General features: G+C 46.7%; 45 protein-coding genes, 10 tRNA genes, 3 rRNA genes and 1 other RNA gene (1 of these 59 cut by a window edge). 55 read left to right on the forward strand and 4 right to left on the reverse strand.

What is annotated here, in order from left to right; genetic code table 11:
• On the forward strand, positions 1 to 356 hold the 3' portion of the coding sequence (locus NSS82_RS00830; protein WP_036679953.1) for a YwhD family protein. The gene continues 151 nt to the left of window position 1, outside the view; 356 of the gene's 507 nt are visible here — the last part of the coding sequence; its start codon lies off the left edge, out of view; the stop codon is at positions 354 to 356.
• 79 nt (positions 357 to 435) lie between these two features.
• Here the strand turns inward: NSS82_RS00830 and NSS82_RS00835 are convergent, their stop codons facing one another.
• Complete coding sequence (locus tag NSS82_RS00835) at positions 436 to 909, reverse strand: AbrB/MazE/SpoVT family DNA-binding domain-containing protein (RefSeq protein WP_076100082.1); 474 nt, start codon at positions 907 to 909, stop codon at positions 436 to 438.
• 205 nt (positions 910 to 1,114) lie between these two features.
• Positions 1,115 to 3,181, reverse strand: a complete 2,067-nt coding sequence (locus tag NSS82_RS00840; protein WP_076273392.1) for a transglycosylase domain-containing protein — start codon at positions 3,179 to 3,181, stop codon at positions 1,115 to 1,117.
• Between the two features lie 181 nt (positions 3,182 to 3,362).
• On the opposite strand from NSS82_RS00840, the gene NSS82_RS00845 reads away from it, so the two are divergent.
• The 3 genes from NSS82_RS00845 (at position 3,363) to argS (ending at position 7,302) form a co-directional block, all read left to right on the forward strand.
• A complete protein-coding gene (locus tag NSS82_RS00845; protein WP_076273393.1) occupies positions 3,363 to 4,547 on the forward strand; it encodes a hypothetical protein in 1,185 nt (394 codons plus the stop codon).
• 629 nt (positions 4,548 to 5,176) lie between these two features.
• Complete coding sequence (locus NSS82_RS00850) at positions 5,177 to 5,620, forward strand: DUF1934 domain-containing protein (RefSeq protein ID WP_036679946.1); 444 nt, start codon at positions 5,177 to 5,179, stop codon at positions 5,618 to 5,620.
• Positions 5,617 to 7,302 (forward strand): arginine--tRNA ligase, encoded by a 1,686-nt coding sequence (gene argS / locus NSS82_RS00855; protein WP_076106030.1) that lies wholly within the window; start codon positions 5,617 to 5,619, stop codon positions 7,300 to 7,302. Before NSS82_RS00850 ends, argS begins: the two co-directional genes overlap by 4 nt.
• 127 nt (positions 7,303 to 7,429) lie before the next feature.
• Here the strand turns inward: argS and NSS82_RS00860 are convergent, their stop codons facing one another.
• Positions 7,430 to 8,596 (reverse strand): S8 family peptidase, encoded by a 1,167-nt coding sequence (locus NSS82_RS00860; protein WP_038568071.1) that lies wholly within the window; start codon positions 8,594 to 8,596, stop codon positions 7,430 to 7,432.
• A gap of 460 nt (positions 8,597 to 9,056) precedes the next feature.
• Between NSS82_RS00860 and rpoE the strand changes: the two genes are divergently transcribed.
• The 35 genes from rpoE (at position 9,057) to NSS82_RS01035 (ending at position 36,715) form a co-directional block, all read left to right on the forward strand.
• Positions 9,057 to 9,605: a DNA-directed RNA polymerase subunit delta gene (rpoE, locus tag NSS82_RS00865; RefSeq protein WP_038568074.1), complete on the forward strand. Its 549-nt coding sequence runs from the start codon at positions 9,057 to 9,059 to the stop codon at positions 9,603 to 9,605.
• 325 nt (positions 9,606 to 9,930) lie between these two features.
• Positions 9,931 to 11,538 carry a CTP synthase gene (locus NSS82_RS00870; RefSeq protein ID WP_076273394.1) on the forward strand — a complete coding sequence of 536 codons (1,608 nt, stop codon included), beginning with the start codon at positions 9,931 to 9,933 and terminating at the stop codon, positions 11,536 to 11,538.
• Between the two features lie 271 nt (positions 11,539 to 11,809).
• Entirely contained in the window at positions 11,810 to 12,196 is a 387-nt protein-coding gene (locus NSS82_RS00875; protein ID WP_036679935.1) for a response regulator, read from the forward strand.
• 207 nt (positions 12,197 to 12,403) lie between these two features.
• Positions 12,404 to 13,258 (forward strand): class II fructose-1,6-bisphosphate aldolase, encoded by an 855-nt coding sequence (gene fba, locus NSS82_RS00880; protein ID WP_036679934.1) that lies wholly within the window; start codon positions 12,404 to 12,406, stop codon positions 13,256 to 13,258.
• 188 nt (positions 13,259 to 13,446) lie between these two features.
• Positions 13,447 to 14,700, forward strand: a complete 1,254-nt coding sequence (locus NSS82_RS00885; RefSeq protein ID WP_036679932.1) for a UDP-N-acetylglucosamine 1-carboxyvinyltransferase — start codon at positions 13,447 to 13,449, stop codon at positions 14,698 to 14,700.
• Between the two features lie 164 nt (positions 14,701 to 14,864).
• The gene (rho, locus tag NSS82_RS00890) at positions 14,865 to 16,217 is read left to right on the forward strand and encodes a transcription termination factor Rho (protein ID WP_036679930.1); all 1,353 of its coding nucleotides are present in this window, start codon (positions 14,865 to 14,867) and stop codon (positions 16,215 to 16,217) included.
• A 25-nt stretch (positions 16,218 to 16,242) separates the two neighbouring features.
• Positions 16,243 to 17,520, forward strand: coding sequence for a radical SAM protein (locus tag NSS82_RS00895; protein WP_076273395.1), 1,278 nt, complete (start codon positions 16,243 to 16,245; stop codon positions 17,518 to 17,520).
• Between the two features lie 121 nt (positions 17,521 to 17,641).
• Positions 17,642 to 17,839, forward strand: a complete 198-nt coding sequence (gene rpmE / locus NSS82_RS00900; RefSeq protein WP_036679927.1) for a 50S ribosomal protein L31 — start codon at positions 17,642 to 17,644, stop codon at positions 17,837 to 17,839.
• 117 nt (positions 17,840 to 17,956) lie between these two features.
• An RNA gene (gene ffs / locus NSS82_RS00905) (signal recognition particle sRNA large type) lies at positions 17,957 to 18,225 on the forward strand.
• 137 nt (positions 18,226 to 18,362) lie between these two features.
• Positions 18,363 to 20,132 (forward strand): DNA polymerase III subunit gamma/tau, encoded by a 1,770-nt coding sequence (dnaX, locus tag NSS82_RS00910; protein WP_076148013.1) that lies wholly within the window; start codon positions 18,363 to 18,365, stop codon positions 20,130 to 20,132.
• A 47-nt stretch (positions 20,133 to 20,179) separates the two neighbouring features.
• Positions 20,180 to 20,491 (forward strand): YbaB/EbfC family nucleoid-associated protein, encoded by a 312-nt coding sequence (locus tag NSS82_RS00915; protein WP_036679924.1) that lies wholly within the window; start codon positions 20,180 to 20,182, stop codon positions 20,489 to 20,491.
• Between the two features lie 38 nt (positions 20,492 to 20,529).
• Positions 20,530 to 21,129, forward strand: coding sequence for a recombination mediator RecR (recR, locus tag NSS82_RS00920; protein WP_036679922.1), 600 nt, complete (start codon positions 20,530 to 20,532; stop codon positions 21,127 to 21,129).
• Positions 21,130 to 21,266: 137 nt separating this feature from the next.
• The gene (locus NSS82_RS00925; RefSeq protein WP_036679920.1) at positions 21,267 to 21,518 is read left to right on the forward strand and encodes a DUF2508 family protein; all 252 of its coding nucleotides are present in this window, start codon (positions 21,267 to 21,269) and stop codon (positions 21,516 to 21,518) included.
• 42 nt (positions 21,519 to 21,560) lie between these two features.
• Entirely contained in the window at positions 21,561 to 21,818 is a 258-nt protein-coding gene (locus NSS82_RS00930) for a pro-sigmaK processing inhibitor BofA family protein (RefSeq protein ID WP_370510561.1), read from the forward strand.
• A gap of 302 nt (positions 21,819 to 22,120) precedes the next feature.
• Positions 22,121 to 23,678: ribosomal RNA gene (locus NSS82_RS00935) — 16S ribosomal RNA — on the forward strand.
• Between the two features lie 124 nt (positions 23,679 to 23,802).
• Positions 23,803 to 23,919, forward strand: a 5S ribosomal RNA gene (rrf, locus tag NSS82_RS00940).
• A 46-nt stretch (positions 23,920 to 23,965) separates the two neighbouring features.
• Positions 23,966 to 24,042: transfer RNA gene (locus tag NSS82_RS00945), tRNA-Ile, on the forward strand.
• A gap of 24 nt (positions 24,043 to 24,066) precedes the next feature.
• Positions 24,067 to 24,142, forward strand: a tRNA-Ala gene (locus NSS82_RS00950).
• Positions 24,143 to 24,307: 165 nt separating this feature from the next.
• Positions 24,308 to 27,234: ribosomal RNA gene (locus tag NSS82_RS00955) — 23S ribosomal RNA — on the forward strand.
• The 16S, 23S and 5S rRNA genes sit together here with 10 tRNA genes alongside, the layout of an rRNA operon.
• 82 nt (positions 27,235 to 27,316) lie before the next feature.
• Positions 27,317 to 27,408, forward strand: a tRNA-Ser gene (locus NSS82_RS00960).
• Positions 27,409 to 27,438: 30 nt separating this feature from the next.
• A tRNA-Met gene (locus NSS82_RS00965) sits at positions 27,439 to 27,515 on the forward strand.
• Between the two features lie 8 nt (positions 27,516 to 27,523).
• Positions 27,524 to 27,599: transfer RNA gene (locus NSS82_RS00970), tRNA-Val, on the forward strand.
• Between the two features lie 32 nt (positions 27,600 to 27,631).
• Positions 27,632 to 27,707, forward strand: a tRNA-Thr gene (locus NSS82_RS00975).
• A gap of 14 nt (positions 27,708 to 27,721) precedes the next feature.
• Positions 27,722 to 27,799: transfer RNA gene (locus NSS82_RS00980), tRNA-Asp, on the forward strand.
• 62 nt (positions 27,800 to 27,861) lie between these two features.
• Positions 27,862 to 27,934 (forward strand) — tRNA-Phe (locus tag NSS82_RS00985).
• An 8-nt stretch (positions 27,935 to 27,942) separates the two neighbouring features.
• Positions 27,943 to 28,028: transfer RNA gene (locus tag NSS82_RS00990), tRNA-Tyr, on the forward strand.
• Positions 28,029 to 28,033: 5 nt separating this feature from the next.
• Positions 28,034 to 28,106 (forward strand) — tRNA-Lys (locus NSS82_RS00995).
• Between the two features lie 149 nt (positions 28,107 to 28,255).
• Positions 28,256 to 29,350 (forward strand): PucR family transcriptional regulator, encoded by a 1,095-nt coding sequence (locus tag NSS82_RS01000; RefSeq protein ID WP_038568087.1) that lies wholly within the window; start codon positions 28,256 to 28,258, stop codon positions 29,348 to 29,350.
• A 111-nt stretch (positions 29,351 to 29,461) separates the two neighbouring features.
• On the forward strand, positions 29,462 to 30,583 hold the full coding sequence (locus tag NSS82_RS01005) for an ABC transporter ATP-binding protein (protein ID WP_036687044.1): 1,122 nt from the start codon (positions 29,462 to 29,464) through the stop codon (positions 30,581 to 30,583).
• Positions 30,584 to 30,793: 210 nt separating this feature from the next.
• A complete protein-coding gene (gene hprK / locus NSS82_RS01010) occupies positions 30,794 to 31,732 on the forward strand; it encodes an HPr(Ser) kinase/phosphatase (protein ID WP_036687047.1) in 939 nt (312 codons plus the stop codon).
• A 12-nt stretch (positions 31,733 to 31,744) separates the two neighbouring features.
• The gene (gene lgt, locus NSS82_RS01015) at positions 31,745 to 32,776 is read left to right on the forward strand and encodes a prolipoprotein diacylglyceryl transferase (protein ID WP_076126827.1); all 1,032 of its coding nucleotides are present in this window, start codon (positions 31,745 to 31,747) and stop codon (positions 32,774 to 32,776) included.
• Between the two features lie 5 nt (positions 32,777 to 32,781).
• Positions 32,782 to 33,438, forward strand: a complete 657-nt coding sequence (gene ppaX / locus NSS82_RS01020; RefSeq protein WP_036687051.1) for a pyrophosphatase PpaX — start codon at positions 32,782 to 32,784, stop codon at positions 33,436 to 33,438.
• Complete coding sequence (locus NSS82_RS01025; RefSeq protein ID WP_170914218.1) at positions 33,435 to 33,944, forward strand: acyltransferase; 510 nt, start codon at positions 33,435 to 33,437, stop codon at positions 33,942 to 33,944. The genes ppaX and NSS82_RS01025 overlap by 4 nt, the downstream gene beginning before the upstream one ends.
• Before the next feature lie 293 nt (positions 33,945 to 34,237).
• On the forward strand, positions 34,238 to 35,446 hold the full coding sequence (locus tag NSS82_RS01030) for an acyltransferase (RefSeq protein ID WP_340962099.1): 1,209 nt from the start codon (positions 34,238 to 34,240) through the stop codon (positions 35,444 to 35,446).
• 111 nt (positions 35,447 to 35,557) lie between these two features.
• A complete protein-coding gene (locus NSS82_RS01035; protein WP_076272828.1) occupies positions 35,558 to 36,715 on the forward strand; it encodes an acyltransferase in 1,158 nt (385 codons plus the stop codon).
• Between the two features lie 71 nt (positions 36,716 to 36,786).
• Here the strand turns inward: NSS82_RS01035 and gntK are convergent, their stop codons facing one another.
• A complete protein-coding gene (gene gntK / locus NSS82_RS01040) occupies positions 36,787 to 38,316 on the reverse strand; it encodes a gluconokinase (RefSeq protein ID WP_076272832.1) in 1,530 nt (509 codons plus the stop codon).
• Positions 38,317 to 38,596: 280 nt separating this feature from the next.
• Here gntK and NSS82_RS01045 point away from each other — a divergent pair, with 280 nt between their 5' ends.
• The 16 genes from NSS82_RS01045 to NSS82_RS01120 all read left to right on the forward strand — a co-directional run bounded on the left by NSS82_RS01045 (position 38,597) and on the right by NSS82_RS01120 (position 57,500).
• Positions 38,597 to 39,814 carry an ATP phosphoribosyltransferase regulatory subunit gene (locus NSS82_RS01045; RefSeq protein ID WP_076272827.1) on the forward strand — a complete coding sequence of 406 codons (1,218 nt, stop codon included), beginning with the start codon at positions 38,597 to 38,599 and terminating at the stop codon, positions 39,812 to 39,814.
• A gap of 69 nt (positions 39,815 to 39,883) precedes the next feature.
• Positions 39,884 to 40,522: an ATP phosphoribosyltransferase gene (gene hisG, locus NSS82_RS01050; protein WP_076272826.1), complete on the forward strand. Its 639-nt coding sequence runs from the start codon at positions 39,884 to 39,886 to the stop codon at positions 40,520 to 40,522.
• Between the two features lie 38 nt (positions 40,523 to 40,560).
• Positions 40,561 to 41,871 (forward strand): histidinol dehydrogenase, encoded by a 1,311-nt coding sequence (gene hisD, locus NSS82_RS01055; protein ID WP_076272825.1) that lies wholly within the window; start codon positions 40,561 to 40,563, stop codon positions 41,869 to 41,871.
• Positions 41,858 to 42,466, forward strand: coding sequence for an imidazoleglycerol-phosphate dehydratase HisB (hisB, locus tag NSS82_RS01060; protein WP_036687073.1), 609 nt, complete (start codon positions 41,858 to 41,860; stop codon positions 42,464 to 42,466). Before hisD ends, hisB begins: the two co-directional genes overlap by 14 nt.
• Before the next feature lies 1 nt (position 42,467).
• Positions 42,468 to 43,085 (forward strand): imidazole glycerol phosphate synthase subunit HisH, encoded by a 618-nt coding sequence (gene hisH / locus NSS82_RS01065; protein WP_038568103.1) that lies wholly within the window; start codon positions 42,468 to 42,470, stop codon positions 43,083 to 43,085.
• A gap of 147 nt (positions 43,086 to 43,232) precedes the next feature.
• Entirely contained in the window at positions 43,233 to 43,970 is a 738-nt protein-coding gene (gene hisA, locus NSS82_RS01070) for a 1-(5-phosphoribosyl)-5-[(5-phosphoribosylamino)methylideneamino]imidazole-4-carboxamide isomerase (RefSeq protein ID WP_076126839.1), read from the forward strand.
• A gap of 1,182 nt (positions 43,971 to 45,152) precedes the next feature.
• Positions 45,153 to 45,911, forward strand: a complete 759-nt coding sequence (gene hisF, locus NSS82_RS01075) for an imidazole glycerol phosphate synthase subunit HisF (RefSeq protein ID WP_076272824.1) — start codon at positions 45,153 to 45,155, stop codon at positions 45,909 to 45,911.
• Positions 45,908 to 46,621, forward strand: coding sequence for a bifunctional phosphoribosyl-AMP cyclohydrolase/phosphoribosyl-ATP diphosphatase HisIE (hisIE, locus tag NSS82_RS01080; protein WP_036687080.1), 714 nt, complete (start codon positions 45,908 to 45,910; stop codon positions 46,619 to 46,621). The genes hisF and hisIE overlap by 4 nt, the downstream gene beginning before the upstream one ends.
• 13 nt (positions 46,622 to 46,634) lie before the next feature.
• Positions 46,635 to 47,462: a histidinol-phosphatase HisJ gene (gene hisJ / locus NSS82_RS01085; protein ID WP_076272823.1), complete on the forward strand. Its 828-nt coding sequence runs from the start codon at positions 46,635 to 46,637 to the stop codon at positions 47,460 to 47,462.
• Between the two features lie 26 nt (positions 47,463 to 47,488).
• A complete protein-coding gene (locus NSS82_RS01090; RefSeq protein WP_036687083.1) occupies positions 47,489 to 48,439 on the forward strand; it encodes a ribose-phosphate diphosphokinase in 951 nt (316 codons plus the stop codon).
• A 232-nt stretch (positions 48,440 to 48,671) separates the two neighbouring features.
• On the forward strand, positions 48,672 to 50,411 hold the full coding sequence (locus NSS82_RS01095; protein ID WP_076105199.1) for a tetratricopeptide repeat protein: 1,740 nt from the start codon (positions 48,672 to 48,674) through the stop codon (positions 50,409 to 50,411).
• 151 nt (positions 50,412 to 50,562) lie between these two features.
• Positions 50,563 to 51,516, forward strand: a complete 954-nt coding sequence (gene trxB / locus NSS82_RS01100) for a thioredoxin-disulfide reductase (protein ID WP_036687084.1) — start codon at positions 50,563 to 50,565, stop codon at positions 51,514 to 51,516.
• A gap of 351 nt (positions 51,517 to 51,867) precedes the next feature.
• Positions 51,868 to 53,295, forward strand: coding sequence for a glucuronate isomerase (uxaC, locus tag NSS82_RS01105; RefSeq protein ID WP_076105200.1), 1,428 nt, complete (start codon positions 51,868 to 51,870; stop codon positions 53,293 to 53,295).
• A 57-nt stretch (positions 53,296 to 53,352) separates the two neighbouring features.
• On the forward strand, positions 53,353 to 54,357 hold the full coding sequence (locus NSS82_RS01110) for a LacI family DNA-binding transcriptional regulator (protein WP_076105201.1): 1,005 nt from the start codon (positions 53,353 to 53,355) through the stop codon (positions 54,355 to 54,357).
• Positions 54,358 to 54,506: 149 nt separating this feature from the next.
• Entirely contained in the window at positions 54,507 to 55,976 is a 1,470-nt protein-coding gene (locus NSS82_RS01115; protein WP_076272822.1) for a tagaturonate reductase, read from the forward strand.
• A 33-nt stretch (positions 55,977 to 56,009) separates the two neighbouring features.
• A complete protein-coding gene (locus tag NSS82_RS01120) occupies positions 56,010 to 57,500 on the forward strand; it encodes a UxaA family hydrolase (protein ID WP_076272831.1) in 1,491 nt (496 codons plus the stop codon).
• Positions 57,501 to 57,671 lie beyond the last annotated feature (171 nt).

Below are 57,671 nucleotides of genomic sequence, written 5' to 3' on the forward strand. Positions count from 1 at the left end.
GTGCCATGCATGCCAAGAGCAAAGTGGAAAAAGGAATTAAATTTTCCATGAATCGTGAAGATGTACCGAATGGAAGACAGGTTTGGGTGGTATGGGTAGCGGTAGACCGTACATTGGAAGCTCAATTTTATGGTGGAATCACAGCCTGTGAAATGTGGATTGATACAGAAGCGCGCCGCGGATGGAAAATTCTTGCCGAGCATGTCAATAAGCTGGATGCAGCTCTTAAACGCAAGATCGATGTGGCAGGGCTTGGAGCCATTGAGAAGTCGGCGCTCAAATCCCTTCTGATCTCTCATAATGAAGCATGGTGGAATGCATCCTCAGATGAGCTTAAAGCTGCACTGACTGAATAGTATAGGAGCCTCCAGAAGGGTTATCCGATATAGAAAAAGCTTCGACCTCCGGAAATAGGAGCGTCGAAGCTTTTTTAATTTATGATTTGCTTGTGCTGCTAAGCTTGCGTTTGAGCTGACTCACTCTCGCTTGGCTAATACCGAGGATTTCTGCAAGCTCTTTTTGGTTGGCATAGGGATGATCTTCAATAGCTTGTTCCAGGCGTTGGCACATTTCCTCTGTCTTTGACTTTCGGATACTGGTGTTTTGCTCCGATGCCTCAACAACAAAATCTTCACGTGACTCTGGCAATTGAGACATGCGTTCAGGATCGACAATTTCTTTTAGACAGTTGCTACAAATAAACTGCTCTTTATAGTAGGTGACATGGTCGTGGCTTCTGCAAAATGTACACTCTGTCGAGGTGTACTTCCTAAGGACGATGATTTTTTCGTCTAAAACAAAAAATTCGATAGGATCACCAATGTCGATATTACGCGTCATACGGATTTCTGCGGGAACCACAATTCTCCCAAGACTGTCTAAACTCCGGATCATGCCTGTATCCTTCATCCCATGTCCCTCATTTACATCATTATATTTTGGTTTCTAATAACTATTATAGCAGTAATTGAGAGTTAAGAGAATGGGGTAAACATAATAAATAAAACGGTTACATCCCTTGTGCGATAAGTGATATTTGAGTTTGGCAATCCTGTTGTTACTACAATATATAACTTATAAAAAAAGAAAAACCCCTTCAATATAAATGAAGAGGCTAATTCAACCACCAGCGTTTAATGTTCTTCCACAGGGAACGGTTTTCTTCAGCAGAATCTACCTTACTTTGTGTGTCATCCACAGCAGGAGCGGAGCCTGTGCCATGCAGTTCGCAGTATTCGGTGGGCTCAGTTCCACTAATAAAAGTTTCCAGTTCTTTGTCGGGACATGCTGCTGTAGCAAGTTTGCCGGATTGCGGATTGACGTATACGCTGACTACTCCATCTGGAATAGGGAAAATTTTTGGAGGGACATTTTCCAGCGCTTTTTCAGTAAATTGGGCGAAAATGGGGGCTGCGCGCCGTCCGTCGGTAGTTGCGATGTCGCGCCCCTTGTCGTAACCAACCCAGACTGCAGTTGATAGCTCCGGGGTGAAACCTACCATCCAGCCATCTGTATCCGTGGTGCCGGTCTTGCCGGCTACCGGACGTTTAATTATGGAAGCCACACGATTACCCGTCCCCCCAGTCTCGAATACTCCCTCCATTAAACGAGTCAGTACATAGGCAGCTGAAGGTTCTACGACGGTTACTCCTTTGGGTTGAGGTGCTTCATACAGGACCATGCCATTTGAATCGGTTATTTTTAGAATGGCTGTGATCGGCATTTTCTGACCGCCGTTTCCAATTACAGCGAAAGCTGCAGCCATTTCAAGCGGACTGATCGGTGAAGTGCCTAGGGCCAGTGAAGGTACGCTTTGAAGTGGACTGTCAATGCCCATCTTCGCAGCCATCTCGCTTACTTTATCCGCGCCGATCTTCATAATTGTATTAACAGCATAGATATTGTCGGATGCTGCGATAGCTTGCCGCATATTAATTTCACCCAGATACTTATCCCCAAAGTTTCGGGGCTGATACGTTTTGCGGTTGTTATCATAATGAAACATCGTTGGCTGACTATTAAAGACCGAAAGTCCTGTCATCTCTTTGGATGAGAGTGCGGCCAAATACATAATCGGCTTAAAGGAAGAACCCGGCTGGCGTGTGGTGGCCAAAGCATGATTGTACTGGTTGGTACGATAATTTTTTCCGCCGACCATTGCTTTGATGTAACCGGTGCGAGGATCGATGGATACAAGTGCAGTATCCAGATCACTAGTTTGATCCATCTCTTTGTCAACGGCATTTTCTGCGGCATGCTGCATGTCAGGGTCAAGGGTGGTATAGACATTTAATCCGCCTTGCTCCAGCTCATCATTACTGATGTGGAGAGACTCTATGGCCAAATTGCGGATATAATCCCGGAAATAAGGCGCAGCTACAAGCGTATCCTTTTGTCCTTGCGGCTTGAAGTTTAAGTTCTCCTGGACGGCTTGTCCCGCTTCTTCCTGAGTGATATTGCCTAAATTGGCCATGACGGTCAGGATGATTCTCTGGCGCTTTTTAGCATTGTCCATGTGGTTGTAAGGTGAATAATAGGTAGGTCCCTTTGGAATTCCAGCCAGCATGGTACTCTCTGCCAGGTCTAAATCCGCTGCAGATTTACCAAAATACATCCGTGAGGCTGCTTCAATGCCGTAAGCACCGTGGCCATAGTAGATATTATTTAAATACATGTTCAGGATTTCATCTTTGCTGTATTTCATCTCCAGCTGCATCGTATAGACAGCTTCTTTAGCCTTGCGCGTCCATGTTTTTTCATGGGATAGGTAGAGGTTACGTGCGAGCTGCTGAGTTAGCGTACTAGCACCCTGCGACCGGTTTCCCTCTTCCAGATTGACTAGAACAGCTCGCGCCATCCCCTTCAGATCAAATCCGGAATGTTCATAAAATTTACGATCCTCGACTGCTAGTGTAGCTTCAATGAGCAGGGGAGAAATTTGACTTAATTTGACGGGTTCGCGGCTGCGGCCGTCTGAGGTAAAGGTGGCAAGAACATTGCCCCGGGAGTCAAACAGCTTGGAGCGCACATCATCGCTAATCGGTGGAAGATCTTTTTGATATAGATAACCGAGCAGAGCTCCGGTGGTTAATACAAATAATATGATCAAGGCTGCCAGCAGCCGAAATAAACGCCGGAAGCGGCTTTTTCGTTTCGGTGGATTCGTTGATTCGCGTGTCATGGCACCAGACTCCTTTCTCTCATATTATGGGGAAGGATCTGGAAGGATATTCATTAGGGATATGGAGGGTAACAAATTGTTTCTATTTTGTGATTGTTTAAGGTAGATAGGCCATCATCTCTGGCGGTATAACAGAGTAGGGATTGTAAGTAAGGGTATATACATATTAGGAGGTGTCATCATGAAATGGACGAAAAAGATTCATAAGACGACAATAACCGCCCTCTCGGCGACGCTTATTATGGTATCAGGCTGGAGTGCACCAGTAACTTCTGTACATGCTGCGGCTGCACCAGCACCAGCGACTTGCGGCACAGGAGATCACGGCTTGCTACAGGCCCTGCAAAACAAGCACTCAGGTGATATATCCACACCGCTTAGCTTTTCTGATGTTCAGTTTTTGAAAGGGAATACCGGACGGGCAGCAGGTAATGGATTTATGATTGGTACCTCTGACGGAGGCTGCCATTTTCAAGAGATCTATCAAGGCCAATGGAGCTTCAAACAATTCGATTTTCCCGATAATGTACATGGCTTTGCGCTTGCTTCTGTAGAGGAGGGGCAGGCTCAATATTTAATCGGTACCTCTAACGGTGGCTCGGAGTGGAAGAGACTTTCGAACAAAGCCGTCAGCTTTGAAAGAATAAATTTTATAGATAGTAAGAAAGGTTTTGCTTATGATAGAACCGCAACGTATTACACCAAAGACGGGGGGCTGAGCTGGAGTAAGATTTCCACCCCACCCAATACAAGAGGTGCTTATTTTAGTGACCGGAATACCGGCTGGGCGGTTGTAATCGTGCCGGGAAGCGGGTATCGGGTAATGAAGACCACAGATGGAGGGGCAACTTGGAGCCTTTCACTTAAGGCGGCTTTTGCCGAGCCCGAGTTTGGACAAATCTCCGCTAAGGGAGATCAGGTCGCTGTAGTGCTCTATGGCGGTACGGGGATGAGTCAGACCTCCTACTCGCTGTATGAAAGTGCGAACAGGGGGAAAAGTTGGAATCGTGTGATCGCTCAGGAAACTGCGGGCGGCGGACCTGCGCCAGGAAGTGGCAAGGCTGAATTCAATAAAGGGCCAGCTGCTGGCAAACCTGGGAACCTGCAGCTTGTGGGAAACAGCACCTCCTTTTTAGTGGGGTTTTCCCCAGCAGCAGAGAAAGTGGCGGTTGGACGCTCTTATAACGGCGGTAAGCAATGGACTAATCTTCCGGCGCTCGCTGGTTATGAGGGGGTAATCTCCTTCACTAGTAATAAAGAGGGCTGGCTCGCCATCCGTGAGCTTGATTACTCTTCCTTGTATGTGACCAAAGACGGCGGAGCTTCATGGGAACGCAGGTTTTCTTTGAAAGTGATGACCCAATAATTCTTTACAGTGCAAGAATATAAGTTCCGATGTATTGTGAAAATCGCAAATAGACAGCAGAGCAGCGATTCTCCGGATACTTGGAGAATCGCTGCTCTGTATTTTTGTCGTTGGTATCTTTGCTTGCTTCAATAGTACCCTTATCAGTGCCCTAATCAGATCCCTCATCCTCGGAGGGTTACGGACCCAGATGACGTTATTTGCAAATTTTCGGCCTTTGGGATAGAGTTTCGGACTCCAATAACACTATTCCCTAGAAAGAGGTTCAAATGGGTTGTTTTTTAGGCTAATAGCGACTATGAAGTCCGTTATCGCACCAAATATGGAATCATACTGCGCATAGGGTCATTTATGTCCGATAGGTGCTTGGTAGGTGCAAATATTATCGAAGTAAATGATATACATAGAGAATGGACGTTCAAAGTGTGCTTTTAATCATCAATATGGTAATATTTTATGTGCTTATGAAGATATGCTTGATTCTGTATTGAAATGCTTCTTTGAACTGGATTATAGTGTACAATGGGAAAGCGAAATAGGCCTTTGATTAATATAAAAATGTTTAAGCTTTGCCATTAGACGTTTTTCTTATGCAGAATGCAGAGGCTTGCAGAATGGAGGAACGTGTGATGCCTGAAATACAGTCTGACAAATATGATGTCTCTATTACGCTCGTGAGCCTTCAAGATGGTCAGCGAAATGTTATGGAAGCGAATGGAGAAGTAACATCCAAAGGACCGCATCTATATATTCAATATGAAGAATTAGAGCAGGGTCCTCGCGGGGAGGAAGTTTCTGTTCGTACAACGATAAAGATTGCAGGTAATCAACTGAAGCTAATCCGCCATGGCGGGATTCAGTCAGAGCAGAGCTTTGAAGCTGGACGGCGTCTGCCAGGATTCTACCGCTCGCCATATACGCAGTTCAATCTTTCTACGGAAACGAACAAGCTGGAAGTTGTGCGCGAAGGGCGCTCTTTAACGGTTGCCTGGGAATATGATTTGTACGTTTACGAGGAATTGACAGGAAAGTTCGCTATTAGTTTGCATATACAGGAGGAACCGAAATTATGACACATAGTAAGAATCCGTTAGAGCTTGTAAATGAACGGGTAAAAGAAGCCATCGCCGATGCGATTGTGAATGCTGGGCTGGTTGCACCGGAAGAGGTTCCGGATATTGTACTGGAAGTACCAAGAGATAAGGCGCACGGTGATTTGGCTACGAACGCTGCTATGCAGCTGACCAAAATTGCTAAACGTAATCCACGCCAGATTGCTGAAGCTATTATTGAGCATTTGGATACGAGCAGAGCTTCTATTGAGAAAGCGGAAATTGCAGGACCAGGCTTTATTAACTTTACCCTGTCTAAGAACTACTTGTACCCAATCATCAGCCTTGTTGCTGAGCAGGGGGATGACTATGGCCGTATTAATCTGGGTCAAGGTCAGAAGGTTGAAATGGAGTTCGTCAGTGCCAATCCAACAGGTAGCCTACATTTAGGGCATGCCCGTGGTGCTGCTGTCGGTGATGCGCTGTGTAATGTGCTTGATTATGCAGGTTATGAGGTGACCCGGGAATATTATATTAATGATGCCGGTAACCAAGTGGCTAATCTGTGTAAATCCATTGAAACCAGATACCTGCAGGAGCTGGGTCAAGAGGCAGAAATGCCGGAAGATGGTTACCATGGTGAGGATATTAAGGGTTTTGCGAAGGAGCTTGTGGCAGAAAAGGGCGATACCTTGCTCGAGATGAGCCCTAGTGAGCGTGCTGCTTTTTTCCGGACCTATGGACTTAATAAAGAGTTGGATAAAATCAAACGTGATCTAGGTCTTTTCCGTGTAAACTTCGATATCTGGTTCAGTGAAACCTCGCTGTATGAGAACGGAGAAGTACTGCGCTCGCTGGACGAGCTCCGTGATCGTGGAGAAGTGTACGAGCAAGATGGGGCAACCTGGCTGCAAACGACAAAATACGGCGATGATAAAGACCGTGTCTTGATCAAAAATGATGGCACATATACCTACCTTACCCCGGATATTGCTTATCACAGCGATAAGTATGGCCGCGGTTACGATAAAATGATTAACATTTGGGGCGCTGATCACCATGGTTATATTCCGCGGATGAAGGCGGCAATGTCAGCCCTTGGCAATGATCCTGAGAAGCTAGTGGTTCTGATTGCTCAGATGGTCAGCCTGTTCCAGAATGGTGAAAAGGTCAAAATGTCCAAACGTACCGGCAAAGCGGTTACGATGGAAGATTTGATGGAGGAAGTAGGAATCGATGCGATTCGTTATTTCTTCACCATGCGCAGCATGGATTCTCATCTTGATTTCGATATGGATTTGGCGATCTCTACTTCTAATGAAAATCCTGTATTCTATGTTCAATATGCGCATGCCCGTATTTGCAGTATTTTCCGTCAGGCAGAGGAGCAAGGGATTTCTATCCCTGATTACGCTAAAATTGACTTCTCCAAGCTGACAGCAGTGCATGAATATGACCTGCTGCGAAAAATTGGTGAGCTCCCGGCAGAAATCGCTGTTGCGGCTGAAGGTTATGCTCCACATCGCCTCATCCGTTATGTATATGAGCTGGCTGCGATGTTCCACAGTTATTACAAAGCTGAACGTGTAATTACTGAGGATGCTGCTCAAACCGTGGCGCGTCTTGCATTGCTTGGCGCAACGCGTACTACTATTGCCAATGTACTGCGTCTTGTCGGAGTTTCTGCACCGGATCGCATGTAAATCAACAGCAAACGACAAAAAATCCGCCTTCCGGTTTCCGGGGGGCGGATTTTTCTTTGCTGCCGTTCTTCGCACCGGCATCAGCTGCGCTCACGTCAGAGTGACCCACCCGGTGCCCGGGCGGGGTCTACACGTTCGCGGAGACCGAACGCTTCGCCCTTACTCCTGCTCTCAGCAGTCGCAGGGCATCGGCAGAGCCGCCGCCTAGGGATGCGCGGCGTTGCCCCTTGCGTAGCCGCACCGGGGACGCGGTGCGGCGCAAGAGCAGCTTCAGCTCCCTTGGCGTGAGGCCCGGTCGCAGTGCGAGCAGCAATGCGGCGGCTCCCGTGACATGCGAGGTCGCCATGGAGGTGCCGCTCATTTCTTTGTAGCCCTCCTTCAGCCAGCAGGAGGGCACGCCTTCGCCGGGCGCGTATACATCGATATATGAACCGCGATTGCTGAAGCCGGCAACCCGGTGTCTTTTATCGATGGCGCCCACGGCTATCGTCTCGGGATAACGTGCGGGATAGTCCCCGCCACGTTTGCCGTCATTCCCAGAGGAGGCAATGACGGCGATTCCGGCCCGATATGCTTTTATAACCACATTGTGGAGCGCCTTGCTTCTAGTCTTCATTCCAAAGCTCATATTAATGACGTCGATTCGGTTCTGCACACACCAATCAATACCTAGCACAATATCGGACACATAGGCTGATCCACTATGATCAAAGGCCTTGACTGGATATAGCAGCGCTCGCGGCGCCACTCCCATCATTCCGCGATTTCCCCCTGCTGCCGCTAAGGTTCCGGCGATATGAGTTCCGTGCCCGTTATCATCCAGCGGCAGCATCCCGCGGTGTAGTAGGTTGACTCCAGAGGCTAATGAATGCTTCAGATCGGGATGACGGTAATCCGCGCCGGTGTCAATGACGCCGATTTTGACGTGAACTCCGGTTGATTTAGACCATGCCTGAGGAGCATGAATCGCTTTCACCCCCCAAGGGAGGGCGGCGATTCCGCTCTTTTCGTTAGCTATAGAATGAATTTGAATCTGCAGATCGTCTTCGACGTTTAGAAGGTCTGCAAATCGGTTCATCAGCTTTCCGGCGGCAGCAGGCACGAAGAAGGCCCGAATCAGCGGAGATACCTGTACTTGACGCAGCTCGGGCTGCTTTGCTTTTAGAGCCTTCCATTGGGAGAAAGCTCCGGCATACTGGCGGGGATCGTTGAAGGTAAGAATACGCCGCTCACCATTTTTTGGGGCAACCGATATTTCTTCAAGAAGCATGTTCCAAAATTTGTAATAGTCCATAGATTTCGCTGTCCCCCCTCGGTGCCCTGCTGCCATATTGTATGAGCGGAGGGAGGGGTCCGAATGGGAACTTGCCCTTTTTTAAGGAAATGGGCTGCCCAGCGTGTCAAAAGACGGCGCTTTACATAAAATAAACAGAAGAGATTAAAACTCTCTTTGTAACATCCCGTAAGGAGCCGATCCTTGGCGTGGATACAGTCATGCGCGGAGGTCTTCCTCCGCCTTTTTAAATCCCATTTCTAAAAACTTTGGGTGCGGCGACCCTTGCTACAATTACATATCAACTCTTCTTGATGAAGACAGGTTTCCTGTATGGATAATAAGCAGGAGGCTTTTTCTGTTGGGCGGTTCTTGCATTTGACTTGCATTTTGTTGTTAAATAGGTTTTACTTAGTTTTGTTAATGGATATTATTGAAATAAACCGTAATGTGAACAATGCGTGAGAGGAAGTGTCCTTTAGTGAGTACGCCACTCAATTTAAAGCTAGACCCTGAGAAAGTTAAAGAAATGCCAATGGTGGATCTTGCCTTTCTGGTGCTTAAAGCAGCCAATACACCGTATTATTACCGTGATCTGATGGTCGAGGTAGCCAAGTTACGCGGTATGACCGATCAAGAAAGCCAAGATACTATTGCCCAGTTATATACCGAGATTAACATTGACGGGCGTTTTGCCTGTGTCGGAACCAACCTTTGGGGACTGAAACGCTGGTATCCTCTAGAGCGCTCCGATGATCCGGTTGGTAACACTAAACGGGTGCGCATCATCAACGATGAAGACGATGATTTGGAAGATGACGATTTTGCTGATGAAGAAGAAAACTACACAGCTGAAGAAGAGGATTTCGACGCTATCGATGAAGATCGCGACGACCTCTATTCTGACGACGACAGCGAAGAAGAAGTCGACGAAGATGTCGTGATCGATGAAGATGACATAGACGAAGACGATACGGACGAAGACGATGCAGAAGATAGCGACGATGAAGATTCCGAGGATGACAAGTAAGATCAATAATCAGAAGAGTCTTGTCTGTGGCATAATTCCTCCCTTGACAGTGGGGGATCGTCAGAGTAAACTATTGCATGGGCTTATCATGTAAGTTAATAAACGTGTTTTCTAAAATAAAAAGTGCCCCGGTTCTACGGGTGTCACTTTTTTGTTTTTTTAGATGCAAAGTAGCTGTAGATTAATGGAATTTGCGGGATGACGTTTTATGTTTTCCCCGGTGAATTAAACTTTTGATTTCCCCTGTTTTGATGATAGTAAAACGGGTTACGATAAACACCATGTGCCGCTTTTATGTTTGGACTTTATTTAGGAGGGTTTTACAGTGACAAAGTATATTTTTGTAACGGGTGGCGTTGTGTCTTCCCTGGGTAAAGGCATTACCGCCGCTTCGCTGGGCAGGCTGCTCAAGAACAGAGGTCTAAAGGTAACGATTCAGAAATTTGATCCGTATCTTAACGTAGACCCTGGAACAATGAGCCCTTACCAGCACGGAGAAGTCTTCGTAACGGATGACGGTGCAGAGACTGACCTTGACCTTGGGCACTATGAACGGTTTATTGATATCAATCTGTCGAAGAACAGCAATGTGACGACAGGTAAGATCTATTCATCCGTAATCAGCAAGGAACGTCGTGGAGAGTACTTGGGTGGAACTGTACAAGTTATCCCGCATATTACGAATGAGATCAAAGAACGCGTGTTCCGCGCGGGCCGCGAGACTAACTCTGATGTTGTTATCACAGAGATCGGCGGTACTGTAGGGGATATTGAAAGTCTTCCGTTCCTGGAAGCGATTCGTCAAATCAAGAGTGATATTGGCCGGGAAAATGTGATGTATATCCACGTAACCTTGATTCCTTATATCAAGGCTGCTGGAGAAGTGAAGACGAAGCCGACACAGCATAGCGTTAAAGAGCTGCGCAGTATCGGTATTCAACCGAATGTCATCGTGTGCCGTACGGAATATGAGCTTTCCGCAGATATGAAAGCCAAAATCGCACTCTTTTGCGATATTGATGCTAATGCTGTTGTGGAATGCCGCGATGCTTCGACGTTATATGAAGTTCCATTGAACCTTCGTGATGAAGGATTGGACGAGATTGTTGTTAATCATTTGAAGCTTACAACACCTACGCCAGATATGCGCGAATGGGAAAGTATGCTTAGCCGGATTCAGAAATTAGAGAAGACAGTAGAAATAGCAATTGTAGGTAAGTACGTAGCACTGCATGATGCTTATTTGAGCGTTGTTGAATCACTTTCACACGCAGGTTTTGCTGCGAATGCAGAGGTTAAGATCCGCTGGGTGAACGCAGAGGAAATTACGGATGAGAACGTGGACGAAATGCTGCGTGGCATTGGCGGTATTCTTGTTCCTGGTGGTTTCGGTGATCGGGGAATCGAAGGTAAAATCTCCGCTATTCGTTATGCCCGTGAGCAATTGATACCTTTCTTTGGTATTTGCCTTGGAATGCAGGTTTCTGTAATTGAATATGGCCGTTCTGTTCTTGGACTACAAGGTGCAAACAGCTCCGAAATCGATCCAAATACACAATATCCATTGATTGATTTGCTTCCTGAGCAAAAAGATATTGAAGATATGGGTGGCACTATGCGTCTTGGGTTGTATCCTTGTAAGATTATTCCGGACTCTCTGGCAATGTCTTGCTATGATGATGAACTGGTATATGAGCGTCATCGTCACCGGTATGAGTTCAACAATACTTACCGTGATGAAATTGAAAAAGCGGGACTGGTTATCTCCGGAACTTCTCCGGATGGCCGTCTAGTTGAGATCGTAGAGCTTCCAGAGCATCCGTGGTTCCTCTCGGTTCAATTCCACCCGGAATTCACTTCACGTCCGAACCGTCCGCAACCGCTATTCCGTGAATTTGTCAAAGCCTCTTTGACGCATTCCGAGCAGCAGTAATTTATACACAGACAGAAAGAACCCATCGGTTCTTAAATAGTCTAAGAGAGCCTTCATCCGAAGGCTCTCTTTTTGTATTACCCTTTAATAGAAATATTGTAACTGACATTTATTTCATTTTAGACTCTTTATTTACCCATTTTATCCAATTAGCAGGATTTGGACAGTAAAGCACGAATAATAGGTTTCGTATGGAGTAGTTTCTAAAGGGGCCGGTCGCTGTGGAGAGCGCGGTATAGTCAATCTGCCTTAATTTCTGGGAGGGTATCGTATGGAAAAGAAGAAAGTATTAATTGTCGATGATCAGAACGGGATCCGGATTCTTCTTATGGAAGTGTTCAATAGTGAGGGATATACAACATTTCAAGCGGCTAACGGAAAATTGGCATTAGACATTGTTCGCAGCGAGTCACCCGATTTGGTCTTACTCGATATGAAAATACCGGGAATGGATGGACTCGAGATTCTGAAGCATCTAAAGGAGATCAATCCGTCCATTAAGGTAATTATGATGACGGCATATGGTGAACTGGACATGATTAAGGAGGCGACCAAGCTAGGGGCGTTAATGCATTTTACAAAGCCGTTCGACATAGACGAAATGCGCGTAGCGGTAAACATGCATCTTCATAACAAGTCTGTGGATCAATGCAGTTAGAACGGTGATTTCTGTATCGGTCCTATTTCGCGTGGTGACTCCGAAGAGGATGAGTCTAATTGCTATATGGGCTGGATAAAAATCGTCCCACCGGGACATTTTTTTGTTTACCCTATTTAGTATTTGACACAGGATGTGCTATAATAAGCCTGTATGTGATGTCGGTTTAAAAACATAGCCAACCAACATTCTTAGGAGGATGAAACCATGCCATTAGTATCTATGACAGACATGTTGAACAAAGCACTTGAAGGAAAATATGCAGTAGGTCAGTACAACATTAACAACTTGGAGTGGACTCAAGCTATTCTTGGTGCCGCTGAACAAGAAAAATCACCAGTAATCCTTGGTGTATCTGAAGGCGCAGCACGCCACATGGGCGGCTTCACTACTGTTGTTAAAATGGTTGAAGGTCTAATTATTGACATGAATATCACTGTTCCTGTAGCTATCCACCTTGACCATGGATCTAGCTTTGATAAATGTAAAGCAGCAATTGATGCTGGATTTACATCCGTAATGATCGACGGTTCCCATCACCCAATCGATGAGAACATCGATATGACTAAAAAAGTCGTTGAATATGCTCACGCTAAAGGCGTTTCTGTAGAAGCTGAAGTAGGTACTGTTGGTGGACAAGAAGACGACGTTATCGGCGGCATCATGTATGCTAAGCTTGATGAGTGCGTACGTATTGTGAAAGAAACAGGTATCGACACCCTGGCTCCTGCACTTGGTTCCGTTCATGGACCTTACCATGGCGAGCCTAACCTCGGATTCAAAGAAATGGAAGAAATCCGTGACGCTACTAACATCCCAATGGTTCTTCATGGTGGTACAGGTATTCCTGAACATGACATCAAGAAAGCCATCTCCCTGGGTACTTCCAAAATCAACGTGAACACTGAGAACCAAATCGTGTTCGCAAAAGTGGTTCGCGAAGTTCTAGCTGCTAAACCTGATGCTTACGATCCACGTACATTCATCGCACCAGGTCGCGATGCAATCAAAGAAACCGTTATTGGTAAAATTCGCGAATTTGGATCCAACAACAAAGCCTAATCATTGTAGCTTCCGCCTCAGGTGGACAAGCAATTTGTTAAAGGATAGGGCTATTACTCTGTCCAGTTGAATAGTTTGATGAGGAAAGCACACCGCTTAGCCGGTGTCTTTCCATTTTCATCACTAAAAGTCCACAGCACGTATTGCCCACCCAGCTGCAATACACGTAGGGGGAAATTGATAAATCTATGGAAAAATTAATGATTGGCGGTGGACGTCCGCTAGAGGGCGTTGTAACCATCAGTGGAGCAAAGAATAGTGCCATTGCGCTTATTCCTGCGGCAATTTTGGCCGAATCTGAAGTTGTTCTGGATAATTTACCGTCCCTTAGTGATGTAGCCGTTTACTCCGAAATCTTGCAAGAGCTTGGCGCTAATGTATCCTGGTCAGGCAATCAGATGAGAATTGACCCTTCACGTATTGTATCTATTCCAATGCCCAATGGGCCGGTTAAGAAACTTAGAGCTTCGTATTATATGATGGGAGCTCTGCTTGGAAGATTCAAAGAAGCGACAATAGGTCTTCCTGGTGGCTGTAATTTTGAACCTCGTCCAATTGATCAACATATCAAGGGTTTCGAGGCTTTAGGAGCAACAGTTACCAACGAACATGGTTCTATCCATTTATATGCAAAAGAGCTACGCGGTGCGAAGATTTATCTGGACGTATCAAGCGTAGGTGCCACTATAAACATCATGCTGGCGGCTTCACGAGCCAAAGGCTCTACAATTATTGAAAATGCGGCTAAAGAGCCTGAGATTATAGATGTAGCTACCCTATTGAACTCTATGGGCGCTGTTATTAAAGGCGCTGGTACAGAAACCATCCGGATCGAAGGGGTCTCGGAAATGCACGGTTGCCGTCATTCCATTATTCCCGATCGGATTCAAGCAGGAACTTATATGATTGCCGCTGCGGCTACGCGTGGTAATGTGTTGATAGATAATGTTATTCCTAAGCACTTGGAAGCCTTAACAGCCAAGCTTTTAGAGATGGGCGTGGATATTGAAGAGCTTGATGAAAGTATCCGAGTTATAGGTAGAGCTAATTATGAACATGCAGATGTTAAAGCACTGACCTATCCTGGATTTCCTACAGATTTACAATCTCCTATGACAAGTATGCTGACACAGGCAGAAGGGGTTAGTGTGCTTAGCGATTTCGTTTACAGCAACCGCTTCAAGCATGTGCCAGAGTTGGTAAGAATGGGCGCAAAGATTCGTGTTGAGGGCCGATCTGCAATTATTGAGGGCAGTAAACTTAATGCTGCAAAAGTAAAGGCAGCTGATCTGCGTGCGGGTGCAGCCCTTGTCATTGCCGGGTTAACAGTAGAGGATGGTATTACAGAAGTGACCGGCGTAGAGTATATTGATCGTGGTTATGATAATTTAGTGAGCAACCTTCGGCAACTTGGTGCTCATGTTTGGCGTGAGAATGAATAATATTAGGATATCCCGCTTGGAAGGAGTATTAATTTGCGGCCAAACCGCATATTTCCTTCCATTTGGGGTAATACTAACCTAATGAGCATTTTAATAGAATCATATTTTTGCCTAGTAGATAGACTAGGAAGAACTCATTTAAAAATTGAATAGGTGGTTATTACATGGATCTTCAAATTTCCGATCTGGAAGAAATGAAGCTGACCGAGTTATATAAGCTGGCCAAGAAATACCAGATCCCTTATTACGGACAGCTGAAGAAACGGGAACTGATCTTTGCGATCCTTCGGGCACAGGCAGAGCAGAGCGGTCTCATGTTTATGGAAGGCGTGCTAGAAATTTTGCCTGAGGGCTATGGATTTCTTAGGCCAATTAACTATTTGCCCAGTGCTGAAGATATTTACATCTCAGCTTCACAAATTCGTAAGTTTGATCTCAGAAGCGGAGATCTTGTGTCTGGTAAATGTCGGACACCTAAAGAAAATGAACGATATTTTGGCCTGCTTCAAGTCAATGCCGTTAATGGCGAGAACCCTGCTAGTGCAGCGGAGCGTCTTCATTTTCCAGCATTAACACCACTTTATCCGCAAGACAAGCTACCGCTTGAAACATCCCCTACTCATTTGTCTACCCGAATAATGGATTTGCTCGCTCCTGTAGGTTTGGGGCAGCGGGGTTTGATTGTAGCACCTCCAAAAGCAGGAAAAACGCTCCTCTTAAAAGAAATTGCCAATAGTATTTCCACTAATAATCCTGAGATTGAGCTCTTTGTATTGCTGATTGATGAACGTCCTGAAGAAGTAACCGATATGCAGCGTTCTGTAAAAGGCGAAGTGGTTGCATCGACGTTTGATGAGCTTCCAGAGAATCATATTAAAGTGGCTGAGCTTGTGTTGCAAAGGGCACTTCGTTTAGTTGAGCACAAGAAGGATGTAGTTATTCTTTTGGATAGCATTACGCGTCTGGCGCGTGCTTATAATCTGGTGGTTCCACCCTCTGGACGTACACTTAGCGGGGGGATTGACCCGGCGGCTTTTCACCGGCCGAAGCGGTTTTTTGGTTCTGCACGGAATGTGGAAGAAGGCGGCTCATTAACTATTTTGGCAACAGCATTAATAGATACTGGCTCGCGTATGGATGATATTATATATGAAGAATTTAAGGGTACCGGTAATATGGAGCTTCATTTGGACCGCAAATTGGCGGAACGCCGGATATTCCCAGCTATCGATATTCGTCGTTCAGGTACACGTCGCGAAGAAGTGCTCTTGAGCAAAGAAGAACTGGATACGATTTGGGCGATTCGCAAAAATATGAACGAATCCTACGATTTTGTGGAGGGATTCATCAAAAAGCTGCGTGATACGAAGACTAATGCTGAGTTCTTGGCATCCTTTGACGTTGCTGGGGCAAAAACAACACCAAACGGGACTGCAAGTAACGGGGGCACTTCCAACAGTGGTACAGCTGCTCGTCGTACCACGCGGGCGAAGACACCTTCAGTACCTACAACTTGAGAATTGATAATAAGAGGAGACTAACATGTATTTGGTATATGCCGACGGGCAAGGAAACGTATATGATCATCCCGAACTGTACGGGCTAGCTCGTAGCGGGGATATGATTGTTGAAATGCTGGAGGAAGAATTAATTCCATTACCAGAAGGTGCTACGCTCGTGGGCTTGCCTAGTACACGTGCTGTGGGTATGAATCCTGAGACGGGTGAAATGATGTCTTTGCCGGAAGGCTCGCAGGCTGTCGGAGCGCTGCTGCCGCAAGGCTATACTCGTCTATGTCTTCCTGGTTATGTGAAGACAGATAAGTCTTATAAGCTTCCTCTGTTTGGGTATTCGGCTGTAGTGTGGAAGGATGGCGGGTTCTATGTTGCGGCAGACCCTACCGATAATCCAGAGAAATGGAATCCACTTAATTGTGACAAAGAAGATCTTGAAGTCAGCGTTGGTGAGATGACAGCCAAATATCCTGATAACCGTCTCTATGAGCATCTTTCTAACTGTGCGCTTGGCTATGAATGCCTGACTTCCTCCAATACCTTTTTAGGGCGTTGGGAGGGCGGTGTACCCGTCTCTTATTCATGTAATGCTGGATGTTTTGGCTGTATTTCTGAGCAACCTGATGATAGCGGCTTTGTATCTCCGCAGACTCGGATGAATTTCCGGCCTACGGTCAACGAAATTTCACAAGTTATGTTGGAGCATTTAAAGACGCCTGAATCGATTATCAGCTTTGGACAAGGCTGTGAAGGGGAACCTTCCACGCAAGCAAAACTTATTATAGAAGCTATTCGTGAAGTGCGCTCGATTACTGATATGGGCTATATCAATATCAACACCAATGCGGGATTAAGCGATCATATGCGAGGAATCGTTGATGCTGGGCTCGATTTGATGCGTGTCAGCACAATCAGTGCCCTTAATGACCATTATAATGCTTATTACAAACCACGCGGTTATACATTGGCCAATGTAGAGAAATCTTTGAAATACGCTGCTTCGCAGGGGGTTTACACGTCGATCAATTATCTAATCTTCCCTGGAGTGACTGATCGCGAAGAAGAGATTGAAGCGATGCTGGAGTTTGTAAGACGTACTGATCTGAAGCTTATTCAGATGCGTAATCTAAACATTGACCCGGAGAGCTATTTAGAGTTGATTCCTCCTGCCCAGGGTGAAATCCTTGGGATGAAGACGATGCTTGATATTTTCCGCGATGAACTGCCGGATGTAGTTATAGGCTCTTATACACATGTGCCACCAGCAGATATGGCGCGGGCTAAGCGGCGGGGAATCAATATTTAAGCGGCTAAAATGTAAAAATGAAACATATTGCCCATTTCGATATTTCGTGCTAAAATACCACAGTGTAATCATATAACTCTGGGTCCGCATGAGGCTTAGGGCATGAGAGGTGAAATTCAAAATGCAAGAAGCAATTCAACCAAAGTATAATGTAACTAAGGTAACCTGCGCATGTGGCAACACTTTCGAAGCTGGCTCTGTTAAACAAGAGCTTCGTGTCGAAATTTGCTCCAACTGCCATCCGTTCTTCACTGGCAAGCAGAAGTTCCTGGATGCCGGCGGTCGCGTAGATAAATTTAAGAAGAAATATGGTATCTAATTTGAACAGTCGCTTTGCGGCTTAACGGTTAGATTGAGCCCCCAGCTGTATAGCTGAGGGGCTCATTTTATGTCTTGGAGTTGATTTTTGTCCGAGCGTGAGCTATACTTATCTTCGCCGTGCTAGACGGGGAGGTAGCGGTGCCCTGTAACTCGCAATCCGCTGTAGCGAGGTTGAATTCCTGTTAGAGGTGCTATCGATGTGAGGCCTTGGTTCCTATGGGCTGTGTTGACAGTTGGGTCCTCCGCAATGAGTGCTTATGAACCTGGTCAGGTCCGGAAGGAAGCAGCCATAAGTAAGATTACTCTTGTGCCGGAGGGTGGCCTAACTCGAGCAGTCATGTAGGGTTGCCGCTTGGATCGTAGCCATCAATAACAGGTGCACGGTTTATAATTCTGTTTATCATAGCATCTTTGCCACAAGCAAAGATGCTTTTTGTTTTTGGTCAATAGCCGATGAATATAGTATAATAAATTTGCGACAAATGCCGGGAAAGCGGCAGCTTAAGAGAGGGTAATGCATAGTGGAACATATCGCGCTGTACCGTGCTTGGCGGCCGCAGTCGTTTCAAGACATGGTTGGACAACAGCACATTATCCAAACGCTGCAGAACGCAATTCGTGAACAGCGGGTTTCGCATGCCTATCTGTTCAGCGGTCCGCGGGGAACTGGTAAGACAAGTGCTGCTAAAGTCTTAGCTAAAGCGGTTAACTGTGAACGTGGGCCAGGTCCGGAACCTTGTAACGAATGTCCATCCTGCCTGCGAATCGCTGCGGGTAATGTAATGGATGTGCAGGAAATAGATGCGGCATCAAACCGGGGCGTAGAGGAGATCCGTGATCTGCGTGAAAAGGTGAAGTATGCACCTACCGAGGTACGCCGTAAAGTGTATATCATTGATGAAGTGCATATGCTGACTACAGAAGCTTTTAATGCTCTATTAAAGACGTTGGAGGAACCTCCGTCACATGCGATGTTTATTCTTGCGACAACGGAACCTCACAAATTGCCAGCGACAATAATTTCCCGTTGTCAGCGTTTTGACTTCCGTAGAGTGGCGTTAGAAGAACAGACCGCCCATCTGACTGCTATTTGTGAGAAGGAAGGGATTACAGCGGATAACAACGCATTGCAGTATATTGCCCGTCTATCTGATGGCGGTATGCGTGATGCATTGAGCTTGCTGGATCAGATTTCATCCTTTACAGATGGTAATGTTACGTACGAACAAGTGTTAGGAATGACAGGAGGAATTCCCTCCGAGCAATTTGCACGTCTTGCCACTGCCATATTGGAAGGTGATATGGGTCTTCTTCTGGAGCTCGTTGAGCAGCTTATGCATGAAGGTAAAAGTGCAGATAAATGCCTAGAGAATCTCATGTATTATTTCCGAGATTTATTGATGATTAAGATGGTACCCGAGGCCGATCAATTAACAGAGCGGGTGCTGAATCCTGCTGAATTTAAAGATATGGCCACCGCATTTTCTCGGGAGCGTCTATTTCAAATTGTAGATACAATCAATAAATACCTAGGTGAAATGAAATACGCAACACATCCTCAGACACTGTTTGAAGTGGCGCTGATGAAGCTTTGCAGCTTGCAGCAAGAGGTAAGTCAGAGCGCCGCATTTGCTCCGTTAGGTGAAACAAATGCCGGAGTAGGCGCGAATAATTCGAGTGTTGACTCTGGTGAACTGGATCTTCTCAAAAGACAGATCGCAGCACTGGAGAAGAAGCTGGAACAGGCTATGCAATCCGGTGGTATTTCCGGAGGAGGGCGTGATGGTGCTTCTGCACCGAAATCGCATGCGGTTCCAACACCGCGGGTTTCTTCAGCCTCAAAAATGCCTCCTAACGTAGATAAGTTTATTGCTGGTAAAGATAGTCCCGATTTTGCAGCAATCTATAAACAGTGGAGCCTTGTCCTGCAGGGAGTAAAAGAGGAAAAGGTAACGGTTCATGCATGGTTTGTAGACGGTGAGCCAGTATCGATTATGGAGGATGCGGTGCTTGTTGCATTCAAGAACACGATTCACCGCGATACTACTGAGAAGCCGGCAAACAGACAGGTTATTGAGAGTGTGCTTGCAGCGCGTCTAGGCAAACCTTATAGACTTGTAACCATGATGCTTCGTGACTGGAATGAAGCTGCCCAGAAGTCTGTGGGACAGACTGGCAAAGAAGAACTGCAGCTGGAGCATGAACACGATACTGCAGAAGCTAAACCTGAACCTTGGATTGATGAGGCTATCCAGCTTTTTGGAGAAGACCTTGTTGTCATAAAAGAGTAATATAAACATACTAGCGCTAATTGCGCATTCCAAAGGAGAGACGAAGTATGAATAATATGAACCAAATGATGAAGCAAGTTAAGAAAATGCAGGAGCAAATGCTCAAAGCTCAAGAGGAACTCGGAGGCAAGGTTATTGAGGGTTCATCAGGTGGCGGCGTAGTTACTGTTCAAGTAAACGGCCACAAAAAATTGCTGTCTATTCAAATTAAACCGGAAGCCGTTGATCCGGAAGATGTTGAAATGTTGCAAGATCTTGTAATCACTGCTGTAAATGATGCATTGACTCAAGCTGAAGAGCTTGCTAACAATGACATGGGTAAATTCACTGGTGGAATGAAGATCCCAGGCTTGTTCTAATAGCCCACTCCACTTCAGTCTAAAGGAGAATTATTAATTTGTATTATCCCGAACCGCTAGCTAAGCTGATCGATGCTTTTACGCGTTTGCCCGGGATTGGACCGAAGACAGCCGCCCGGTTAGCTTTTCATGTGCTTAACATGAAAGAGGATGAAGTCATTGATTTTGCAAAAGCGCTAGTAAGCGTCAAACGCAATCTTCACTATTGCTCGGTCTGCTGTAATATTACGGATACGGACCCATGTAAGATATGTCAGGACAAAACTAGAGATCCTTCAGTGATATGTGTGATACAAGACTCTAAGGATTTGGTGGCTATAGAACGAACCAAGGAGTTTAATGGATATTACCATGTTCTTCAGGGTGCAATTTCACCTATGGAAGGTATCGGCCCTGATGATATTCGCTTGAAAGAATTATTGACCCGTCTGAGTGATGAAAGAGTAAGCGAGCTTATTATGGCGACCAACCCCAACATCGAGGGAGAAGCAACGGCGATGTACATTTCTCGTCTTGTTCGGCCGTTTGAGATTAAAATCACCAGGATAGCTCATGGCTTGCCTGTAGGTGGCGATCTTGAATACGCTGATGAAGTTACCTTGTCCAAAGCGTTGGAAGGCCGTCGCGAGCTATTCTAGCAGCTCTATAGTGGTATTTTTCAAAAAGGAAGCCCTCGGGTTTCCTTTTTTTTGTTCTAAGTTTGTCCCTATCCCGATATGAATGAGAATAACGAGATGTGTATTTTGCATCAAAATTATTCTGAGGAGGAATTGAAATGGGATGGTGGAGAGAGCTGTGGCGGGGAGTGGATAAGGAACAAGGCAAAAAGGAAAGTGAGGGATGGGAAACCCTCTTAGAGGTCCGTAAGGCGCATTCAGAGTGGGAGAGGGCGTATCTGATGTTCGACGAGGCATTGGGACAGGATCAGATAGATTACGCGATATATATTCTGGAGGCTGCAGAACGTAAATATCAGATACATCTCAAACATGCAAAAAGCTTGGGGTTGAACAGTAGTCAAATATAAGGGCTTATAAATAAATGTATAAGGGGGATCTACATGCTTAGAATGATAGCTATGGGCGTATTGATATTATCTGTTATCTTATTAGGTTTAGTTGTATTTAGAAAAAAGCTGGGTTTTGGGTGGCTAAGTTTATTTGGGGTTCATTTGGTATTGGCTGCACTCGGGATATATGTAGTGAACTTCTCAGGTTTGCTCACGCAGGTGTATATCCCTTTGAACCCTGCAACTATAGGCGCAGTAACGGTTCTTGGGCTTCCTGGCGTGGTTATGTTGCTCGGATTAAGAATAATTTTATTTTAATGCTTGACGTGGCTTTGAAAAATATGATACATTAAGTCTCGCCCGTTTGGACAAGCTGTTGATTAACAACTTGCTGAAACGGTCAAGCAAAAAAAGAAATTAAAAAAATGCTTGACGAAAACAAAGGCGCTGTGATATATTATAAAGGTCGCTGCTGACAAGCAACGACGACGAAAGATGAGACATTGATCTTTGAAAACTGAACAACGAGTGAGTGGGAAATCACGTAAGTGATATCCAAAATTAGAGAATTAATTTTCTCGTCAGATGTTTCAAAATGAGCATATCGCTCTTTTCAATACTAATTGGAGAGTTTGATCCTGGCTCAGGACGAACGCTGGCGGCGTGCCTAATACATGCAAGTCGAGCGGAGTTACTTTGAAAGCTTGCTTTCAAAGTAACTTAGCGGCGGACGGGTGAGTAACACGTAGGCAACCTGCCCTTCAGACTGGGATAACTACCGGAAACGGTAGCTAATACCGGATAATTTCTTTTTTCTCCTGAGAGAAGAATGAAAGACGGAGCAATCTGTCACTGAGGGATGGGCCTGCGGCGCATTAGCTAGTTGGTGGGGTAACGGCCCACCAAGGCGACGATGCGTAGCCGACCTGAGAGGGTGAACGGCCACACTGGGACTGAGACACGGCCCAGACTCCTACGGGAGGCAGCAGTAGGGAATCTTCCGCAATGGGCGAAAGCCTGACGGAGCAACGCCGCGTGAGTGATGAAGGTTTTCGGATCGTAAAGCTCTGTTGCCAGGGAAGAACGTCCGGTAGAGTAACTGCTATCGGAGTGACGGTACCTGAGAAGAAAGCCCCGGCTAACTACGTGCCAGCAGCCGCGGTAATACGTAGGGGGCAAGCGTTGTCCGGAATTATTGGGCGTAAAGCGCGCGCAGGCGGCTATTTAAGTCTGGTGTTTAAACCTTGGGCTCAACCTGAGGTCGCACTGGAAACTGGGTGGCTTGAGTACAGAAGAGGAAAGTGGAATTCCACGTGTAGCGGTGAAATGCGTAGATATGTGGAGGAACACCAGTGGCGAAGGCGACTTTCTGGGCTGTAACTGACGCTGAGGCGCGAAAGCGTGGGGAGCAAACAGGATTAGATACCCTGGTAGTCCACGCCGTAAACGATGAGTGCTAGGTGTTAGGGGTTTCGATACCCTTGGTGCCGAAGTTAACACAGTAAGCACTCCGCCTGGGGAGTACGGTCGCAAGACTGAAACTCAAAGGAATTGACGGGGACCCGCACAAGCAGTGGAGTATGTGGTTTAATTCGAAGCAACGCGAAGAACCTTACCAGGTCTTGACATCCCTCTGAATCTGCTAGAGATAGCAGCGGCCTTCGGGACAGAGGAGACAGGTGGTGCATGGTTGTCGTCAGCTCGTGTCGTGAGATGTTGGGTTAAGTCCCGCAACGAGCGCAACCCTTAACTTTAGTTGCCAGCAGGTAATGCTGGGCACTCTAGAGTGACTGCCGGTGACAAACCGGAGGAAGGTGGGGATGACGTCAAATCATCATGCCCCTTATGACCTGGGCTACACACGTACTACAATGGCCGGTACAACGGGAAGCGAAGCCGCGAGGTGGAGCCAATCCCATCAAAGCCGGTCTCAGTTCGGATTGCAGGCTGCAACTCGCCTGCATGAAGTCGGAATTGCTAGTAATCGCGGATCAGCATGCCGCGGTGAATACGTTCCCGGGTCTTGTACACACCGCCCGTCACACCACGAGAGTTTACAACACCCGAAGTCGGTGGGGTAACCCGCAAGGGAGCCAGCCGCCGAAGGTGGGGTAGATGATTGGGGTGAAGTCGTAACAAGGTAGCCGTATCGGAAGGTGCGGCTGGATCACCTCCTTTCTATGGAGAATCGTTCTCTGCAATGAGGACATTCAAATCGGAAGTTTAACTTCCATAATAGAACCTTCGGGTTCGAACACTCACTCGTGTTCAGTTTTGAAAGAGCGAGTCTCTTTCGCATGCGTTTGGTGGCGATAGCGGAGGGGTTCCACACGTACCCATCCCGAACACGACCGTTAAGCCCTCCAGCGCCGATGGTACTTGGACCGAAGGGTCCTGGGAGAGTAGGACGTTGCCAAGCGGACAACCAATTCATTGGTTGATTCACAATGTTATATATGTTATATGGGCTTTTAGCTCAGTTGGTTAGAGCGCACCTCTGATAAGGGTGAGGTCGGTGGTTCGAGTCCACCAAGGCCCACCATATAACATTATAGAGTAATTTTATGGGGCCATAGCTCAGCTGGGAGAGCGCCTGCCTTGCAAGCAGGAGGTCAGCGGTTCGATCCCGCTTGGCTCCACCATAAATTTTTAAATGAATAACTTTTTTAACTTGATCCTTGAAAACTGGATACCGAAACGAATTTGCGTTTTAGAACATCTTTTAGCAACTTGTGTAAACAAGTAAATGTTATTAGTGAGATTTTTCAAAGAAGATATCGTTCGATATTTTCCTACGGAAAAATCAAGGTTAAGCTAATAAGAGCACACGGAGGATGCCTAGGCGCCAGGAGCCGACGAAGGACGTGGCGAACAACGAAACTGCCTCGGGGAGCTGTAAGCAAGCTTTGATCCGGGGGTGTCCGAATGGGGAAACCCAGCTGTGGTAATTCGCAGTTACTCATTTCTGAATACATAGGAAATGTAGAGGCAGACCAGGGGAACTGAAACATCTAAGTACCCTGAGGAAGAGAAAACAATAGTGATTCCGTCAGTAGCGGCGAGCGAACGCGGAACAGCCTAAACCAAGGGGCTTGCCTCTTGGGGTTGTGGGACGTCTCACATGGAGTTACAAAGGAATATGGTAGGTGAAGAGGTCTGGAAAGGCCCGCGATAGAGGTAAAAGCCCTGTAACCTAAACTGTGTTCTCTCCGAGACGGATCCCGAGTAGTGCGGGGCACGTGAAACCCCGTATGAATCCAGCAGGACCATCTGCTAAGGCTAAATACTACCTGGCGACCGATAGTGAAACAGTACCGTGAGGGAAAGGTGAAAAGCACCCCGGAAGGGGAGTGAAATAGAACCTGAAACCGTGTGCTTACAAAAAGTCAGAGCCCGATCTATGGGTGATGGCGTGCCTTTTGTAGAATGAACCGGCGAGTTACGTTTAACATGCAAGGTTAAGCCGAGAAGGTGGAGCCGCAGCGAAAGCGAGTCTGAATAGGGCGATTGAGTATGTGGACGTAGACCCGAAACCGTGTGATCTACCCCTGTCCAGGGTGAAGGTGCGGTAACACGCACTGGAGGCCCGAACCCACGTACGTTGAAAAGTGCGGGGATGAGGTGGGGGTAGCGGAGAAATTCCAATCGAACTCGGAGATAGCTGGTTCTCCCCGAAATAGCTTTAGGGCTAGCCTCGGTATAAGAGTAGTGGAGGTAGAGCACTGATTGGGTGCGGGGTCCGCAAGGATTACCAAGCTCAGTCAAACTCCGAATGCCATATACTTATTGCCGGGAGTCAGACAGTGAGTGCTAAGATCCATTGTCAAAAGGGAAACAGCCCAGACCATCAGCTAAGGTCCCCAAGTGTGTGTTAAGTGGGAAAGGATGTGGAGTTGCACAGACAACCAGGATGTTGGCTTAGAAGCAGCCACCATTGAAAGAGTGCGTAATAGCTCACTGGTCGAGTGACTCTGCGCCGAAAATGTAACGGGGCTAAACACACCACCGAAGCTATGGCTAGATACGTATGTATCTGGGGTAGGGGAGCGTTGTGTAGGGGTTGAAGGTGTACTGAAAAGAGCGCTGGACACTACACAAGTGAGAATGCCGGTATGAGTAACGAAAAGATCAGTGAGAATCTGATCCGCCGAAAGCCCAAGGTTTCCTGAGGAAGGCTCGTCCGCTCAGGGTAAGTCGGGACCTAAGGCGAGGCCGAAAGGCGTAGTCGAAGGACAACAGTTTGAAATTACTGTACCACCGTAATCCGCTATGAGCGATGGGGTGACGCAGGAGGGTAGTGACGCGGACTGATGGATGTCCGTCTAAGCAGTGAGGCTGATGTGTAGGCAAATCCGCACATCATTAAGGCTGGGCTGTGATGGGGAGCGAAAATTGTAGTAGCGAAGGTCATGATCTCACACTGCCAAGAAAAGCCTCTAGCCAGGAGAAGGTGCCCGTACCGCAAACCGACACAGGTAGGCGAGAAGAGAATTCTAAGGCGCGCGGAAGAACTCTCGTTAAGGAACTCGGCAAAATGACCCCGTAACTTCGGGAGAAGGGGTGCCCCGGTAGTGTGAATAGCACGAGGGGGCCGCAGTGAAAAGGCCCAAGCGACTGTTTAGCAAAAACACAGGTCTGTGCGAAGCCGCAAGGCGAAGTATACGGGCTGACGCCTGCCCGGTGCTGGAAGGTTAAGGGGAGTGGTTAGGGGTAACCCGAAGCTATGAACCGAAGCCCCAGTAAACGGCGGCCGTAACTATAACGGTCCTAAGGTAGCGAAATTCCTTGTCAGGTAAATTCTGACCCGCACGAATGGCGTAACGACTTGGGCGCTGTCTCAACGAGAGATCCGGTGAAATTTTAATACCTGTGAAGATGCAGGTTACCCGCGACAAGACGGAAAGACCCCATGGAGCTTTACTGCAGCTTGATATTGAATTTGGGTACGATCTGTACAGGATAGGTGGGAGCCGTAGAAATCGGAGCGCAAGCTTCGGTGGAGGCGCCGTTGGGATACCACCCTGATCGTATCTAGGTTCTAACCTAGTACCCTTACCGGGTACGGGGACCGTGTCAGGCGGGCAGTTTGACTGGGGCGGTCGCCTCCTAAAGAGTAACGGAGGCGTTCCAAGGTTCCCTCAGAATGGTTGGAAATCATTCGCAGAGTGCAAAGGCATAAGGGAGCTTGACTGCGAGACCTACAAGTCGAGCAGGGACGAAAGTCGGACTTAGTGATCCGGTGGTACCGCATGGAAGGGCCATCGCTCAACGGATAAAAGCTACCCTGGGGATAACAGGCTTATCTCCCCCAAGAGTCCACATCGACGGGGAGGTTTGGCACCTCGATGTCGGCTCATCGCATCCTGGGGCTGAAGTAGGTCCCAAGGGTTGGGCTGTTCGCCCATTAAAGCGGTACGCGAGCTGGGTTCAGAACGTCGTGAGACAGTTCGGTCCCTATCTGTCGTGGGCGCAGGAAATTTGAGAGGAGCTGTCCTTAGTACGAGAGGACCGGGATGGACGTACCGCTGGTGCACCAGTTGTTCCGCCAGGAGCATGGCTGGGTAGCTACGTACGGACGGGATAAGCGCTGAAAGCATCTAAGCGTGAAGCCCCCCTCAAGATGAGATTTCCCAATTAGTAAGACCCCTTGAAGACGACGAGGTAGATAGGTTGGAGGTGGAAGTGCAGCAATGCATGGAGCTGACCAATACTAATCGGTCGAGGGCTTATCCTATACTTAGAATGCAGATTTGTTTCGGATTCAGTTTTCAGGGAGTCAAATTCCTGTTTGGATTGCTGTGGTACTGATATCGTTTGGAGAGATACCCAAGTGGCTATAAGGGGACCCTCTGCTAAGGGGTTAGACTGCGTAAGCGGTGCGTGGGTTCGAATCCCACTCTCTCCGCCATTTTCAATCCATAGCAATACTAATTATTGTGGCGGTGTAGCTCAGCTGGCTAGAGCGTACGGTTCATACCCGTGAGGTCGGGGGTTCGATCCCCTTCGCCGCTACCATAATACCTGGAGGCTTAGCTCAGCTGGGAGAGCATCTGCCTTACAAGCAGAGGGTCGGGGGTTCGATCCCCTCAGCCTCCACCATTTTCATCTTTTTAGAATTGCTTTTACACCGTGCCGGTGTAGCTCAACTGGTAGAGCAACTGACTTGTAATCAGTAGGTTGGGGGTTCAAGTCCTCTCGCCGGCACCATTTTTAATTAATGCGGAACCGTGGTGTAGTTGGCCTAACATGCCTGCCTGTCACGCAGGAGACCGCGGGTTCGAATCCCGTCGGTTCCGCCATTTTTTCCACAAAATGAGTGGGAAGTGTAAGACTTTTCCGCTTAATTGTCATGTAATCTTATGGCTCGGTAGCTCAGTCGGTAGAGCAGAGGACTGAAAATCCTCGTGTCGGCGGTTCGATTCCGTCCCGAGCCACCTTTTTTGGGGGATTAGCGAAGTGGCCAAACGCATCAGACTGTAAATCTGCTCACGTACGTGTTCGGTGGTTCGAATCCATCATCCCCCACCATTTATGAGCCATTAGCTCAGTTGGTAGAGCACCTGACTTTTAATCAGGGTGTCGAAGGTTCGAGTCCTTCATGGCTCATCCCAAACAGAAAGTCATCACCTTAGGGTGGTGGCTTTTTTTGTGTTTTTATGTCGTATTATAGTAGCGCGCTGCTGTAGTGATTAACATAATATTAGAGAATATGCTAAAATAGGCGAAAAGAGCAAAAGTGGTGGAGTATGGTGACTATGGATAGCGAAACATTGCGAAAAAAGTTAGAGCAGCTCACCGGAAAGAAAACCGGAATCAAGCAGTTAGGTAGGCAACATTCAGCTTCTCTTTTTAGCATGGGATTGGAAGCACAGGAACAGCCGGTAATCCATGAGGGTCATCTTTGGGCACCATTATATGAGACTGATGGACGTGTAACCGCTGTCTGGGTGGAATTGGATGGACTTAACTCTTTGGAAATTCAATTAGTGAATTATGCGGTTCGAAACTTTGCAATTGCACTAAAAGCTACTGGGGTTAGAGAAGAAGGGGAAGCGGAGGCTCGGCAGCTGGGAACCTGGTTGAACACCGAACTGGAGCAAGAGAAAAATGACTCTGAGATACCCGATGAGATGGCTCTAAAGGGACGTTTATTCGGAGATATGGTTCCATTCCTACTTAGCAGTGAGAATGCACATAGCCCGCAGATCACTTATCGTTCCTTAATGAAGCTGCTGCGCAGCTATTTTGAGAATGAAATTCTGCTTATACCTCTTCAAGAAAAAGAATGGTTAATATTGGCCCGGAAGGAACTACTCACGGGCGGAGATGATAAGGATGAGGAAGAAGAGAGTGTAGATGAAATTCTGGCTCAGACCAGCATGGGCTTACACGAACTGATAGCCAGCGAATGGGTAGGTGTATTCCATTTGGCTGTAGCTCCGGCTATAGTTCCTGTTAAGGGATTGACGGGATCCGTGGCCTTGCTGAGGGAGACTATTGTACTCGGTCGTATTTTCCAAGTGGGTGAGTATATTCATTTACCTTGGGAGCTGCATTTGGAACGATTGGTTAACAGCATTCCTGACGCACGGCGTAAACAGTTACTTGGACAGATTGGCGACTATTCTTCCGTATTATCGGATAAAGAGATGCTGATGACCCTGGAGACGTTTTTTGAGATGGATTGTAATGTAAGTGAAACAGCCAAGAAGCTATATATTCATCGCAACACGCTTTTATACCGTCTGGACAAGATCAAACAGGAGACTGGCGCGGATGTGCGTAGCTTTGGGGACGCTGCTATTGTGAAGCTTACTATGCTTTTGTATAAAGTGACGAAAAGGAAATAGGTTTTTTGTGAACGTTACAAATAGCCACCGTGTCCCGTCTAGGGTAATATAAATGTACAAGGAAAAAAGAATTTTTCAATTAATCAATAATTAACTCGAGGGGGAAATACAATGGCAGGCGTACGTTTAGAGCATATTTTCAAAAAATACCCGGGTTCAGATAAAGCAACAGTAATGGATATCAATCTTGATATTAAAGATAAGGAATTTCTAGTATTGGTTGGACCATCCGGTTGCGGTAAATCCACAACTTTGCGTATGATCGCTGGTCTGGAAGAAATCTCCGAAGGTAAAATGTACATTGGCGATCGTGTAGTCAACGACGTTGCACCTAAAGACCGCGATATCGCGATGGTATTCCAATCCTACGCCCTGTATCCGCATATGAGCGTATACCAAAACATGGCTTTCGGTTTGAAACTTCGTAAAGTGAAGAAAGATGAAATCGACAAGAAAGTACGTGAAGCTGCTAGAATTCTCGATATCGAGCATTTGCTAGATCGTAAACCAAAAGCACTTTCCGGTGGTCAACGCCAACGTGTCGCTTTGGGACGCGCTATCGTACGTGATCCACAAGTCTTCTTGATGGATGAGCCTCTTTCCAACTTGGATGCTAAACTTCGTGGTCAAATGCGCGCTGAAATCACTAAACTGGTTAAACGCCTTGAAACCACTTGTATCTACGTAACGCATGACCAAACAGAAGCTATGACAATGGGTGACCGTATCGTAGTTATGTATGATGGTATCATTCAACAAGCTGCTTCCCCTGAAGAGTTGTACAATGAACCAACTAACCTGTTCGTAGCTGGATTTATCGGATCCCCTACAATGAACTTTATCAATGGTACTTTGTCCGAAGCAAACGGTTCTGTCCGTTTCCGTGCTGAGAACCTTGATGTTGAAGTACCAGGCGGAAAAGCTCAAATCATCCGCAGCAAAGGCTACATTGGCAAAGAAGTAATTATGGGCGTTCGTCCAGAAGATATCCATGAAGAGCCAGTATTCTTGGAAGCTTCCCCGAACACAATCTTTACTTCATTGGTTGATGTAACTGAAAACCTTGGTCACGAAATGCTCCTTTACTTGAGCGGCCTTGGTAAATCTACTGTAATCGCTCGTGTAGATGGACGTTCCACTACTCGCGAAGGCAGCAAGCCAAAATTGGCTATCGATATGAACAAAGTTCACTTCTTCGATAAAGAATCCGAAGTTAACATTCTGTTGGGATAAGATCGCAGGATCTTTTCTCTCTTGATAAAGCCACCCGAAAGGGTGGCTTTATTGTTTAATTAGGGTCGTAATGGATAGGCGTTAAGATTGCATTCACAAGCGTTATCAATTAAGATAGCAGGAGAATTACCTCCGGAATTGTAATGAGATCGCTGTCAACCGGACGCAGTAAGCGGACATATACCGCAGGTGACGAAAGGACGAATTTACATGGCTAAGAAAGTAAAAGTATCTGAATTGGTACAACATTTTCAATTAGAGGTTATTTCCGGCCAGGAAGGTCTAAAGCGACCTATTACGGTCGATGACCTGAATCGCCCTGGACTAGAGATTGCTGGTTATTTCGAATATTATCCGGAAGAACGTGTTCAACTATTAGGTAAGACAGAACTCGCATTCTTCTCCATGCTGCCTGAAGCTGAACGTAAAAGTAGGCTTCGTGGAATCTGTAATGACAATACACCTTGTATCGTAATTACCCGTAGTTTGGATGTGCCACAGGAGTTAATTGATATAAGTAATGAAAAGGGACTTCCTGTGCTTCGTAGCTCGATGGCTACGACTATTTTCTCCAGCCGTTTGACGAGCTTCTTAGAAGGGAGATTAGCCCCTACAGCAACGATTCATGGTGTACTCTGTGATGTATATGGTGTAGGTATGCTGATTACTGGCAGTAGTGGTATTGGTAAGAGTGAGACAGCCCTTGAACTTGTAAAACGTGGACATAGACTGATCGCTGATGATGCCGTGGAAATCCGCCAGACTTCAGATAACCAGCTGCATGGTACAGCCCCTGAGTTGATCCGTCACTTGTTGGAAATTCGCGGAGTAGGTATCATTAACGTAATGACACTTTTTGGTGCGGGTGCTATCCGTAATCATAAACGGATTACACTTGTCGTTAGATTAGAGGCTTGGCAGCAAGACAAGCAGTATGACCGGCTTGGACTTGATGAGGAAACGACGCGGATTATTGATACCGATGTTCCACTTGTAACCATTCCTGTACGTCCAGGACGTAACCTTGCCGTTATTATTGAGGTTGCTGCGATGAACTATCGCCTGAAGCAAATGGGCTTTAATGCAGCCCTGCAGTTTACGAATAAGTTAACTGCGACCATATCTGAGGATATGGACGATCTCGATTAGGAGTGTGAGACAATGTTCCCATTAGCAATAGATCCTATTGTATTCTCAATTGGATCACTGCCTGTACACTGGTACGGGTTAATACTAGGGGTCGGTGCACTCGCGGGATTATTTCTTGCGATCCGCGAGGGCAAACGGTTCGGAATCCCGCAAGAATTCTTTATGGATATGCTGCTACTGGGTGTACCCTCGGCAATTATAGGGGCACGGATTTATTTTGTAGCTTTTAAATGGGACGATTATAAGCATAATCTGATAGACGTCTTTAAGATCTGGAATGGCGGCATCGCCATTTACGGCGCATTAATAGGAGCGATTATTTGCGGAATTATTTATTTCCGTTATAAGGGTTACCCTTTCTGGCGTATTGTTGATATTTGCGCACCTGGACTACTGGCGGGTCAAATGATTGGCCGCTGGGGAAACTTTGTCAACCAAGAGGCATACGGCAGCGTAGTTGAGGAATCTTTTTTACGGGATAAACTGCATTTACCTGACTTCATCGTTAATCAAATGTACATAGGGGATGCTTTTCATCATCCGACTTTCCTGTATGAATCTCTTTGGAGCTTACTAGGGATTGCGTTATTGATGGTTCTCCGTCGTCAGAAGTTTGTACGTGCTGGAGAAATCTTCATGTCTTACTTTATATGGTATTCCATCGGTCGGTTCTTCATCGAGGCTGTGCGTACTGACAGTTTAGCTTTTAACGGAAGTGCAGGACTGGCTTCGTTTATAAATGGCTTATGGAGTCCGATGGAATGGTTAGGTTTTGAACAAGGATATCTGGATCCTGCCTATGGTAATATTCGTATTTCTCAGCTGCTTTCTCTACTGATTATTGTGGCAGCTATATTATTAATCGTTATTCGCAGAGTAACCGGAGAGCCTAAAGCACATTATTCTGACCCTATCGTATGTACTAAACCGATCCAAGCAGATACTGTAGTGCCAGAAAGCGCAGTAAATACACCGCAGAAAACTCGTCAAGGAACACAACCTGAGCAAGGACAGCCAGCGGATGGAGATAAGAAGGAGCAGTAAAACTTATGATAGAATGCGTTCTTTTTGATCTGGATGGAACGATTGTCGATACGAATGAGCTAATCATTAGTTCATTTATGTACGCGCTGAAGGACAATGGTCTGGCTCCACTGACCAGAGAAGAGATAATTCCGCATATGGGAACAACCCTTCAGCAACAGATGAGAGTATTCTCTGGACTAGAGGATGTAAATGGTACGTTAGAAAAGTCCTATCGTTCTTATAATAATGAGCATCATGATGAGTTAGTGCGGTCCTTCCCGCTTGTAAAGGAGACCATTGAGGAGCTCTCGCGTCGTGGGATCAAACTTGGGATTGTAACTACTAAGATCCGTCCAACAACGATCAAGACTCTGGAAAGGTTCGATTTGCTTAAGTACATGGATACGATTGTGACTGTGAACGATGTTACTGAACCAAAGCCACATCCGGAGCCCGTTCTGACAGCGGTCAAAAACCTTGGCGTTGATCCTCGTAAAACCTTAATGATAGGTGACAGTGCGGTTGATATTCAATCAGCCAAAGCTGCCGGTGTATACGCTGTTGGAGTATCTTGGTCTTTGAAGGGCGAGGATACGCTCCGCAAGTATGATCCGGACTTTATCATCCATAACATGAAGGATATTATAGAAATTATGGAGCGAGGAACGAATGAATCGTGAGAAACGTAACCCGTTATCCAGTAGAAGGTCATAACTCACTTTGGTATATTTACCGTACGGTCAGCCCTTGGAAGGGTGTCCGCAACTTTATTTTTATTCAGATTGCCCGCTATTGTCCGATTCTACCGTTAAAGAATTGGATCTATCGACGGATGCTGGGGATGAAAGTTGGTAAACACACGGCTTTTGGTCTTATGGCAATGGTGGATGTGTTTTTTCCGGAGAAAATAACGGTAGGTGAGAATTCTATTATTGGTTATAACACGACGATTCTGGCGCATGAGTATCTGATCAAGGAATATCGCCTGGGCGAAGTGGTGATCGGTGAAAATGTATTGATCGGCGCGAATACAACGATTCTTCCCGGTGTAACCATTGGAGATTGGGCAGTTATAGCTGCTGGCTCCGTGGTGCACAAAAATGTGGCAGCTGGCTCTTTTGTCGGAGGCAATCCACTGCGAGAGCTGCGCCCCTCTTCAACGGAAGAACATGCGGAACAAGTGTAAACGATGCTTTTTTAACCCTGCAGTTACATATTGCGTTTTTTTAGCGCAGGTTCTGCAGGGTTTCTTGCGTCTTAGAGAAGATTATTAAGGAAACTTTAAGTTCTTCTTAAGTTTTTAGAACAGATACATTCGATATAATTAGCGTTAGTGATAAGGCGAATCCCACGCTAGGCATTCAGCTTCAAATATCAGAATGTAAAATCAGCAGGTGCAGGCTTCCTGGTATTTTCAGTTTCCACATTCCGCTTAGCGTCTCTATGAACAACCATCATAGTAGAGAAGAGGAATATAATATGAACACTGCGAGAAAGGAAAGGCTGCCCCAGCTGGATATCTTCAGAGCATTAGCGATCTTAGGTGTACTGCATGTGCATTCCTCATCTTTTGCCGCTGGAGAGCAGGCACTGCATTCACCTTATTATTACTGGCTGAACTGGATCAACATTTTCTTTAAATTCGGTACGCCCTCATTTATTTTTCTGAGCAGCTTTGTATTGTTTTATAATTATTATGGGCGCCCTGTGACACGCAGCTTGATTATTAATTTCTACCGTCGTCGATTAAAGTATATTTTATTGCCTTATCTGCTAGCCTCTATGGGCTATTACGCACTAACCTTATATGTGAACGGACGATTGACCCAGAACCTCGGTGGCAACCTGTACAGCTTTATTAGAGCGTTATTCTCAGGTTCCGCATATGCGCATTTGTATTTTGTATTTATCAGCATTCAGTTTTATTTGCTTTTTCCAGTACTGCTTAAGCTACTCCAGAGTTCCCGCTTTTTAATAAAATGGGCGATTCCACTCGGATTGGCACTTCAGTGGGGGTTTATTTTCTGGAATAAATACGAACTGCACATTGTTGAAAAAGGGAGCTTGGCGATCTCTTATCTGGCTTATTATATGATGGGTGCTTATATCGCAATTCACTTTGAGAAGGTGAAGACGTGGCTGATGAAGCCATGGAGGGAGCTAACTGCCAAACAAAAAGGATGGACTGCCCTGTTAGTGAGCGGGTGGTTAATTGCAGCCTTTATCCATGTGCAGCTATGGTATGTGGCCCGCCATTTTGGGGTGTGGACGGATTCGCTGTGGTACGAGCTATTATGGAATGTCCATACGATGTTATCTGCATTGGTTCTGTTGTATGCTACATTTCTGATCTATCGTAAGGCTCCTCGCGGGATTGTTGCTTTTTTAACTCGTTTGGGTGAACTCTCCTTTGCGATATATTTGATTCATCCGCTATTGCTGGCGGTATATCGCAGGTTCAGATATCATATTCCCCTAGAGTCGCTAACATATGTTTTGTTCATCTACGGTGGGCTTGTGGTCGCACTGGGAGGGAGCTGGCTTATTGTGCAGTTTGCTTTCCGGCGAGTTCCGGGTTCATGGATTATTTTTGGAAGCGTGCCTCGCTCTTTGGAGTCCAGTCCGCAGGAAAAGTCAGGTTATATCCCTGAGGAACGGGCAAAGGGATTCGTGCAGCAGGAGAAATAACGTTAAAAGAAGGTCTCATACACGCACACGCTTAAACGTGGGGAGGTAGCCTTCATAATACTTGATTAAAAAGGCATCACTTCGATGCGGAGCTTAACAGGAGGAAAGATTATGAGACAAAAAGAAAGAATTCCGCAGCTGGATATTTTTCGGGCGATTGCTATTTTTGCAGTGCTGGCTATTCATGCTACTTCACGAACGTTGGCGGAGACACTAGGCACAAACATGTTTCATCCGTTCTTATTTATTAATAAATTCAGCCAGTTCGCCGTACCTTCATTCATATTTTTGAGTGGGTTCGTGCTCTTCTATAACTATATTGACCGTCCGCTGGGTGGCAAAACGCTAGGAAAGTTCTACTCTAGAAGGCTGCTTTATATTATTGTGCCTTATGTAGTATTTTCACTGCTGTATTTTGCGTTAAAAATGAATGCCGGGAATACTTGGGGCTTACCTCCAGGGGAGATGGCTTCTAAGCTATGGAAGTATTTATGGACAGGAACGGCATATACGCATCTGTATTATATTATTATCATTATCCAGTTTTACGTGTTATTCCCGCTCATTTTGTGGTGTTTGCAAAAGGTTCGTCATCTGGCGGCTTGGGCGCCGCTGATCGGGTTATTACTACAGTGGGGTTTTGTGCTGCTGAATAAATACATGACCAATCACGGGTATTGGCAGTTATCCAAGGGGAGTCTGGCGATTACTTATTTCTCGTATTTCCTGCTGGGTGCTGGGATTGCGGTGTATTATTCTTCTTTGAAAAAATGGCTAGTGCCTTCACGTGAAGGCTGGCGCGCCGGTAAAGGTCCGGTTTGGATTACGTTGTGGTTGTTATGGATTGTAGCAGGGGTTGTTCATGTTGAGCTATGGTTTAACAACTACACGAAAAAAACTGTCATCAACAGCTTATGGTATGAGGGTTTCTCTAATCTACATGCGCTACTCTCTTGTGTGGTGCTGTTGCAAATCTCCTTCTTGCTCTATGGAGCGGGTCGTAGCTTGCTGACAAGACTTTTGGTATCCGTAGGAGCATGCTCCTTCGGGATTTATCTATTGCACCCTATGCTGCTATATTTCTATAGAAAATTACCGTTTCACGGGGGTTCTCTTGCGTACATCGCAGCGATTGCAGGAGGATGGCTTGTTGCGCTGCTGGTCTCATGGCTGGCAGTGGCTCTCGTCTTCCGGTATGTGCCTGCGTCTTGGATTATTTTCGGATCAGGCGCACCAAAGAAAGCTAAAACAGGTTCCCAAAGCGCATAGTTTACTGCTAGGTAATATAAAAGCGCCAGTCTCCCGTATATGCGGGTTGACCGGCGCTTTTTATTTTTCGTCTATTCTCCAGCCTGTTCCCGCTGAAACTCCGCAATAGCTTGATACTGGCTTTCCAGACTACGGTAGACGGAAATATAAATCGGCAGCAGCTGCTTGTACACTTTGGTATGTTCATCAATCGGATCATGCTGGTAAGTTGAGCCGATCATGTCGAATACAACATCGAAGGAGTCCACACGGCCCGTTGCGTAAAGACCAAGCACTACTGCTCCGAGGCAGGAGCTTTCGATACTCTCCGGAATGATGACCTCTTGATCAAAAATATCAGACATCATCTGCCGCCAGACTGAGGAGCGGGCGAAGCCGCCTGTAGCCAGAATTTTGCTAGGACGCCCGATTTGCTCTTCCATAGCCAGCAGAACCATATACATATTGAAAATTACGCCTTCTAGTACCGAGCGAATCATATGCTCCTTATGGTGATTCATAGAAAGGCCGAAGAAGGAGCCACGAGCATCAGGATTCCACAGCGGTGCCCGTTCACCAGTTAAGTAAGGATGGAACAGAAGACCACCGCTACCTGCCGGAACTTGTTCCGCGATGCGAGTTAGAACCTCGTAAGGGTCAATGCCAAGACGTTTGGCGGTTTCGACTTCAGAAGCAGCGAACTCATCCCGTACCCAGCGGAACAACATACCGCCGTTATTAACGGGTCCTCCGATCACCCAATGTTTTGGGGTTAAGTTATAACAGAAGGTCCGTCCTTTAGGGTCGGTAAGCGGGTGTTCCACTACGGTGCGAATCGCTCCGCTTGTTCCAATCGTAGCAGCCACTACACCGGGTTTAATCGCGCCTACGCCAAGGTTGGACAAGACGCCATCACTGGCTCCTACGACAAAAGGTGTCGTCGGGAGCAGTAACAGCTCCTCTGCTAGACCGGGAAGCAGGCCTTGCATGATCTCTGTGGTGGGAACAAGCCGTGAGAGTTGATCTGGTGAAATATGGGCTATCTCCAGGGCCTCTTTATCCCACTCCAAAAGTTCAAGGTTGAGCATGCCTGTAGAAGAGGCAATGGAATGATCAATGATGTATTCGCCGAACAGCCGAGCGAATATGTATTCTTTTATAGAAATGAATTTATAGGTTTGTTGGAACAACTCAGGCTGCTCTTCCCGAAGCCACATTAGCTTGGTAATCGGTGACATAGGATGAATAGGCGTTCCTGTGCGCAAATACAACTCATGTCCGTTAAACTCGTTCTTCAGGCGAAGTGCAGACCCGGCACTACGGTTGTCAGCCCAAGTGATGCAGGCAGTAAGTGGTTTACCCAGCTGATCAATCGCAATGACACTGTGCATGGCTGAACTGAAGGAGACGAATAGGATCTTATCTGGAGATACAGCGCTTTGCCGCATGACATTAGAGATGGTATGAAAAACTGCACGTAGGATTTGCTCTGGGTCCTGCTCCGCTATAGAAGGGGAGGGTTGATGCAAGGGATAACCCATATTAGCTTGTGCAACTATGGCTCCATTCTCCTCGAAGAGAACTGCCTTTGTACTTGTAGTACCAATATCAACGCCAATCATATAGGATTTAGTCAAGCGTTAGCCCTTCTTTCTAGGTGAAAGTATATTTTTAGAACACCAATTACAAAATTATGAAGTACAATCGTATTAGCTCATTATAGTATTCGATAAGCGGGGAGGCAAAAATAAAGAAAATGCCAAACGCTCGACTAAGGGTTTGATTGACGAAAAAGCAGTGAACATGATACGATATTGAAAATACTTTAATTTGCTACCACTTTACCATAGTAAAGTAAACATAAACAGTAACTAATGATAACTGACGAGGTGAACAATGAAGATGTCCAAACCAAAGGGATTTGAGAAGCCGTCTGGCGTTCGGGACTATCTGCCCCGGGCCGTAACGAAATTGCGCAAAATTGAGAACGATGTACTGCATTGCATGAGTCGCTGGGGATATCGGCAAATGATGACTCCAACGTTGGAATATTACGATACAGTTGGCGTGGCTAGCTCTACGTCCGACCAGAAGCTCTATAAATTACTTAACAATCGTGGTCAGGCTTTGGTGCTCCGATCAGAAATGACTGCCCCGGTTGCCCGTGTTGTTGCCTCTCTATTGAAGGATGAGCCACTGCCATTGCGTCTGTCATATCACGCGAATGTATTCCGTGCTATTGAGGAAGAAGCGGGGCGGGAAGCGGAGTTCTTCCAGACAGGTGTAGAGCTGGTAGGTGATGATTCACCAGAGGCCGATGCGGAGGTAGTGGCGCTTGCTATTTCTTCGCTGCAAGCCGCGGGTGTGAAGTCTTTTAAGATCGCTATGGGGCATGTAGGCTTTCTGAATGGGTTATTTCAAGAGGCACTTCCTGAACTGCCTGAGGCTCAAGAGGAGCTGAAAAGTCATTTGCTGGGCCGTGACTATGTTTCTTTCCGGGAGACTTTACGGCGGCTGGATCTTACAGAAGCGCAGAAGAACGAACTGGATGGGCTGCTGCGTCTGCGCGGAGGCAAGGAGATTTGTGGACAGGCGCTAGAGCTGAGCAATCATCCGCTCGCCCGTCATTCGATTGATCATTTGTGCAAGGTGTGGGAGGTGCTGGTCTCTTACGGCGTATCACAGCATGTACTGATTGATCTGACGATGATCGGGGACTTTTCCTATTATACAGGCATGACTTTTGAAGGTTATGCAGCGGAATTAGGATTTCCGGTATGCAGTGGTGGTAGATACGACAATCTGCTGCAACAGTTTGGGCGTCCGATCCCATCCACAGGATTTTCCTTAAAAACGAATCGCATCCTGGATGGTGTAACTGGAGTGGTCGAAGAGGAAGAGCTGCCTATTTTGATCCAATATGATGCGATTCGCAGAAAAGAAGGCTTGGAAGAGGCAACACGCCTGCGGTCAAAGGGTCATGCAGTCGTTACTAGACTTGCTGCAGGTCCAGAAGAGCTTGAAACGGTGAAGCGTTTGGATACGGACACGGTTGAAGCAGAGGGTGTACGGTACGGTGAGATCTATACATTCGTATCTTTTGTAAGTGAGCATGGCTGAGGATATCGCTAGTACAAAAAGTGATTAACATAAATTTTGCATGGAGATGGAAAAGGAGGCAACTTAACAATGGCACAGATATTGAAGGTGGCTATGCCAAAAGGCCGGATTTACGAAAAGGCTGCTGAGCTGTTCCGCCAGGCAGGTCTTCCGATTCCACCGGACGGTGAGGCATCACGCAAGCTTGTTATTCCGCTGCCTGAGGCAGGGATGGAGTTTATATTGGCGAAACCAGTAGATGTACCTACATATGTAGAATATGGCGTGGCGGATATTGGGATCGTGGGCAAGGATGTTTTACTGGAGGAAGATCGTGATGTATACGAGCTGCTTGATCTTGGCATTGCCCGCTGCCGGATGTCGATCATCGGATTGCCGAACTGGCAGCCGGGAATTCAGCAGCGTGTAGCGACGAAATATCCGAATGTAGCTTCAAGGTATTTTAGGGAGCAGGGCCAACAGGTCGAGGTCGTGAAGCTGAATGGATCCATCGAGCTTGCACCACTGATTGGTCTGGCCGATCGTATTGTGGATATGGTAGAGACCGGGCAAACGCTGCGGGACAACGGATTAATCGAAATGACGAGTATATTCGAAATTACAAGCCGCCTTGTGGCGAATCGTGTGAGCTATCGGATGAAAAATGAAGAGATACAGCAACTGTGTGACCGACTACAGGCAGTTATAGGGCAACCTAATTTGCGGTAGGCGGCAACAGATGTTAGGGGTAAAGGGAGGAACCAGCGATGAAGGTTGTGTCGAGCAAGGACTTTAAGCTAGAGCGGGAAGTGGAGTATGGTACGCCAGAGCAAAATCAGGCGGTAAAGGAAATTGTGGCCGCCATTAAAAAAGAAGGAGACACGGCGCTTCTTCGCTATACGGAGCAATTTGACCGGGTTGCACTTACGCCGAATCAACTGCGGGTAACGCCGGAAGAACTTCAGGCAGCGTATGGCCGAGTAGAGCAATCTTTCGTATCTGCTATTCAAGCAGCTGCAGCCAATATCCGGGCGTTCCATGCCAGACAGAAACGGAATTCATGGATGGACTTGCAGCCGGATGGCACGATTCTGGGGCAGATTATTCGTCCGCTGAGGCGGGTAGGGGTATATGTACCTGGTGGCAAAGCAGCTTATCCCTCTTCGGTGCTGATGAACGTGATCCCAGCACAGATCGCGGGTGTGCCGGAGATCGTCATGGTGACTCCGCCATCCACCGGCGGCAAAGAAGGGATTGACCCTTATATCCTGGTTGCTGCCGCAGAAGCAGGTGTGAATGAAATCTACCGTATGGGCGGAGCGCAGGCGGTAGCTGCTTTGGCTTTTGGGACGGAGAGCATAGCGCCGGTAGATAAAATATGTGGGCCCGGCAACATATACGTTGCGCTGGCTAAACGCGAGGTATATGGCGCCGTGGATATCGACAGTATCGCGGGTCCCAGCGAAATTGTCGTGCTGGCAGATGAGACCGCTGAGCCGGCTTATGTCGCAGCGGATCTGCTCTCGCAGGCCGAGCATGACGAGATGGCCTCGGCGATTCTGGTCACGCCATCGCAGAGCCTGGCGGATAGCGTGGCGGCCGAAGTGGAGCGTCAGCTGCAAGAACTGCCGCGTCAGGCGATCGCCCGTTCTTCCGTAGAGAATTACGGCGCGATCATTGTTGTGGAATCTATGGAGGAAGGGATCTCCGTAGTGAATAGACTGGCACCAGAACATCTGGAGATTGTTGTCGAAGATCCTATGGGCCTCGTAGGCAGCATTGAGAATGCTGGAGCCATCTTCCTGGGAGCGTATAGCTCTGAGCCCGTGGGTGATTATTTTGCCGGACCGAATCATATTATCCCAACCAATGGGACCGCACGGTTCTCGTCACCAGTGGATGTGGATGATTTTATTAAAAAATCAAGTCTGATCTATTACAGTAAGGAAGCACTCTTGCGTGATGGGAAGACCATTATAGAGCTGGCACGCCGCGAAGGGTTAGAAGGCCACGCACGAGCCATTGAGATTCGACTCAAAAACGAAGGAAAAGGTGGAAACGGATATGGAGAACAATAACGAACAGGCCTTGCGCCAAGCTGGATTAAGCCGCAAAACAAACGAGACGGATATAAAGTTGTCTCTTAATGTAGATGGAAGTGGAGTTTCAGAGCTGGAGACGGATGTTCCTTTTCTGAATCATATGTTGGATCTGTTCACGAAGCACGGACAATTTGACCTGTCTGTACAGGCGCGTGGAGACATCGAGATTGATGACCACCACACGGTTGAAGACATTGGGATCTGCCTAGGGCAGGCGCTGCACGAAGCACTGGGTGATAAAAAAGGAATCAAACGTTATGCGAGTGTTTTTGTACCGATGGATGAAGCTTTGGCGCAGGTTGTGATCGATATCAGCAATCGCCCGCACTTTGAATATCGTGCAACCTATCCTTCACAGCAGGTAGGCAGCTTTTCGACGGAGCTTGTTCAGGAGTTCCTGTGGAAGTTCGCGCTCGAAGCACGGATTACGTTGCATGTTATCGTACACTACGGTTCTAACACTCATCACATGATTGAGGCTGTATTCAAAGCGCTTGGACGGGCGCTGGATGAGGCAACTTTGATTGATCCACGTGTGAAGGGTGTGCCTTCTACGAAGGGAGTGCTGTAGGATGACTGTTGCAATCGTCGATTATGGCATGGGCAACCTGCACAGTGTGAGCAAGGCGGTAGAACGTCTCGGTTATGAGTGTGTAGTGACGGGTGATGCCGAGCAAATTCTCGCTGCTGATAGTGTCATTCTGCCAGGTGTCGGTGCATTTGGCGATGCGATGGGGCATCTGCGGGAGAATGGTTTGGATCTTGTCGTCAAACAGGTAGCCGCTGGAGAGCAGCCTCTGCTTGGGATCTGTCTTGGCATGCAGCTGTTGTTTAGCACCGGTGAAGAGCATGGCAGCCATGAGGGGCTAGATATTCTCTCGGGTTCAGTGGTGCGGTTCGCTCCTAGAGATGGCTATAAGGTGCCGCATATGGGGTGGAACAAGCTCAGCTTTAGACAGCCGGAGAATCCGCTTTTTGTTGGCCTTGAGGAGGGGCATGTGTATTTTGTCCACTCTTATCACGCGCTTGTAGCAAAAGAGAGTGATCTGCTGGCTGTCACAGATTATGGTTACCCAGTCACGGCTATTGTCGGGCAAGATAATGTGTTCGGTATGCAGTTCCATCCGGAAAAAAGCGGAGAGCTGGGAATCAAGCTGTTGGGTAATTTTTTGAAATATAAGAAAGTATAAGTTTCACAATACACTTTATCCTTATATTTCTCGCTTAAACGCTTACCGTCCTTATAAGGACGACGAAGGCGTTTATACTTGAAGATTAAGAGAGAGCGGGCGTAAGCCACGCTATAAATATAATGTAACGAAAGTGGGGAGCGCCAAATGTCTTCTTTTATTGTATATCCGGCGATTGATATCCGGGATGGAAAGTGCGTCAGGCTGCAGCAGGGGGATTACAATCAGGAAACGATATACAATGATAGTCCACTAAAGGTGGCAAAATCATGGGAAGAGCAAGGTGGAAAGTTCATTCATTTGGTGGACTTAGATGGTGCGAAAGCAGGTCATCCTGTGAACGATGCGATCATCGGGGCTATTGCTGCTAATGCTAACGTTCCTGTGCAGGTGGGCGGCGGTCTTCGCAATCTTGCGGACGTAGAGAAATTGCTCGGACTTGGCGTTAGCCGCGTTATTATTGGTACTGCTGCGATTAACGATCATGCTTTTACCGAAGAGGTATTGGCAAAATACGGCGATAAAGTAGCGATCGGCATTGATGCGCGCAACGGTTATGTTGCGACACACGGCTGGCTGAACACTTCCGAAGTTCGTGCTGAAGCTCTTGCCAAAGAATTGGCGGCAAAAGGAGCCGAGACGTTCATTTACACCGACATCTCCCGAGACGGGATGATGCAGGGGCCGAACGTGGACGGTATCCTGTCCATGGCGCAAGCCAGTGGTAAAACAGTGATCGCCTCCGGCGGAGTCACCAGTCTTGATGATCTGTTGCGTCTGAACGTGCACAGCGGCAGTGGTGTAGGTGGAGCTATTGTTGGCAAGGCGTTATACACGGGCAATATTGATCTTTCTGGAGCTTTGCGAGCGCTTGGGCAGAAGTAGCGTTGGGCGAACGCGCTAATTGATGAGCGGATGAACAAAAAGACGACATGGGTTAGCCAAGGAATAGTGGATCAATGAAACAGACAGAACCAACAGTGGGTTAAAGAAATAGACTTAACAGTAACGTAGTGAACACATATCACCAAATCACCAAATCACCAAACTAAATTAATAGACGAGCGAATGAACAAAAAGACAATAGATGAACTGGCCAATGAGCAGTGGGTAAAAGAAATAGGTGTAATGAATAAAGTAGCAAATCACCAATGACCAAACTAATTAATAGACGAGCGAATGAACAAAAAGACAACAGTTGAGCAATCCAATGAGCAGTGGATAAAAGAAATAGACGTAACAGTAAATGAGTAACTAATAATAATTAAATGAACGCACAGAGAAGCAAACTAGCAAAAGTTTAAACGACCAAACGAACAAACGACCAAACAAGTAAACCAGCAAATGGGCTTAACAACAAACCAACAAAGCAACAAAAGAGCTAAAACAAACCAGCTGACCAATAAAGCAACAAACCCAACTAGCTAATGTGTTTCACTTTGTACAATCAAAACTGGTTAAAAATCTCCTTTTCGTGGATTCTACAGGAAACTATTGCACGAAATGAAACAGAGCTAAAACCCGCTGCACAATCTGCTACAATAGGCGTAATTAGGCGGCGGGAAGGGTGTTTTTCCTCGGATGAGGACTTAAGTGTACTTTATACAGCTATTTTTCCTTTTTAGAGCTGATTAGCTAATTTAGTTGTATTTCGTGCAGCTATAACTCAGAGATGAGTTGATTTATAAGCTCATCCCCAGATTTAGTTGTACGAAATGCAGTTAAAAGAGTGGCTTGCAAAAAGGCTGATAAAATAACTGCACGTTGTGCAACTAAATACTCGTGGGCTTGCAGGTGGCGCGAGCTCTTACGACCACATAAGGGTCAAAACCGCGGAACATGAAGGTGTTATGGATCTAGGAAGTGGCCCCGAAGGGGTTAGCGATCATAGCACATGTTCAGTAGTGTGGGCTATGGTTCAGCCGTGTGGGCTATGATCCGCCATGCCAACAATCAAGGTTTCCAAAGGGCAGCGGCCCTTGGGCTCCCCCTGGGCTAAGAGGGCTTTAGGGGGACCGACACACTTTAGGCGCTTGAAACGCTTTTTAAAGAAAGGGGGATTTCATAATGTTAGCAAAACGTATCATCCCTTGTCTTGACGTTAAGGATGGACGGGTAGTCAAAGGCGTTAACTTTGTGAATCTACGTGATGCTGGAGATCCGGTAGAGCTAGCGGCACTGTATGACCGCGAGGGCGCAGACGAGCTTGTGTTTCTAGATATATCGGCTTCCGTAGAAGGTAGAGCAACGATGATCGAGGTTGTGCGGCAGACCGCTGGTGAGATTGCCATTCCTTTTACAGTGGGTGGAGGGATCTCTACAACTGATGATATGAAAAGGATTCTTCGTGCAGGCGCAGACAAAATCGGCATTAATACGGCAGCCATCACTAATCCTCAGTTAATTTTGGAGGGTGCTCGCCGATTTGGCTCCCAGTGTATTGTAGTAGCGATAGATGCTAAATATAATGTGGCTTTTGGTGAATGGGAAGTGTACACTCATGGCGGGCGTAAGCCCACTGGCATCCGTGCTCTGGCTTGGGCTAAAGAAGCTGAGAAGCTGGGCGCAGGCGAGATTTTGCTCACTAGCATGGATGCAGATGGCACAAAAGACGGCTTCGACCTGAAGCTAACCTCGGCAGTATGCGATTTGCTCAGTATTCCTGTGATTGCTTCTGGCGGCGCTGGGAAGAAGGAGCATTTTTACGATGTATTTACGGAAGGGAAAGCCGATGCGGGACTTGCGGCGACCATTTTTCACTATAAAGAGATTGCAATTAATGATTTAAAGGCAGATTTGAAGCAAAAAGGGGTAGAAATCCGATGAGCGAAACACAAAAGAATACAACAATAAGCCAAAAAGAAGCTCTGGCAGGCATTCGCTGGAATGAAGCCGGTCTGGTGCCTACGGTTGTTCAGGATGCTAGCAGTTTAGAGGTACTGATGGTTGCTTATATGAACTCCGAATCATTACAGCTTTCACTGGAGAGTGGTCAGACTTGGTTTTGGAGCCGCTCACGCAGCGAACTTTGGCATAAAGGCGGAACCTCAGGCAACACACAAGCTATTACCTCCATATCCTATGATTGTGATAGCGACACACTACTCGTGAAGGTTGTGCCTGAAGGACCAGCTTGCCATACTGGAGCTACGTCATGCTTTTTCCGTGAGATTCCTTTGAATAACCCAACAACAGATGCTTCGAAACCAGTGTCTAGTTTGACAGATGGTGAGCGTTTTGCTGTTCTTGGTGAGCTGGAGCGTGTGATTGCTGAGCGGGAAGTGGAACGCCCGGAAGGCGCGTATACCACTTATTTGTTTGATAAAGGCGTGGATAAGATCCTCAAAAAGGTAGGCGAGGAAGCTTCCGAGACCATTATTGCCGCCAAAAATAAAGATAACGCCGAGCTGCGCCTTGAAGTCAGTGATCTGATCTATCATCTGTTGGTATTGCTGCAAGAACGTAAGCTTCCACTGGATGAGATTATGGAAGAGTTGAGTACCCGTCACGAACGCCCACGCCGGGATCAGTACTAAGGGGGACTGAGTGATGCATATTGATTACCACACGCATCATGAACGCTGTGGCCATGCCGTGGGTAAGCTTGAGGAGTATGTGCAGCGCGGGATAGAGCTTGGACTTCAGCAGCTGGGGTTGTCCGACCACTTGCCGCTCATCCACGTAGATCCCGCCAGCTATTATCCTGAAATGGCTATGCCAATGGCTGAGCTGCCTCGTTATGTGGAGGAATGTCTGACCCTAAAGGAGCGTTACCGTGGAGTCATAGACCTGCGGGTGGGGCTGGAAGCCGATTATATCGAAGGATACGAAGAGCAAATCCGCGAGATTTTGTCGCCGTATCCATGGGATTATCTTATAGGTTCTGTGCATTTTCTTGGGGAGTGGGATATTACGGATCACCGCCAGGTTCATGGTTGGGAAGGCAGAGATGCGCTAGAGGTGTATCGTCTTTATTACGATGCGGTAAAGAAGTCGGCGTTATCGGGATTATATGATATTATAGGACATATGGATGTTATTAAACGGTTCGGTTATGGTCCACAAACACCGGAGGGCAAGACTGAGGTGAAGGCGCTGGAGCTAGAGACCTTAAAGGTTATAGCGGATAGTGGAATCACCATGGAGCTGAATGCTTCCGGACTTACGAAGCCTTGCGCTGAGATGTTCCCGGCAGAGCATCTGCTACAGGAGGCCCTAAGGCTCGGCATACCGCTGACATTAGGCTCCGATGCACATGATCCTGCCAAGCTGGGGGACGGGCTGCAAGAGGCGCGTAGCATGCTTTGGCACACTGGTTTTCGTGAGCTGGCTGTATTTGAGGGACGCCGCCGTACCACTGTTCAGTTCAAACTATAATAATTTATAATCCGCAGGAGGGTATTATGCATCATCAACAATTACGTATTTTTTCCGGTTCGTCGAATCCAAAGTTAGCGGCTGATATTGCGGAGCGACTTGGTGTTGAATTGGGGCAGATAAAGCTGACCCGCTTCATGAGCGGCGAGATTTACGTTCATTACGAAGAAAGCATCCGGAACTGCGACGTATTTTTGGTGCAATCCCTTTCGCATCCCATTAATGAGATGTTCGTGGAACTGCTGGTGATGATAGATGCTGCCAAACGGGCTTCAGCTCGCACAGTGAACATTATTGTGCCGTATTATGGATATGCTCGGCAGGAGCGGAAGTCCGCACCTCGTGAGCCGATCTCGGCTAAGATGGTGGCTGATGTGCTGACGACCGCTGGAGCAACCCGCGTGATCACTATCGATTTACACGCAGCGGCGATTCAAGGCTTTTTCAACATTCCGGTCGATCATCTGACTGCACTCGATTTGATCAGCAGCCATTTGAAAGCCAAGGCAATGTCTGATCTGGTCATTGTTTCCCCGGATGCAGGGCGTGCGTCTATGGCTGAGAAGCTGGCGAATAAGCTGGACTCACCTTTTGCCATTATGATCAAGAAGCGTCCAGCCCATAATGAATCGGTAATCACTCATGTGATTGGTGATGTCGAGGGACGGACACCAATCATTATTGAGGATCTGATCGATACTGGGACGACCATTGTGAATGTGGTAGAAGGTCTGAAGGAGAGAGGTGCGAAGGACAGTATTGTCTGCGCGACGCACGGATTATTCTCAGGGCCCGCGCTACAGCGGCTGGACCATCCTTCTATTCAGGAAGTGGTTACGACAGATTCTATTGCACTGCCTGATGACCATTCAAGTCGGTTTACGGTATTATCTGTTGCACCGATGCTTGCCCAGGCTACGCACATCATCCTTGAGGGTGGTTCAATCGATAAGCTATTTAGAGACGCGGGAATTTAATTCCCCGTCTTTTTTATTTTTTGTCAAAAAAGATGTTGTAAGCAGAGTGGTAGAGTCTTTCTCAACTTGAGATTCTCGCTGTCACATGTGGTATACTGTGTGGAGATACCCGCGCCCAATAAGGGAACGGAATAGCGATTAAGGATGGAGCTCCGGCATACCCCATAGGGCGCCGCCCTCCTATTTTTCGTTAGTATAAGGAAGCTTCTTATAAGGGAGGTGCCTTGCTTCCATGATTGAGAGAACTTCAGAGTATGAACTGGGGAATGATAATGTGATTCCTGTAACTCTGAATGCCAATTTTTTCTTTGAAAGAGCCGTTCGGTCCTTGGATCGCTTTCAATATGATAAGGCATTAAAGAATTTTCGCAAAGCTGTAGAGTACGAGCCGGAGAATCCGGTCAATCATTGCAACGTGGCTGGCGTATTATCAGAAATGGGTAATTATGAAGCGTCCAATGACATTTTAACCCATGTACTGGAGAATATTGATCCGGCAATGACGGAATGTTATTTCTATATGGCTAACAACTTCGCCAATATGGAAAGCTATGAGGAGGCAGAACGCTCACTCGTCACTTATCTCGAAGAAGATGTGAACGGTGAATTTCTGGCCGAATCGGAAGAATTGATGGAGCTGCTGCAATATGAGCTGGACCGTCCTGCTCCACTTATCCGGATTAGAAGCCGGGAAGGTGTAATAGAGCATGAGCGAGCCCGAGCACTGTTGGAGGAGGGCAAGTTTACACAAGCCGTCACTTTGCTTGAAGAGATTGTGAGCAATACGCCTGACTTCCTGGCGGCACATAACAACCTAGCCCTAGCGTATTTTTACATGGGTCGTTTTACCAAAGCTAAGGAATGTATTATGCGGGTGCTGGAGCAGGACTCCGGGAATTTGCATGCACTCTGTAACTTAGCGATCTTCCTTCAGTATGAAGGTGACCGCGGACAACTGGATGGATTGTTACGCCTTCTGGAGACCACTATTCCGTTTCATCAGGAGCATCTGTTCAAAATGGCCACCACCATGGGGATTCTGGGACGCCATAGAACCGCCTATGGCCATTTTAGACGTCTGTTGAAGGATGAAGAGGTCGGTGGCGACGCCAGTCTCTATCATTATTGTGCGGCTGCTGCCAGCAATAGTGGCCTGTATACAGAAGCCCAGCGCTGCTGGCAGAAGGCGGCTAAGCTCGATCCGGAATCGGCTGTGCCGAGATTTTTTCTAGCTCAGCTGCAGCAGGCGCAGGGGGAAGGCAAAACGCTGTCGCTGGTCAGCTACAACTATCAGCTTCCTTTTCAGGAGCAGCTGAAGCTGTGGAAGGACAACAAGGGCAGCTTTACCGAAGAGGTACGGAACAATCCGCTGCTTCGCTCTTCCTTCTTCTGGGCGCTCCGCTACGGGGATGCCAATACGAAGCTTCAGGTTACAGAAGCTCTGCGGTGGATTGAAGATGAAGAGATGTCCGAAATTCTGCAAGGACTTCTGAAGCAGCAGCCCTTGCAGGAAGAAAAGCTGCAAGAAGCGGCACTTCTTAGTCTGCAGCGGCTGATTGGAAGTGTTCCTGAAGAGAATGTGCTTCAGGAAGTCAAAGAAACCTCTTCCCTGCGTCTGAAGGGACTGCCGGAATGGAGAGAGGATTGGCAGAAAGTTATCGATCAGACCCTTAGTATGATGGATCGAAGATATGATGCAATCCACAAAAAAGATGCTGAATTACTTTGGAAGCAATTTCTGAGCAGCCTTTATCCGGATATTCCGTTTATCCGTCATGCGAATGGCTGGTGTGCTGCCTTAGAATATCTAATTGCTAAAACGCATAACCTGCCGGTCACCTACCGTGAAGTAGCTCAGCGTTACAATGTTTCTGTATCTATGGTCAGTCGTTATGCTCGGCGCATAGATGAGGAATGTAGTTTCGAGGGAAGTGTGAGCGACAGTCTTCCGCCATTTACCGAGAATATCTAAATCGATCATGTAGTATTTCGTAGAAACGGAGCCCTTTTTATATGTCTTGCGTAAACGCTAATGTTCCTTATAGGGGCACCGAAGGCGGCTATGCATGCCAAAAAAGGGCCCGTTTCTTCTAAATAAACCCTATTGTGAGGAGGCCACTGTTATGTACAAAACGATTGTAATCGGAACAGGCCCAGCCGGGCTTACTGCTGCAATTTATTTGGCACGTGCCAACCTAAACCCACTTGTGATTGAAGGTATGCAACCAGGTGGACAACTGACAACGACAACAGAAGTCGAGAACTTCCCAGGCTTTCCTGAAGGAATTCTAGGCCCGGATTTAATGGACAACATGCGCAAGCAGGCTGAACGTTTTGGAGCTGAATTTAAGAATGGCTGGGTGGATTCAGTTGATTTTTCACAGCGTCCATTTAAAGTGACTGTAGATGGATTGGGAGTATTAGAAGCGGAGTCAGTGATCATCTCAACCGGCGCATCTGCCAGATATTTAGGAATCCCCGGGGAGCAGGAGAATGTGGGCCGTGGGGTCAGCACTTGTGCTACTTGTGACGGATTCTTTTTCCGTGGCAAAAAGATTATTGTCGTCGGTGGTGGAGATTCAGCGATGGAGGAAGCCAGCTTTTTAACCCGATTCGCTTCCAATGTAACATTGGTTCACCGTCGTGATGAGCTTAGAGCTTCGAAGATTATGCAGGCTCGCGCACGGGATAACAGTAAGGTATCGTGGGCTCTTAACCGTACACCGCTTGAGGTTACAACCGACGAGTCTGGCGTTAAAGGGCTGACGGTTCGCAACAATGAGACGGGAATTGATGAACTCATCGAAGCGGACGGAGTGTTTGTCGCGATCGGGCACACGCCGAACACCGGATTTTTAGGGGGACAAATTACGACCGATACCAACGGCTACATTGTGGTCAACCCTGGAACGACAGAAACGAACATCCCGGGCGTATTCGCTTGTGGCGACGTGCAGGATACCCGTTATCGTCAGGCAATTTCTGCAGCGGGATCTGGCTGTATGGCAGCAATGGATGCCGAGAAGTACCTAGAGGGCACGATGGTGCATGACTGGAGCGAAACACTGGATAGTTAATTTTGCGAGAAATCGTAGTCCGATGACATATAAGCAGGTGATCCTTTTTCTAAAAGGTTGCCTGCTTTTTTTATAATGGTGGGGCCGTGTCCGGAAATTAAATATGTTGTTTATTTATTACCGCTCGGAAGTTAAAATAACTGTAACAATGTCCTTATAAAAAGACTTGCGCATTTTAAAAATACGTTTACAATGAAGATATAATGTTAACGTGAACAATTTATATTGATACCTATTACAAGCAATAATTTTAAGTTTAAAATATTTATTAGGAAATCAACTGATTGAATAAATGTTCACGTTAAACTTTGTGTAACTCCCATTTGAACTTAAAGGAGAGCAGCAAACCTCATGAGTAAAAAATTCATGGATGAGAACTTTCTATTGTCGAGCGAGACCGCAATTAAGCTGTTTCATAATCATGCGAAAGACATGCCCATTATCGATTATCATTGCCACCTCAGTCCAAAAGAAATTTATGAGAACAAAACGTTCAACAATATTACCGAAGCTTGGCTGTATGGCGACCATTATAAATGGAGAGTGATGCGCGCTAACGGTATAGAAGAGAAATTCATTACTGGCGATGCAAGTGATTATGATAAATTTATGGCCTGGGCTAGAACGGTTCCGATGATTATCGGGAATCCGCTATACCATTGGACGCATCTGGAGCTGCAACGTTTCTTCGGTGTATATGAGTTGCTGAATGAAGCTAGCGCACCAAAAATTTGGGATGAAGTGAATAGACAGCTACAAAGTGAAGGATTCGGAGCAAGAGATTTGATCATTAAATCGAAGGTGACTACGGTTTGTACTACCGATGATCCTGTAGATAATCTGGAATATCATGAGAAAATCAGTAATCTGAGTGGGTTCAATGCTAGCGTTGTGCCGGGATTCCGGCCAGATAAAGCGCTTGAAATCAACCGTCCAACCTTCCAGCCGTGGGTAGCCCAGCTAAGCGAAGTTTCGGGAATGGCTGTTGAGAATTACGGACAGTTTCTTGCAGCATTGGAGAGCAGAGTGAGATTCTTCCACGCGAGAGCCGGCCGTGTATCTGACCATGCTTTGGATGCGGTAATGTTTGAGCCAACTACCTTGGAGGAAGCTACAGCTATATTCGCTAAAGCACTTCATGAAGGCACTGTAAGTGAGAGTGAAGAAAAGAAATATAAAGGATTCACGCTAGTATTCCTCGGCAAATTGTATAACGAGCTGGATTGGGCGATGCAATTCCATATTCATGCGCTACGGAATAACAACAGCGTAATGTTCGGACGTCTCGGACCTGACACGGGTTATGATTCTATCAATGACGGCGTGATTGCTAAGCCTTTGGCGGGTCTGCTCGATGCGCTGGATCGTGAGAATGCGTTGCCTAAGACCATTTTGTACTCACTGAACCCTAATGATAATCATGTGATTGCCAGTCTAATGGGCAGCTTCCAGGGCGGCGGTATTCCAGGGAAAATTCAATTCGGAACCGCATGGTGGTACAACGATAATAAAGACGGCATGCTGGAACAGATGAAGACACTTGCTAATCTAGGCGTACTTAGCCAATTTGTTGGGATGTTAACAGACTCCAGAAGCTTTTTATCGTATACCAGACATGAGTACTTTAGAAGAATCCTGTGTGACCTGGTAGGCTCTTGGGTAGAAGCTGGAGAAGCCCCGGATGATATGGATTTACTGGGCAGTATGATTGAGAACATCTGTTACAATAACGCTGATCATTATTTTAATTTCTCGAAACAGGCATTGGTGACTAGGTAATCGTTATGATATCCTTACATGGAAGAGCCAAACCCGTTTGATAAGGAAGGTTGACCCATGGCACCTACAATCAAGGATATCGCCAAATTGGCGAATGTATCGCATACAACTGTATCGAGAGCACTTAACAATAGTCCACTAATTAAAGAGGTCACACGTAAAAAAATTGCCGAGATCGCTGCGCAAGTGGGTTACGTCCCTAATTACAATGCCAAAAGCCTTGTGATGCAGCGATCCTATACCATTGGTCTGTTCTTCACGAGCATTGCCAACGGCACAACTTCTGGTTTCTTCTCTGATACGATTCGTGGTGTAAATAGGGTCATAGATGTAGAGTACAATCTGTTCATCCGTGGGATCGACGATTATGCGGATTACTCCTCTATTCATCGCAAACGTTTTGATGGAATTATTCTAATGAGCCAGAGTGAAGCTGATAATAAATTCATTTACCATGTTGTCCAGCAAGGCATTCCAATCGTTGTGCTGAACCGGGAAATTGATGACCGCTCCATTATCAACATCATCTCGAACGACCGGGAAGGTGCTTATAATGCAGGCAAATACCTGATCGAAAACGGGCATCAAGACATTGCAATTATTGAAGGTGTGGAGGGCTTTAAATCCACGCAAGAACGCAGAGATGGCTTTATAAAAGCTTTGATTGACCATAATATCCCTGTTCGTAATGACTACATGATAAGCGGTAGTTATGATATGCAAAGTGGATATGAGGCGATGGGCAAGCTGCTGGATCTCGAGAAGCCACCGACTGCTGTATTTTGCTCCAATGATGATATGGCGATCGGGGCTATGAAAGGCGTGTTTGAGCGAGGGCTGCAGGTGCCAAATGATATCTCTGTTGTTGGTTTTGACGACATTGGGTTTTCACTTTTTGCCAATCCTTCACTCACCACGGTCAAACGTCCTATTGAGAAGATTAGTGAGCAAGGCGCTCGCCAGCTGTTAAGCTTGGTCAAGGAACCCTCAGAAAAAGACGGGCGGATCTCGATCGAGACAGAGCTTATTGCCAGAGAATCAGTCAGGAAGTTGCAGAAGTAGAGGCTGCGCATAGCAGCCTAATCCTTTACCTTCGTAAAGGGTTGCTATCTAAAATTTGCATGTATTTAATCAATTAGTAATATAAATATGATTTTATATAGTTTATTTAACAAGTTTATCGTGTGCATTTACTATTAGGAGGCGTTAATATGAAAAGATTAAATAGTGATAATTGGACAGCTTACAAGCAGTATCCTGAGAAGGTTCTACAATTTGGCGAAGGCAATTTCATGCGCGCCTTTGTAGATTGGCAGATTCATACTATGAATCAAAAAACGGATTTCAATGGTGGAGTGGTTGTTGTACAGCCGTTGGCTAACGGACTGGCGGAAATGCTAAATGATCAGGATGGGCTGTATACCCTTTATCTGCAAGGCATTAAAGACGGAGCGGCTGTAAAAGAACACGAGGTAATTAATTGTATTACGCGGACGCTTAATCCCTATTCACAGCATGAGGAGTATATGAAGCTGGCTGAGAACCCTGAGCTGCGCTTTATCGTGTCTAATACTACTGAAGCGGGAATTGCTTTTGAAGCCGGTGACAAGTTAACCGATACGCCGCAGAGTAGTTTCCCAGGCAAGCTGACGGCCTTATTGTACAAACGTTATCAAATTTTTAATGGGGATGCTTCTAAAGGTTTTATCATCATTCCATGCGAGCTGATTGACCGGAATGGCGATGAGCTCAAGAAGGTTATTTTGAAATATGCTGAGCTGTGGAATCTTGGAGAAGGTTTTGTGAACTGGTTGAATGAAGCTAATACCTTCTGCTGCAGTCTGGTGGACCGCATTGTTCCCGGTTATCCAAGAGACAGCATTGCCGAGATTACAGAAGAGTTGGGTTATGAGGATAAGCTGGTCGTTGTCGGCGAGCAATTCCATCTTTGGGTAATTGAAGGACCACAGTGGATTAAAAAGGAGTTCCCGGCTGAACTAGCAGGTCTTAATGTGTTGGTGGTGGATGATATGGCCCCTTATCGGACTCGTAAAGTGAGGATTTTAAACGGAGCTCATACAGCTATGACACCCGTAGCGTATTTGTACGGTATTGATACGGTTGCTGAGGCCATTGAGCACGAAGAGGTTGGGGCGTACGTGAAGTCCTTAATCTACGATGAGATTATTCCAACGCTGGATCTGCCGGCAGAGGAATTGAATTCTTTTGCAGACGCGGTATTAGAAAGATTCCTAAACCCTTATGTGCAGCATTACTTGATGAGCATTTCCCTCAATTCTATATCGAAGTTTAAGACAAGAGATCTGCCTTCTTTACTGCAATATGTAGAGGCCAAAGGACAATTGCCTGAAAAGCTCGTCTTCTCATTAAGCGCATTAATTGCCTTCTATAGAGGACGCAGAGGGGAAGAAAACATTCAACTGGCTGATGATGCGGATATTTTGGAATGGTTCGCCTCCTTATGGGGAGGATGGGATGGCACAGACACCGGGCTGCGCGCACTGGCCGTCGAAGTACTTGCCGCAACCAATCGCTGGGGCTGTGATCTGAATGAAGTGGCTGGACTTACTGACAAGGTGACAGAAGGACTGATTGCGATTGAGAAAAATGGCATGAAGCAAGCCTTACAAGCGTTCGTGAAGAGACCGGCACACAACTAATACCCTGGAGGTGACAATGATATGATCAAGACGATGAAAGAAGTATTGCAGATTAATGAGGCTGATAATGTCGCTGTTGCACTTAAAGACTATAAAGCAGGCGACACCATTGTGATTGGTTCAAAAGAGATTAAAATTACTGAAGATATCGCTAGAGGCCATAAAATTGCACTATCCAGCATTAGCGAAGGTGAAAACGTATTGAAATATGGTTACCCCATTGGTCATGCTATAGCGTCTATCGCGCCGGGGCAGTGGGTGCATACCCATAACACTAAGACAAACCTAACAGGGGTAGAGGAATATACCTTTGAGCAGAAGCTGACGCCGAATCCTTTTGCAGCGGAGAATTTGACCTTTAAGGGATATCGCCGCTTTGATGGAACTGTAGGTATCCGCAATGAGCTGTGGATCGTCCCTACTGTTGGTTGTGTGAATGGAGTGGCGGAGCAGATCATCAATATTTTCAAAGCAGAGGTTGGGGATATCGCACCTTTCGATAACGTGCTCGTGCTTAAGCATAATTACGGTTGCTCCCAGCTGGGCGATGATCATGACAATACGCGAACGATTCTGGCTAACGCGGTTAAACACCCGAATGCGGGCGGCGTGCTTGTGCTCGGATTGGGCTGTGAGAATAACAATTTGCATATTTTTAAAGATATGCTTGGCAGTTATGATGAGGATCGTGTGCGTTTCCTTGTCTCCCAGGAGGTTGGGAATGAGATTGAAGAAGGCGTGAAGCTGCTGAAGGAAATCTATAATAATGTCCAAGGCGATCAAAGGGAAGAGGTATCACTCTCTGAGCTGAAAATCGGTCTGAAATGTGGAGGCTCCGACGGGTTATCCGGTATTACTGCGAATCCGCTCCTTGGACGTCTGTCTGATTATATGGCTGCTCAAGGCGGGACCACTGTACTGACTGAAGTACCTGAAATGTTCGGTGCCGAAAAAATTCTAATGGAACGTGCTGCGGACGAAAATATTTTCCACAAAATTGTCGATCTCATTAATGACTTTAAGCAGTATTTTATGGACTATAAACAGCCGGTATATGAAAATCCTTCTCCAGGGAATAAAGCCGGAGGGATTACTACGCTTGAGGATAAATCATTGGGTTGTACTCAAAAATCCGGGAACGCTACAGTGATGGATGTACTCAAGTATGGAGAGCTTATCACTAATAAAGGCTTAAATCTCCTTAACGCACCTGGCAATGATCTAGTGGCTTCCTCTGCACTGGCTGCTGCTGGCTGCCAATTGGTGATCTTTACGACCGGGCGGGGAACACCATTTGGTACATTCGTGCCAACGATGAAGGTATCTACCAATACCCCATTGTATGAAGGCAAACGTCACTGGATCGATTTTAATGCAGGTGTATTGGTGGAAGATGGTTCTCCAGATGAGGTCCTGCGCAGCTTCATAAACTATATTATTTCGGTGGCCAGCGGTGAATGGGTTAATAATGAAAAGAATAATTTCCGTGAGATCTCCATATTCAAAACAGGAGTAACGCTATAATAAATAATTAATTAATGACAGATCAGGCTGTCTCTTATGCTTTTTAAGCGTAGGGGACAGTTTTTTTTAGGTTCAAAGCATACATAATTCGTCTTTAAAAGAACGATAATTGCATTCTTGGAAATTAGTGATTGCAATCACAATGGTCCTGTACGGCCTGTGCTAATCTTT

The organism is Paenibacillus sp. FSL H7-0735, from assembly GCF_038008505.1.
Lineage (GTDB): Bacteria > Bacillota > Bacilli > Paenibacillales > Paenibacillaceae > Paenibacillus_AQ > Paenibacillus_AQ odorifer.

Coding starts and splice junctions, on each gene's coding strand:
- NSS82_RS00835 (WP_076100082.1), bottom strand. CDS start 909: ATGAAGGATACAGGCATGATCCGGAGTTTAGACAGTCTTGGGAGAATT.
- NSS82_RS00840 (WP_076273392.1), bottom strand. CDS start 3,181: ATGACACGCGAATCAACGAATCCACCGAAACGAAAAAGCCGCTTCCGG.
- NSS82_RS00845 (WP_076273393.1), top strand. CDS start 3,363: ATGAAATGGACGAAAAAGATTCATAAGACGACAATAACCGCCCTCTCG.
- NSS82_RS00850 (WP_036679946.1), top strand. CDS start 5,177: ATGCCTGAAATACAGTCTGACAAATATGATGTCTCTATTACGCTCGTG.
- argS (WP_076106030.1), top strand. CDS start 5,617: ATGACACATAGTAAGAATCCGTTAGAGCTTGTAAATGAACGGGTAAAA.
- NSS82_RS00860 (WP_038568071.1), bottom strand. CDS start 8,596: ATGGACTATTACAAATTTTGGAACATGCTTCTTGAAGAAATATCGGTT.
- NSS82_RS00875 (WP_036679935.1), top strand. CDS start 11,810: ATGGAAAAGAAGAAAGTATTAATTGTCGATGATCAGAACGGGATCCGG.
- fba (WP_036679934.1), top strand. CDS start 12,404: ATGCCATTAGTATCTATGACAGACATGTTGAACAAAGCACTTGAAGGA.
- NSS82_RS00885 (WP_036679932.1), top strand. CDS start 13,447: ATGGAAAAATTAATGATTGGCGGTGGACGTCCGCTAGAGGGCGTTGTA.
- rho (WP_036679930.1), top strand. CDS start 14,865: ATGGATCTTCAAATTTCCGATCTGGAAGAAATGAAGCTGACCGAGTTA.
- NSS82_RS00895 (WP_076273395.1), top strand. CDS start 16,243: ATGTATTTGGTATATGCCGACGGGCAAGGAAACGTATATGATCATCCC.
- rpmE (WP_036679927.1), top strand. CDS start 17,642: ATGCAAGAAGCAATTCAACCAAAGTATAATGTAACTAAGGTAACCTGC.
- NSS82_RS00915 (WP_036679924.1), top strand. CDS start 20,180: ATGAATAATATGAACCAAATGATGAAGCAAGTTAAGAAAATGCAGGAG.
- NSS82_RS00925 (WP_036679920.1), top strand. CDS start 21,267: ATGGGATGGTGGAGAGAGCTGTGGCGGGGAGTGGATAAGGAACAAGGC.
- NSS82_RS00930 (WP_370510561.1), top strand. CDS start 21,561: ATGATAGCTATGGGCGTATTGATATTATCTGTTATCTTATTAGGTTTA.
- NSS82_RS01000 (WP_038568087.1), top strand. CDS start 28,256: ATGGATAGCGAAACATTGCGAAAAAAGTTAGAGCAGCTCACCGGAAAG.
- NSS82_RS01005 (WP_036687044.1), top strand. CDS start 29,462: ATGGCAGGCGTACGTTTAGAGCATATTTTCAAAAAATACCCGGGTTCA.
- hprK (WP_036687047.1), top strand. CDS start 30,794: ATGGCTAAGAAAGTAAAAGTATCTGAATTGGTACAACATTTTCAATTA.
- lgt (WP_076126827.1), top strand. CDS start 31,745: ATGTTCCCATTAGCAATAGATCCTATTGTATTCTCAATTGGATCACTG.
- ppaX (WP_036687051.1), top strand. CDS start 32,782: ATGATAGAATGCGTTCTTTTTGATCTGGATGGAACGATTGTCGATACG.
- NSS82_RS01030 (WP_340962099.1), top strand. CDS start 34,238: ATGAACACTGCGAGAAAGGAAAGGCTGCCCCAGCTGGATATCTTCAGA.
- NSS82_RS01035 (WP_076272828.1), top strand. CDS start 35,558: ATGAGACAAAAAGAAAGAATTCCGCAGCTGGATATTTTTCGGGCGATT.
- gntK (WP_076272832.1), bottom strand. CDS start 38,316: ATGATTGGCGTTGATATTGGTACTACAAGTACAAAGGCAGTTCTCTTC.
- NSS82_RS01045 (WP_076272827.1), top strand. CDS start 38,597: ATGTCCAAACCAAAGGGATTTGAGAAGCCGTCTGGCGTTCGGGACTAT.
- hisG (WP_076272826.1), top strand. CDS start 39,884: ATGGCACAGATATTGAAGGTGGCTATGCCAAAAGGCCGGATTTACGAA.
- hisD (WP_076272825.1), top strand. CDS start 40,561: ATGAAGGTTGTGTCGAGCAAGGACTTTAAGCTAGAGCGGGAAGTGGAG.
- hisB (WP_036687073.1), top strand. CDS start 41,858: ATGGAGAACAATAACGAACAGGCCTTGCGCCAAGCTGGATTAAGCCGC.
- hisH (WP_038568103.1), top strand. CDS start 42,468: ATGACTGTTGCAATCGTCGATTATGGCATGGGCAACCTGCACAGTGTG.
- hisA (WP_076126839.1), top strand. CDS start 43,233: ATGTCTTCTTTTATTGTATATCCGGCGATTGATATCCGGGATGGAAAG.
- hisF (WP_076272824.1), top strand. CDS start 45,153: ATGTTAGCAAAACGTATCATCCCTTGTCTTGACGTTAAGGATGGACGG.
- hisIE (WP_036687080.1), top strand. CDS start 45,908: ATGAGCGAAACACAAAAGAATACAACAATAAGCCAAAAAGAAGCTCTG.
- hisJ (WP_076272823.1), top strand. CDS start 46,635: ATGCATATTGATTACCACACGCATCATGAACGCTGTGGCCATGCCGTG.
- NSS82_RS01090 (WP_036687083.1), top strand. CDS start 47,489: ATGCATCATCAACAATTACGTATTTTTTCCGGTTCGTCGAATCCAAAG.
- NSS82_RS01095 (WP_076105199.1), top strand. CDS start 48,672: ATGATTGAGAGAACTTCAGAGTATGAACTGGGGAATGATAATGTGATT.
- trxB (WP_036687084.1), top strand. CDS start 50,563: ATGTACAAAACGATTGTAATCGGAACAGGCCCAGCCGGGCTTACTGCT.
- uxaC (WP_076105200.1), top strand. CDS start 51,868: ATGAGTAAAAAATTCATGGATGAGAACTTTCTATTGTCGAGCGAGACC.
- NSS82_RS01110 (WP_076105201.1), top strand. CDS start 53,353: ATGGCACCTACAATCAAGGATATCGCCAAATTGGCGAATGTATCGCAT.
- NSS82_RS01115 (WP_076272822.1), top strand. CDS start 54,507: ATGAAAAGATTAAATAGTGATAATTGGACAGCTTACAAGCAGTATCCT.
- NSS82_RS01120 (WP_076272831.1), top strand. CDS start 56,010: ATGAAAGAAGTATTGCAGATTAATGAGGCTGATAATGTCGCTGTTGCA.